The sequence below is a fragment of the Flavobacterium caeni genome (assembly GCF_900101895.1).
Lineage (GTDB): Bacteria > Bacteroidota > Bacteroidia > Flavobacteriales > Flavobacteriaceae > Flavobacterium > Flavobacterium caeni.
This window is the reverse complement of record NZ_FMVF01000002.1, coordinates 1-57,671: the sequence shown is the minus strand read 5'-3', so window position 1 is coordinate 57,671 and position 57,671 is coordinate 1. Positions and strand designations below refer to the sequence as shown.

Genomic DNA, 57,671 nt, shown 5'->3' with positions numbered 1-57,671 from the left:
CAGCTTCGTGAGAAACTTTGCGAGAAACTTTGTGTTCTTTGCGGTAAATCATGAAAGGCTAGTTTTCAACCACAAAGTCCGCAGAGGTATCGTAAAGTGAAGAAGATAAGCTTCGTGAGAAACTTTGCGCGCTTTGCGGTAAATTGCGGTAAATTGCGGCAAATGCTACACCCAATAAAATCATATTTCACTTTTCTACTGAAGTCGACCAACGAGCACGGCGTACACTCGCCGTTTGTGTTCGGTTTGGTCACCCAATGTTTTTACGACAAAACCAATTATCCCGAATACCAAACGCTCAAAAATTACCGCCGGTCGTTGTTGCAAAACCGCGAAACGATCGAAGTGACCGATTTTGGCGCGGGTTCGAAAATCTTCAAATCGAACAAAAGACAAATCTCAAAAATCGCGCGAACCGCCGGGATCACGGCCAAAAATGCCGAATTGCTGTTTCGCGTCGTGCGTTATTTCAAACCCCAATCGATTTTGGAAATCGGAACCTCGCTCGGATTGGCTACATCGGCTTTGTCGATTGGAAATCCTACAGCAAAAGTTATGACGCTCGAAGGTTGCCCGCAAACATCGGCAACGGCGCAATCGCAATTCCAAAGATTCGGTTTCAACAACATCGAAAATAGAGTTTCCGAATTCCAATCGGCGCTCGACTCGTTCGACATTCGACTTTCGACATTCGACTTAATCTACTTCGACGGCAACCACCAAAAAGACGCCACACTAAAATATTTCGAACTGCTTTTGCCCACCGCAACCAACGATTCCGTCTGGATTTTTGACGACATCCATTGGTCGCCCGACATGGAACAAGCCTGGGAAACGATCAAAAAAAATCCCCACGTCACGGTCACGGTCGACACGTTCCAATGGGGATTCGTCTTTTTTCGAAAAGAGCAGGAAAAACAAGACTTTGTAATCCGCGCCTAATTCATCGGGATGGCCGACAGCATGTTCTCGGCCCAAAATGAGCTACCGAAAGCGTTGAGCGTAGTAGTCGTAGGCACATTGCCGTACTTGGTCACGTTGACAAAAAGATAGTACGTCCTGTTGGCGCCCGATTGGTTCCAAATCACGCTTTGGCCGTTCAGGATCGAAAAATGGCTCGGCCCCGAAACCTCGCCCGACATCAATCCGCCTATCACCGTATCGCAACCCACGGCCGTCGTAGGGTTACACGAAAACATGGTGCGCACAAACATCGAACCGTCGTAAGGCAAGTAGGCCTGCATCAAAAACGTGCCGAAAATCATCCATTTACCCGGCGGCAACGTGATCGAAACCCCACTGTTAAAATTGGCCGTGATGTTGCCCACCGTCGCGCCGTTGCCAACGGTCACACCGCTGCCGAACGTCCCGATGACAGACGGCGTGATCGCCACATTGTCGGTCCAGGTGCCTGCGCCGTTGGCATCGGAAACCAGCACACGCCCTTGCCCCTGCGTACCGTCGGCGATGCGGATCTTGCCCGCCACATCGAGTCGTTGCTGTGGGCTGGCGGTACCGATACCCACCCAATCGGTCGGCGTCGCCGGAGACATGGCACCCGAGAACGGATTGCGCGTCCATTTGTCTTCGGGCTGGGTTGCAAGCCGCACCCAAACCGCGCCGTTCCAGTAGTAGAACCCGCGCACCAAGCCGCCCACCATCGGTTGGTTGGTGTTGTAGACCAAGGTGCTCACGGCTGGGTTCAAAATGGGGGCAGTACCATCGGAAAGACTTACGAGCGACACCCTCGGGATCAGCATACCTTTGTCGGTGGCGCTTACATCCAGTACCGACGAGGCATCGGGCGTGGCCGTATTGATCCCAACCTGGGCATTGACGACGCTCGAAAGAAGCAAGAGGAATGCGATGGTTTTCATCAGTGTGCGTCGTAAAAAATATTGGCGCCGCCCAAATAGGTGGTCGTCTGGTAGTTGTAGTAGCCGTCCCAGTCGCCATCGGAAGCAAAAGTCGCGTTGCCGTCGCCATTGGTGTCGCCGCCGCGCAAATCGTCTTTGTACGAGGTGAGTGCCGCGCTCGCATCGATCGAAATATTCCTGTTGGCCGCCCTAGAAATCCCCGAAAGCGTACCGTTGAACTTGACGATGACATTGGGCCCGATGATCACGCCGTCTGTGGCCGCACTTCCGCCGCCATTAAAAAACGCATCCACCACATAGGGCGCTTCGTCTTCCATAAAGGTCGCGGTGACGCCGGGCATGGTGGTATGCCAGGTCCAGATGCCGTTGCGCGTGTTGCTCTCGGCGGGTTGGTCGGGATTGAAAAACTGGTTGTTCGGGTTAAAATTGTAATAGATATTGAGGTAAATCGGGCGGTCGTTGCCATAGAACGCATTGTTGGTGAATTGCGATTCGGTGGCGTCTTTCATGGTCGCGCCGCCATAGAACGCAAACGCAGCCGAAGCCGTCGGATGCCCCAGCGTATAAGCGAACACGCAATGGTCGAAGCCAAAATCGGCACCGGTTCCGCTGATGCGCACCGCGTTGTAATAGCCGCCGTCGTTGGCGCCCGCGTAAAGGATGCCGCAATAGGTGAATTGGCTGCCGGGCGCGGTCAGGTAAATGCCGGTCCAGTCGCCTTTTTGCCCTTCCGAAGCACCGTCGGAATTGGTATCGCCGCAAAATACATCGTCCTTGAGCGAAGTAAAAACAATGGGCGCTTCCAAAGTACCCAAGGCCTGGATGGTGCCCCCCGGGTTGACCCTGATTTGTGCCCCGTCGACCTTGACAATGGCCCCGGGTTCGATGGTCAGTTGCGAGGTGATCGTTACATTTTGCGTGATCACATGCACTTCGCCCGATGCCCAGGTTTGCGGGGCGTTGATGGTTACCGGGCCGTCGGGGGTCACCAGATGTACGGTGCAGCCTTCGAGCACAAACATCTTCGAGTCGCCATAGACCACCTGCGTAGCGGTTTTTGCATACGCGCGTACATAAATGGGCATGCCCGCGAGCGAGGCGTCGAAAAGGAGTGCTTCTTCAAACTGGTTGGTTTCGAGCGCAATCGGATAGGCGCCATCGGGCAGACTCTCGATGGTTTGGTCGGGTTGGTTGGCCAATATTACACCGGTTTCAAGGATGGGTTCGGTGCCAAAAGATGCGATCGATCCGCCCACGATGGCATTCAGTCCCGAGACTTGCGGATCGGCGGTCTGGACCGTGAGTGTTTGCGCTGTTGGCGGCACGATGGGCGTGGTTTCATCCGAAGAACAAGCCACATTCAAAACCAGCAATGCGGCAATGGCGAAAGGAGTTAACTTTTTCATGTTGTAGATTTTTGGATTTAGATTGTAAAACTACTTCCGGAAAAAAAATTGGCCTTCCTATGAAAACACGATTTAAAACATCCTATTTTTATAGGAGTTCCAAACCGACACTTTTGACTTGATTTGTAAAACAATCACGCAACATGAAACACCTACTTTCTTTTGGCATGCTTTTCATCGGTATGGCGGTAACCGCACAGCCCGACGCGTTGTTGTCGCTCAAGAAACAATACGAGGTGTCGAAAACCGTCGAAGAAAAAGTCAAAACACTCAACGAGATAGGCGAATATTACTGCGAGGTGAGCTATGATTCGGCGTTGGTGTACTACAAAAAAGCGTACGACCTTAGTCTGAAGCACGACTACGACGAAGGAATTTACGGCTATCCCGGCAAAGCGACATCGGTGTACATCTACACGGCGCAGTACGACAAAATGCAGGCGCTTACCCGCGAGGGCTTGAAACGGGCCAAGGCGCGCAACGACAAGCATTGGATCGCGTATTTTACCACAAATCTCGGCAACGACTATTTGTACATCGCCGACTACGAAAAAGCGGTGGCGTGTTTTCAAGAAGGCCTGAGGCTGTTCCAACAAAACAACGAACCGGCCTATACCAAACGCATTTACAATTTTCTGGCGGTCTCGTTCCTGAACATGGGAAATCTCGACAAGGCCATCTACTATTCCGGCAAGGCCGCCGATTTGGCCCGAAAAGAAAACGCGCCCGCGGTGCTTGCCGAAGCCCTGTCGTTGATGGGCAGCGCCTACATCGAAAAACGCCAATACGACAAAGCAGCGCCCGTCATCGAAGAGTGTCTGGCCGTCACCCAAAAAGAAAGCGACGACAACCGGTATTACGCCGCACTTTTTGACAAATCGCGGATACTATCGCACCAAAAACGATACGACCAGGCCATTGCGACGGTGCTCAAATGCAACGCCCACAACCAAAAAACGGGCAATTTACACGGACTCGTCAACGGCATGTGTGCGCTGGCCGATTACTACCAACTCGACGGACAAAATCAAAAAGCGATTCCTACCGTCGACAAGGCGGTCGCGCTGGCCAAGGCGAACAAGATGTTGCCTTCACTCCTATATGCCTACGATGCCGCGGCCACGGTATACAACAAGAACGGGCGTTTTGACGAAGCCTATGATTTCCTGCAGTCTTACCGACAACTCCACGACAGCCTCAACTCGATCGAACTCAAAACCAAACTCGACGAATCGGACGCCAAATTCCAGAACTCCGAAAAACAGCGCCACATCGAAAACCTTGAATCAGAAAAAGACCGCACACGGCTGTACATGATTGCGCTGACCCTGGTTTTGCTGCTGTTGTGCGCGGCGGGATTCCTGCTCTACCGCTTCATGGCCGCCCAACGCAAAAACGCCGAACAGAAAGTGTTGCAGTTGCAGCAGGAACGGCAAATCGTGGCCACGCAAAACATGCTCGAAGGCGAAAAAATCGAACGGACCCGTTTGGCGCGCGACCTCCACGACGGGCTGGGCGGCATGCTCTCGGGTGTTAAATTCCAGCTCAACAGCATGAAGGGCAATGTGGTCCTGACCGACGAAAACGCGCAGGCATTCACCAAAAGCCTCACCCAACTCGACGACGCCATCGCCGAAATGCGGCGCGTGGCGCACAACATGATGCCCGAATCGCTTTTGAAATTTGGGCTCGACGAGGCCGTGGGCGATTTGTGCGCGTCGGTATCCGAGAGCAGCACGACACAAGTATTCTACGAGCAGTTCGGGCTCGACCAAAGACTCGGCCAAACCGTCGAGATCACGCTGTTCCGCATCGTACAGGAATTGCTCAACAACATCACCAAACACTCTGGAGCCACCGAAGCGCATGTGCAAATCAGTCGCAATGGCGCGCGGGTTTCGCTCACCGTCGAAGACAACGGAAAGGGATTTGACGTGTCGAACGCACAAAATGGAATCGGGCTGGCCAACATCCGCAGCCGCGCCGATTACCTTGACGGAAAACTCGACATCCGGTCTGACCAAAAAGGCACCTCGGTACATCTTGAATTCGAAAACCCATGAAAACAAAATTGCGCATCTTTATCGTAGACGACCATCCGCTGGTTTCAGAAGGATTCAAGACGCTGCTGCGTCAACATCCCGACGCCGAGGTCGTGGGAAGCGCCGAAAATGCATTCGATGCGATCGGCTTTTTGAAAAACAACCCCGTAGACATTGCGTTTCTCGACATCAACCTGCCCGACATCAACGGCATAGAACTTTGCGCGAAGATCACGGCCGAATTTCCGGATGTAAAATGTTTGGCGCTTACCACCTTCAACGACCGGAGCTACATTTCGCGCATGATCCAAAGCGGCGCGCGCGGTTATTTGCTGAAGAATGCCTCGCGCGAAGATTTGTTCAAGGCGATCGACGAGGTGGCAGGCGACAACCTGTTCTTTAACGTCGACTACAGCAAGCCAACCGAATCGCGTTTTACCGAAAAACCCGTGCTCACGCGGCGCGAGCAAGAAGTATTGCGCGAAATCGCCGAAGGGTATACCAACCAGGAAATTGCCGAGCGGCTCTACATCGGCGTGACCACGGTGAGCACGCACCGCCAAAACCTGATGCTCAAACTCGAGAGCAAGAATACTGCGGCGCTGATCAAGGCCGCGGCCAAACTCGACCTGATTTAAGTTTTTTATTTGAGCTTGGTGAGGCCGATGTTGAATATCTTGGCTTCGAGCGCCGTGCCCGAATTGTTGAGCACGTACTTGAGTTCGAGGTTGTCGCCCGCCGAAGCCGCAACGCTGAGCGAACCGCTGGTGCCCCATTCGTCGGTGGCGTCGAGCGTGGCCGTACCACGGGACAAATATCCTACAAGACTGCCGTTCTGGTACAATCCGATGATGAATTTCTTGGTGCCCGACGGCATGTTGGCTACAGAAAAACTCGCCGTAACCATGTATACGCCGGCCTCGGTGACCTTGATTTTTCCCGCAGATGTCACCGTAAACAAACTGCTGTCGATAGACAGTGCATCGGCGGCGACCAGTGGAAAATTGTAGTACGTGTTGTTGCCCGTAGACACCAACGTGTTGCCCGACGCAAACACTTTGTTGAGCACCACCGACGGGTTCGAGGTTTCAAAAAAGCTCTTCCATCCGCTCGATGTACGCACAAACATGGCGTTGAACGTGGTGTTGTAAACCATCGATCCGGCGAGCGGCGACGCGATGGCAAGCATTTGTGCATCGGTCATACGCGGCGGGACGAATGCCTGGGTCGTGCTCTCGAGTTGCAGGATCGCGCTTGCGCTTGGGCTCGATGTGCCGATCCCTACTTGCGAGAATCCAGTTGCGTAAACCAAGACCAGAAGGTAGCATAGTTTTTTATACATGGGTGGTGATTTTGTTTCGTTTTTGCGAACCTTTGGTGTCATGTCAGTGGAGTTTGGTGATGCAAATGGTTTGGAAAGCGGTCGTAAGTGTGGCGTTGTGGGCAATAAAATAGCGGAACGAAAATTCGTCGCCAGCCTCTGCCGTATACATCAGCGTACCCGTGGTACCCCAATAGTCGCTGGACGGATTCTGTAACCGCGAACGCGACAGATAACCGATCAGCGCGCCATTTTTGTAGGCCGCAAGGAAATAATTGCGGTTTCCGGCGGGCATATTGGTCGTGGCCAGCGAAACCGACAGCAGGTAAACACCCGCACGGGCCACTTTGACCGTTCCCCAGGTAGGGACCGAAAAATAGGCCGAACTGTTCGAGACCACTTGGCCCGCACTAAGGGCCATCGGATAACTGAGCGTTGGCGATGTTGAGAAGGTGCCGTTGCTTCGCGACAAAATGATGCTCGGATTCGAATTGATATCAAAGCCCGACCAACCATCGGGGCCTTTGAAATACGGCAAGTTCTCGTTGGTATTGAAAACCATGGCGCCGCTGATGGGATCGGCAATCGCGGTCATTTCGACGTCCTTCATACGCGGCATGACAAACGCGGCACTGGTGCTCTCGAGTTGGAGCAGCGATCCCGGCGCCAGGCTTGCGGTACCGATACCAACCTGGGCTTGAAGCGATTGCACGAAAAACAGCGCAAAAAGCAGTTTTACAATTGAATGTGGTTTCATGTTCTGGCGAATGTAGAGCAAATGTAGTACAAAAATTACAATTACCAAACATTCTATGTATTTTGTCGGTAAAATTTGCATTTAATCGATATTTTAAAGTTTGTCCAATCGACCAGAAACAAAAAATGACCGTCGCAGAGTACGGTCATTTTTCGAACTAATAAATTGAACCTTTATTTTTTGGCATCGGCATTCTCTTGTGTTTTCTCTCCGACGCGGTTCACTTTGAGCATGGGCGCAAATTTTACTTTCAAACCGGCAATCTTCATGTTGTCTTCGGAAGAAAGTCCTTCTTTCTCGACCACATTCTTGCGGGTATCGAGCGCCTCATAAAGCACCTTGATCTCGTCCCAGTCTTCGCGGGTGTATTTGTCTTTGTTGTTTTCTACCGTGTGGATGAAATTCTGGTAGGTCGCATGGATGTTGTCTTTGTTCACCCAATCGAATTTCATATCGGCCCCTACCTTGCCCTCTCCGAACAAAGCATTGCGCAAAGCGGCTTTCGGATCGGAGTCGGCGGCAACGGCGGCTTCAACCTCAGATTTCCATTCGGTATACTTGGCTTCGGCAGCCATCACTTTTTCTTCGGCGGCCGTCTTATCCTTCAACGCGGCGAGCGCGGCTTTGGCCTCGACCAGCTGTTGTTCGGAACGTTCGTTGATTGCATCCCAGTTGGCTTTGGCATCGGCTACGGCAACATTGCTCACCGAATCGACATAGGCGGCGTAAGTGTCTACGGTGCGTTTGGCGTTTTCCTCGGCTTCATTCTTACATGAAGTCATACCCATGATACACGCTGCTGCACCCAGTAATAAAAATTTGCTTTTCATAACAGTAATTTTTAATTAAAATTGATATTGTTAAAATTACCCATCTGGTTTTCGAAGACTTTTTACAATTGACCAATAATGTTACATCATCTAAAGGCGACCAAAAATCGACGGCGTTTCCCTTACAATAAATATGTATCTTTAGCTCAAATTTTCAATATGGCCGCGCCACTGATCAAAATCACGAACATCAAACGCAATTTCATCCTCGGCAACGAAACGGTTTATGTGCTCAAAGGCATCGATCTTGAAATCGAAAAAGGCGAATACGTCGCGCTCATGGGACCGTCGGGTTCGGGCAAATCGACGTTGATGAACCTACTTGGCTGTCTGGATACGCCCACCTCGGGCAGCTATATCTTGAACGGCAAGGATGTGAGCAAAATGCACGACGACGAACTGGCCGACATCCGCAACAAAGAAATCGGATTCGTGTTCCAGACCTTCAACTTGCTCCCGCGTACGACCGCGCTGGCCAATGTGGCGCTTCCGATGATTTACGCAGGCTATTCGAAACCCGAACGCAACGCGCGCGCCACCGAAGTGCTCACGCAGGTGAACCTTGCCGACCGTATGGACCACCAGCCCAACCAGCTTTCGGGCGGACAACGGCAACGCGTGGCCATTGCGCGTGCGCTGGTCAACAAACCTTCAATCATTTTGGCCGACGAGCCTACGGGAAACCTCGACAGCAAGACGTCGGTCGAGATCATGAACCTGTTTGGCGAGATCCACAAAAACGGCAACACCGTGATTTTGGTCACGCACGAAGAAGACATCGCGCAGTATGCCCACCGCGTGATCCGTTTGCGCGACGGGCTGATCGAAAGCGATAGTAAAAAAAGTTAATTTGTTTAATCGTCAAATCGTATCACCAATCCTCCCGATCACCCCTCGATTAAACGATTACACAGTTAAACGATTAAACAAACAACCAATGAAAGTATATACAAAAACCGGCGACAAAGGCACGACCGCCCTATTCGGAGGGACGCGCGTCCCCAAAGACCACATCCGCATCGAGAGCTACGGCACCGTCGACGAACTCAATTCGTGGATCGGGCTCATCCGCGACCAGGACATTCATCCCGAATACAAGAAAATCCTCATCGAAATCCAAGACCGTTTGTTTACCGCTGGCGCCATCTTGGCCACGCCGCCTGACAAGGAGACACTTAAGAACGGACAACCGCGGCTCAATATTCCGTTGATTTCTGAGTCGGACATCGAATTACTTGAAAACCAAATCGATACCATGGAGCGCGAATTGCCGCAAATGACGCATTTCGTACTTCCGGGTGGCCATTCTACCGTGTCATATTGTCATATTGCGCGTTGCGTATGCCGTCGTGCCGAGCGTTTATCGGTGCATTTGGCGCATGAAGAACCCATCGATGCGCTCGTGATCAAGTACCTGAACCGACTTTCTGACTACCTTTTTGTACTGGCACGGAAGTTGTCTGCCGACGTTCAAGCAGAGGAAGTGAAATGGATTCCGAGGAAGTAGTTTTTGAAATTCCAAATTCCAAAATCCAAATTCCATCCCGAAATCTCGGGACCAAATTCCAACCTTTCAGCTGAAAACCCCAGTAAACAAAGGGGCTTAGGGACGTTCTTGACTTTTTTTAAAATAAATTCAAATTTACTTGACTTTTTAAGTTTAAAATTTATTTTTGCATAAACTAAAATCGACTGAGAGATGTATTGGACATTAGAATTGGCGTCGTATTTGAGCGATGCGCCGTGGCCAGCAACCAAAGATGAATTGATCGACTATGCCATCCGTGCGGGAGCACCGCTTGAAGTGGTCGAAAACCTGCAATCTATAGAAGATGAAGGCGAGATCTACGAATCGATGGAAGAGATTTGGCCAGACTATCCGACCGACGAAGATTACCTTTGGAATGAGGATGAATACTAAAAAATAAAAACTATCACAAAAGTCTCCTCGGAGGCTTTTTTTTTGCCTAAATTTGCACGCCCGCGACAACGGGTTTTACCAAGATAATTCACACCATTATGAGCTTTATTAATAGCATTTTAAAAGTTTTCGTCGGCGACAAATCACAAAAAGACGTCAAGGCGTTACAAGGAAATGTCAACAAGATAAAAGGGTTCGAAAGCGCGCTGGCGGCATTGTCGCATGACGAGTTGCGCGCCAAGACCGCTTATTTCAAAGACCGCATCAAACAGGCGCGCGCCGAGAAAGACAGCAAAATAGCGGCGCTCAAGACCGAAGTCGAAGCCATCGCCGACATCGACCAGCGCGAAGACATCTATCTGCAAATCGACGCGCTCGAAAAAGAAGCGTATGAGATTTCAGAAAAAACACTCAACGAAATCCTGCCCGAAGCTTTTGCCGTGGTCAAGGAAACCGCCCGTCGTTTCAAGGAAAATACGCAAATCACCGTAACGGCTTCCCCGCGCGACCGCGAACTGTCGGCCACCAAATCCTACATCACACTCGATGGCGACAACGCCGTTTGGGCCAATTCATGGAATGCTGCGGGTAAGGACATCACCTGGGACATGATCCACTACGATGTACAGCTTATCGGCGGGATGGTGTTGCACGACGGAAAGATTTCTGAAATGCAAACCGGTGAAGGTAAAACACTCGTGGCGACGCTGCCTTTGTATTTGAACGCGCTGACCGGAAACGGCGTTCACCTGGTGACCGTCAACGACTACCTGGCCAAGCGTGACAGCTCATGGAAAGCGCCTTTGTTCGAGTTCCACGGGCTTACCGTAGATTGTATCGACAACCACCAGCCGAATTCCGAAGGCCGTCGCAAGGCTTATGAAGCCGACATCACTTACGGAACCAACAACGAATTCGGATTCGATTACCTGCGCGACAACATGGCGCACGCCCCGTCGGACCTGGTACAAAGAAAACACAACTACGCCATTGTCGACGAGGTCGATTCGGTACTCATCGACGACGCGAGAACGCCGCTCATCATTTCGGGACCGGTTCCGCAAGGCGACCGGCACGAATTCAACGAACTCAAGCCAAAGATCGACCACCTCGTGAATTTGCAACGCCAGTTGGCCAACGGATTCCTGTCTGAAGCCAAACGCTTGTTCAAGGAAGGCAACACTAAAGATGCGGGCTTTAACCTGCTTCGCGCCTACCGTTCGCTGCCAAAGAACAAGGCGCTTATCAAATTCTTGTCGGAAGAAGGCGTCAAGCAATTGTTGCAAAAGACCGAAAACCAATACATGCAGGACAACAACCGCGACATGCACTTGATTGACGAGGCGTTGTACTTTGTGATCGAAGAAAAAAACAACCAGGTCGAACTCACCGACAACGGCATCAAATATTTGTCGACCGATACCGACGAGCACTTTTTTGTGTTGCCCGACATTGGTACCGAAATCGCGCGCATCGAAAAAATGAACCTCGAGAAAGACGCCGAAGCCGAGGAAAAAGAAAAACTCTTCCAGGATTTTGGTGTCAAAAGCGAGCGCATCCACACACTCACACAACTTTTGAAAGCCTATACGTTGTTCGAAAAAGATGTCGAATATGTCATCATGGACAACAAAATCCTGATTGTAGACGAGCAAACCGGCCGTATCATGGACGGACGCCGCTACTCCGACGGATTGCACCAGGCCATCGAAGCCAAGGAAAACGTCAAGATCGAAGCCGTCACGCAAACTTTCGCGACCATCACGCTCCAGAACTATTTCAGGATGTACAGCAAACTCGCCGGTATGACAGGTACAGCCGTGACCGAAGCGGGCGAATTGTGGCAGATCTACAAACTCGACGTCGTCGAAATCCCGACCAACAAGCCATTGGCGCGTAAGGATCAGGAGGATTTGATCTACAAAACGATGCGCGAAAAATTCAACGCCGTCATCGAAGACGTGACGCAACTCTCGCAGGCCGGCCGTCCGGTATTGATTGGTACGACATCGGTCGAGATCTCGGAATTGCTGAGCCGTATGCTCAAGATGCGCAACATCAACCACAACGTTCTGAACGCCAAATTGCACAAGCAGGAAGCGCAAATCGTCGAAGAGGCCGGTAAGCCAGGCGTCGTGACGATTGCGACCAACATGGCGGGTCGTGGTACCGACATCAAGCTCACGCCAGAGGTCAAGGCTGCTGGCGGATTGGCCATCATTGGTACCGAACGCCACGATTCGCGTCGTGTAGACCGCCAGTTGCGCGGTCGTGCGGGCCGTCAGGGCGATCCGGGAAGTTCGCAATTCTATGTGTCTTTGGAGGACAACCTGATGCGTTTGTTCGGATCGGAAAGGGTCGCCAAAATCATGGACCGCATGGGCCTCAAGGAAGGCGAAGTCATCCAACATTCGATGATGACCAAGTCGATCGAACGCGCGCAGAAAAAAGTCGAGGAAAACAACTTTGGGGTACGTAAACGCTTGCTCGAATACGACGACGTAATGAACGCCCAACGCGAAGTGGTGTACAAAAGAAGACGTCACGCGTTGCACGGCGAGCGCTTGCAACTGGACATCGCCAACATGATGTACGACACCTGCGAGCTCATCGTGGGCAACAACAAGGCCACCAACGATTACAAGAATTTCGAGTTTGAGCTGATCCGTTATTTTTCGATGACCGCGCCGGTTTCACAGGCCGAATTCGAAAAGGCCAATGAAATGGAACTCACCGGAAAGGTCTACAAAACGGCCCTGGCCTATTACACCGAGAAAAACGAGCGCAGCGCACGCGAGGCGTTCCCAATCATCAAGAACGTGTTCGAGACGCAAGGCAACCAATTCGAGCGCATCGTGGTACCGTTTACCGACGGCGTCAAGACGCTCAACGTGGTCACCGATCTTAAGAAAGCCTACGATACCGAAGGCCGCACCTTGATTGGCGATTTCGAAAAGAACATCACGCTGGCCATCGTAGACGAAGCTTGGAAGAAACACCTGCGCAAAATGGACGAGCTCAAGCAATCGGTGCAGTTGGCCGTCCACGAACAAAAGGATCCGTTGTTGATCTACAAATTCGAGGCGTTCAACCTGTTCCGCAACATGCTCAACGGCGTCAACAAAGAGGTGATTTCGTTCCTGTTCAAAGGCGATTTGCCGCAGCAAAACCAGCCGATCCAGGAAGCGCGCGAGGAGCAACGTCCGAAGGAAAACTACCAGACATCGAAAGACGAAATCCCGAACACCGACCAGGCGGCAGCCGAAGCACGCGAAGCCGGGCAAACCCAGCAACGTCAGGTGACCGAGACCATCGTACGCGAAATGCCGAAAATCAACCGCAACGACAACGTCACGATCAAACACGTCATGAGCGGCAAGACCGAAACGATGAAATACAAAAAAGCCGAAAGCATGCTGGCATCTGGCCAATGGGTCATCGTGCACGAGTAATCTGTTTCGCTTAAAATAACAATCCCCAATGGTTAGAACTGTTGGGGATTTTTTATATTTGGACAAAGCTATTTCGATGAAAAAATTTATTCTTGCAGCGGTGGCCTTTTGTGTGACGCTGACGATACATGCCCAAGTTTTTGAAGGCCAAATCACCTACGCCAACGCCTACAAATCGAAGAATCCGCAGGTCAGTGACCAACAATGGGCCAAAATGATGGGCGACACCCAGCAATACCAAATCAAAGGTGGCGATTACCGTTCGGATACCAACGGCACGCTGATGCAATGGATTTTATTTGTCAACAAAGACGGCAAATTGTACAGCAAAATGGCGACTTCAGAAACGGTGTATTACAACGATGTGACCATCCAAGGCGACGAAGTCTATAAGTCTGAACTCAAAAAAGGTACGACCAAAATTCTCGGATACCTTTGCGATGAACTCGTCCTTACCTGTAAAAACGGCGTCCAGAAATACTATTTCAATGCGCAACTGGGCGTCGATCCAAAACTGTTCGTGAACCACAAGTTCGGCAATTGGTATGACTTGGTTTCCAGGGCCCGGGCGCTCCCGCTCAAGTCTATCATCGAAACCACGATGTTCACGCTCGAAAGTACGTCCACACAAGTAAAACCGGCAAAACTCGACCCAAATCTGTTTGTATTGCCCAAAGGCGTCAAAACCGAAAAAAGCCCTTACTGAGATGAAAAACATGTGGCTTTCGTTGCTTTTCTTTTGCTACACGGCGTCGATTGCACAAACCCTCGATGCTTTAAGACCTATGGCCCAAAAGATTTGCGATGCGAACTACAACATGGATTTCGAACCGCTGGCCGACTTGACCTACCCCCCCCTGGTGACCGAATTGGGCGGACGCGAAAAGTTCCTCGAAAAGGTCGATCTGGACTATCAAAACGATGAATTCCGCAAACGCATCCAGCTTGAAACGCCCGCGCTCAAATTCGCTGAAATCAAAAAAATCGACGGCGCGAGCTATTGCGTGATCACCTATTACAATCCCATCCGCTATTTTATCGAAAAAAAACTCGATGCGATGACGGGCCCGCAAAAAGCCGCCGAACTCAAAATAATCGAACAGGCGACGTTCGCGGTTTACGAGCCCGCGCGCAATACGATCAACGTCAAGCGCCATTCGACTTTGGTAGCCATCGCCGATGCCACGACGCAAAACCAGTGGCGTTTCATCAACTTCGACGACACCGCCCAACGCGAGTGGTCCGCACAACATCTTAACGAAAACATAAAAAAACAGCTCGGGCTGTGAGCAATCGGAAATAGTCCTATATTTACGTTACTAATCGAATAGCAACCTTAAAAACCCATTGTCATGTCAAAAGGATTGGACAAAAAGAAAGAGGTCAAGAAAGAATCGACCAAAACCTTGAAGGAAAAGAGGCTTGAAAAGAAAGAAAAGAAAGCCAATAAAAGAGATTGATCACGGCACCGTAAATCGGTGCTTTTTTTATACCCGATCGGGAAGCACCTTGCCGGGGTTCAAAATGCCCTTGGGATCGAACACCTGTTTGATGCCTTTCATGAGCTGCAGCGTAATGGGGTCGAACGCGATGTCCATGTAATTCTTCTGGACATAGCCGATGCCGTGCTCGCCCGACAGCGTTCCCTTGAGCGATACCGTGAGTTCAAAAATCTCGCGGATGCCTTTGGGGACTTCGGTCGTCCAAGCGTCGTCGGTCATGTCGCCCTTGACGATGTTCACGTGCAGGTTGCCGTCGCCCGCGTGGCCGTAACACACCGATTTGAATCCGTATTTTTGGCCGATTGATTTGATGCCGGTCAGCAACCTAGGCAGTTCATACCGCGGCACGACCGTATCTTCTTCCTTGTAGATCGAATTCGATTTGACGGCCTCGGCCACCGCACGACGCAGTCTCCAGAGCGCGTTCTTTTGGTCGTCGGTATCGGCAAAAAGGATGTCGTCGATGTCGAATTGCTCGACCACTTGTGTGATTTTCTCGGCTTCTGCAAACAACACATCGGGATAATTGCCGTCTACTTCGATGAGCAGATGCGCCTGCACCGCGTCCTTGATCGCGACGCTGACTTCCACAAACCGAAGCGTCCAGTCGATGGCATCGCGTTCCATGAACTCGAGCGCGCTGGGCACCACGCCTGCCTTGAAAATTTGGGCCACGGCCTCGCACGCCTGCGCCGCATCGAAAAACGGAACGAGCATCAAGATGTTGTATTGGTTGGCAGGCAACAATTTCATGACGATTTTGGTGACGATGCCCAACGTCCCTTCGCTGCCCACCATGAGTTGCGTAAGGTTGTACCCCGTTGAATTCTTGAGCGTGTTGGCACCCGTCCAAATGATTTGGCCGTTGGGCAACACGACTTCGAGGTTGAGCACATAATCCTTGGTCACGCCGTATTTGACCGCACGCGCGCCACCTGCATTCTCGGCCACGTTGCCTCCGATGAAACAACTGCCCTGGCTGCTCGGATCGGGCGGATAGAACAACCCTTTTTCGGCGACGGCCTCGCGCAGCACCTGCGTGATGACGGCCGGTTCGACCATGACCTGCAAATTCTGCTCGTCGATGTGGATGATTTTATTGAACCGTTCCATCGACAACCCGATACCTTCAAAAATACACAACGCCCCGCCGCTGAGCCCCGTGCGTCCGCCGATGGGCGTTACCGGAATTTCATGCTGGTTGGCGACACGCATGATCGAAGCAATTTCCTCGGGTGTGCCCGGCTTGAGCAACACGGCGGGCGGAAAAACGTAGTCCTCGGTTTCGTCGTGTCCGTACTCGCGGCGCGTGGCCTGGTCCAAAAAAAGAAACGATGGGCCCACGATTGCTTCGAGTTGGCCCATCACTTCTGGAGATATCTGCGTGTTCATGTGAAAATCGGTTGGATTTTCAAAGATACTATTTATTGGGTTGCGGCGTCATGCGCAAATAGGGTTTTACGCGGTCGTATCCTTTGGGGAAACGTGTGGCGATTTCGTCGTCGGGAACCGCGGGCGTAATCACGACATTTTCGCCGTCTTTCCAGTTGGCAGGCGTGGCCACGGCATAGTTGGCCGTGAGCTGGAGGCTGTCGATGACGCGAAGCAATTCGTCGAAATTTCTTCCTGTCGAAGCCGGATAAGTAAGGGTGAGTTTAACCTTTTTGTCAGGGCCGATCACAAACACCGATCGTACCGTGGCTTTTTCGCTCGCGTTGGGATGCATCATGTCGTACAACAACGCGATTTCTTTGGATTCGTCGGCGATGATCGGAAAATCGACGGTGGTGTTTTGCGTCTCGTTGATGTCCTTGATCCACTCATGGTGCGAGTCGATGCCGTCTACGCTGAGCGCGATGACTTTGGCGTTTCGCTTGGTAAATTCGGGATGGTAGTTTGCGACCGTTCCGAGTTCGGTGGTGCAAACGGGGGTGAAATCGGCGGGGTGCGAAAACAAGACGCCCCAGGACGCGCCGAGCCATTCGTGAAATTGTAGGGTGCCTTGGGTGGTTTGTGCGGTAAAATCGGGCGCGGTATCGCCCAAACGTATGGTTGCCATAATCGATAAATTTTGGTTCGTCGTCTTAAATTTAATCGATTATACACAGCGATCTGGACGTTTTAAGTTATTCTTATGAATATTTCGCAACGAAAACGATATAGTACTGATTTTTTAACAACCATCGGCAATAAGACAGACATGTACTTACGACGACGCCCTAGCCCTGGTTGTAGCGGAAAACACCCCAAGCTATCGGGACGGCTCCAATCAAAAATGAAGCGCCCAATACCAAAACGCCAACGTCACAAACGAAAGCGGAATCCCGACGCCAATCATCATGCTGCTGAGTTTGGGTTTGAGTCCGTGGCTCGTGGCCAGCACCGAAGCGGTGATCATGGGCGCCATCGCGGCCTCGGTAATCGAAACGTCGGTTACAAGACCGTCCTGTTTGAGCACGACTTTGTACAATACGTAGAAAAACAACGGCGTGAGCATTAATTTGAACAACAGCCCCAAGGCCAAAAAACCAAAATGCTTGCTGCGTTTGTCGAGCCGCAACTGCAACCCGACGGCCACCAAAGCGATGGGCGTGACGGTGTTGCCCAATTTTAAGAACACGCTGTCCCAGACGACATCGAACTGAAGACCGGCAAGATTCATTAGGATTGCCAATGCAAAAGCGATAAACGGCGGAAACAAAACTATTTTCTTCAGGATGACCGCTGCGCTCGGCGTGCCACGCGAATAGGTGGCCGCCACCAGGATTCCCATCGTGGCCATGACCATGAACGATCCGGGCTGGTCTACGATAATGGCCGTTTCGAGTCCTTGCTGGCCATAGAGCGCCTCGATGACGGGAAACCCCACGAACGAGGTGTTGCCCAAGCCGCCGAGCAGGATCAAGCATCCCGTGAGTTTGCGCGACCAACCAAAAATCTTGGAGAGCGTCGCGAAAAACAAAAAGGCCAACCCAAAGCCAAGCCAAGCGATGCCCAACGGATACAACAACGCATACCCGATGGCTATCTTGGGAATGTAATGCAGCGCCAACGCCGGCAACGAGATATAAATGACGAACTGGTTGAGCGCTACGTGGCTGTTGGCAGGAAAGGCTTGGACGCGTTGCAAAACGACGCCCGTGAGCAGGCAAACAAAAAGGAGTATGAGGCTATCCATAGGCAAAATCAAAGATAATCTAAAATATTCGCAAAATGCAGTTCATCGATTTTAACATTATTTTATTTACGTATCGATGAACGTACACTTTTATAGCTTATATTTGTAACTATAAATATTACAGTATGATTTCGGGTAAATTTGCCATTACGCTCCACATCCTTACCTTGCTTTCCAAGCACCCGGAAGAGTATCTATCGTCCGAATTCATTTCGGCCAGCCTGAATATGAATCCGGTATTGGTACGCAAGGAAATCGCAAATCTCAAAAGAAACAACATCGTAGAAAGTAAAGAAGGCAAGAACGGCGGCACACGCCTGCTGCGCAACGCCTCAGACGTCACGCTCAACGATGTGTTCAAAATGACATTCGACAATGTCACATTGGGTTATTCGAAGAACAGACCAAACCAAAACTGCCCCGTGGGCAAACAAATCAACGAAAAACTTGGCAACCTGTACGAGGACATGAACCTCAAGATCAGCAAGCAACTCAAGGACATTTCGTTGCTCAATTTCGCAGACACTTTTTAACCCATTATTTATAGATTTGCAAGGGTAGTCCCAAATCCTGATCACGACGGATTTGGGATTTTTATTTTGAAAGTGTACATTTACTTCAAAACTTTGTCGTGGCACCACCAGACCCATCTGCGCTTAGCGAAAAAGACGGCATCCCGCAGCCCGAAACCGTGAGTTCGGACCAAGCGGGACAAATCATTTCGCGTCGGCAAAAAAAACCTTCTCCGCAAACGTTGTTCGACGGCATCAGCCAAAGCAACGTTTCCGCGCTCAGCCGCGCGATTACCCTGGTAGAAAGTACGAGTCCCAAACACCTTGAGGCCGCCAATCAAATCATCGCATTGTGCTTGCCACGCGCCAACCGATCGGTACGCATAGGCATCACGGGCGTCCCGGGCGTTGGGAAAAGCACGTTCATCGAAGCGTTTGGGAAATACCTGACCGGACTCGGTAAAAAAGTGGCCGTGCTGGCCGTAGACCCGAGCAGCACCATTTCGCATGGCAGCATTTTAGGCGATAAAACGCGGATGGAAGATTTGGTGAAAGACCCAAACGCCTACATACGTCCATCGGCATCGGGCGAAACACTGGGCGGTGTGGCCCGAAAAACCCGCGAGACAATCACGCTTTGCGAAGCGGCCGGTTTCGATACGATCATCATCGAGACCGTGGGCGTCGGGCAAAGCGAAACGGCCGTACATTCGATGGTGGATTTTTTCCTGCTGCTGAAGATCGCGGGCGCAGGCGACGAACTGCAAGGCATCAAACGCGGGATCATGGAAATGGCCGATGCGGTGGTGATCAACAAAGCCGACGGCGACAACGTCAAACGCGCCAGGCTCGCCAAGACCGAGTTTAACCGCGCGTTACATTTGTTTCCGGCCAAGAAATCGGGATGGATGCCAAAAGTGGAAACGTGCAGCGCACTGACCAAAGACGGCGTCGACAAAGTGTGGGGCTTGATTTCGGATTATTTGGAACTGGTGCAAGGCAACGGCTACTTTGCCGACAAACGCCAGGCGCAAAACCAATACTGGATGATGGAAACGATACACGAACAACTGCAGCGTCATTTTTTCTCGAATCCGGATATGGTCAAGGAAATCGAACGCCAGAAAACGGCAGTACTTCAAAACGAAATCTCGCCGTTCGCGGCCGCGCAGTCATTGATGGATCGGTACTTCAACCGATAAATCACTTACGAATTGAATCCGAACGCCCGCGTGAGGCCCCGAAGCTTCGGGGGAGGCAAGCACCGCGTGCAGCCGAGTGCCCGACAGCGGCGCCAAAAAGATGCCATTTCGAATCGAATTATCTGCGCCGGTGGCACACCCTAAAAAAATTACTCTTCGTAACGCGCCACTTCACGATCGTAGAAATCATTGGCTTCGGCAATCAGGCCTTCCATGATTTGGTTGAGTTCGCCTTCGTCGAGGTCTTCGGCTTCTTCGAGAAATTCGACCTCATCGTCCTTGAGGTTGATCACGAAACGCGGGTAATCCATGTGGATGACAAAAATGTCGTCGGGAAAATCGGTGTTGTCGCCGAGTAGGAATTTTGGTAGGTCCATTTTTTTATTTTTTATTCTTTATTTATTCCGCTACGCTCCATACAATTCGGCTGCGCCTCGGGTGTTGTTTTTTGTTGTCGTTACAGATGATTCGCGGAATGAAACTCTATCAAAATAGCAGATTTTACTTCCTCCATTTCGCAATTTACCAAAGGGCCGCTATCCGCCGTGTCGGTCCAATGCTTCGAACTCGGCCTTTTCCTGCTCGTAGATCAGCTTTTTGGTCAGGTGGTTGAACCGAAGGTACAAAAATAGCGCCGCCGCCGTAAGCCCCGCCAACAACCCAATCCAAACGCCCACGGCACGCCACTCGGTGTATTTGCCGAGGTAGAACGAAACCGGGAAACCCACAATCCAGTACGCCACAAACGTAATATACATCGGAATCTTGACGTCCTGCAAACCGCGCAATGCACCCAAAACGACCACCTGGACGCCATCGGATACCTGAAAAATGGCCGCCACGATCAGCAACTGGGCCGCGATCGCGATGACCTCGGTGTTATCGGCCAATTGCGACACGTTGTCGACATCGAGGAAAAACGGCGGTAAAAAATCGTTGAGCAAAATAAACCCGAGCGCGAAAACGGCTTCCACCAACAGCACGAGCAAAAAGATCGACCGCGCGACCACGACCAGGTTTTTGTAATCGTTGAGCCCGCGCTGGTTCCCTACCCGAATCATGGCCGTGACGCTGAGTCCCATCGCAAACATAAAAGTAATCGTGGCCAAACTGAGCGCAATCTCGTTGGCCGCCTGGCTGGTCTTGCCGATGTTGCCGCACAACCAAACGGCCGAGGTGAACAGCGCAACCTCGAACAGCATCTGCATCGACGAAGGCAGCCCAAGGTTGACAATTTTGCGCACCGTGACCTTTTTGATCTCGTCGAACGTAAAACCTTTGAAGTAAACACCAAGACGTTCATTCCGCGCCAGCATCCAGTGCATGAACAGCACCATCATTACACGCGAGATCACCGTGCCGAGCCCGGCCCCGGTCACGCCCAGTTCGGGGAAAATCCATACGCCGTAAATCAGGGCATAGTTGATTGGGACGTGGACGACGTTGGCCATGACGATGGCGTACATCGAGTATTTGGTCATCGACAATCCGTCGGCAAATTGTTTATAGCCTTGGTACATGACCATCGGAATCAGCGAAAAAGCGGTCCAGCCAAGATACGGCAGGGCCAACGCGATGACTTCGGCGGGCTGCCCCATGACGTACATGAGCGGCTTGGCCAAAAATACGATCGCGAACAGTACGAGCCCGAGTACCGTACACAAAAACAGCCCGTGGTGGAACGTCGAACGCACTTTGAGCTGGTCTTTTTCGGCATCGCCCTCGGCTACGATGGGCGTGATGGCGGTCGAAAAACCGATGCCGATCGACATGGCCACGAACACAAAACTGTTGCCCAACGAAACGGCCGCCAATTCCGCCGACCCGAGGTTGCCCACCATGAGTTTATCGACGATACCTATCAAGGTATGGCCCAGCATGCCCAGGATGACCGGATAGGCCAACTGCAGGTTGTATCGAAATTCCTTGGTGTAGTGCGAAAGGTTCACGGCAACTTTTTGCGGCAAAGGTACGAGTTGCGTTCGATTGAAAAGCGCGAAATCGGCAATTTCGAGGCCCGATTTCTTAAAATTTGTTAAATTTTTACTTTTCCCCTAGCCTATTTTGCACCATTTTCAAAAATCAATTGCAAAAATAAACTCGCGAAGCAATGCCTTGCCCAGCAATGACTTAAAACACAAAAACACGTTAATAAAATGACGATTCTTTAGTAGAAAATTAAATCTTGCAACAAAACCTGCGAATTGTGTAAGCACAACAAAAAGCCACATTGATAGTTTTACACTTGATATTTCATGAAAAACATTCGATTTAATTTAACCTATGCCACAAAAATCTCACTAATCTTAAAATCAAATTGTCATGAAAACCAAAGTAAGAAGCTTGTTAATGGGATGCGCCCTTTTGTTTGCAGGAGGCCTGTTTGCCCAAGAAAAAGAAACGATCGGGACGGTCATCGGAACCACACCCAGCAACTACGACCAAGGGTTCCGATTGGGGTTCGGACTCAACGGCGGGTATATGTTCAACACGTCGAGTTCTCCATTTGGCGGCACCGATGTGTTTGCAGGGCCTACGGTAGGCGGCGACATCCGTCTGCAATACGATTTATCGCGCCGATTGTCGGTCACGTTGACCACGGGTTACAACCACTTTTTTGTAGAAGAAGATCTCAAGGATTGGCCCGCCAATCGCAGAGACATCGGACAAATTCCCGTAAAAGCAGGATTCAAGGCGTTCTTTTGGGAAGACCAATTTTACGGATTAGCCGAAGTGGGTGGCGGATTTACCGTCTCTAAAAACAGCCCTTTCGCCGAAGACACCACCGTCATCCTGGCGCCGGGCATCGGTTGGGCCAACAAATGGGTCGATTTGAGCGTGCGCTACGAACACTACACCGAATTCGAGACCGGACAGGTAGCCCTGCGACTCGCCTACGGTTTCAGATTATAATGCCACACTAATTCAAACCTGAAGAAGCCCGATCCGTCGGGCTTTTTCTATTGTTCCGACGTCAGTTGCTTTCGGTATTCGGCGATGTTGGCCTTGACCTTGTCGTCGAGTTCGGGCTCGTCGATGTCTTTGTATTTCTTGAGTTCGGCCAACAGTATCTCGGCAAAAAGCACGCGCGCGGCATCTTTGTTGTCGGCGGGAATCACATACCAGGGCGCTACCGCCGTCGAAGTACGGTTGATGGCATCTTCATAACACCTCTGGTAATCTTCCCACAGCGCGCGTTCCTTTAAGTCGCCCGGCGAAAACTTCCAATTGTGCTTTTCCTCCTCGAGCCTGCGCAACAACCGCTGGCGTTGTTCCTCTTTGCTCAAATGCAGAAAAAACTTGAGTACGATGGTCCCGTTTTGCACCACATGGTTTTCAAAATTCTCGATTTGCGCAAAACGTCGGGCCCAAAATGCGGTATTCACATCCGACACTTGTTTTACATCGGGCAGGTTCTCGCCCAGGATGTACTCAGGATGCACGCGCGTGACCAACACATTTTCATAGTGCGTGCGGTTAAAGATCGCAAATTTGCCGCGTTCGGGCAGCGCAAGATAATGCCGCCACAAATAGTCGTGCTTGAGCTCGAGTTCGGTGGGCTGTTTGAAACTGTGCACCACCACGCCGCGCACGTTGAACTCCTTAAACACCTCTCGGATCAGGCTGTCCTTGCCCGATGTATCCATGCCCTGCAACCCGATGAGCACCCCGTATTTGCCCTGCGCATACATCTTTTCCTGTATTTTTGCGATCTTCTTGCCTAGTTCCTCGAGTCGCTGCTCGAGTTGTTCCTCGGTGGCGTCGGTTTGGATCAATGTGGCGTGCGCGGCCAGCGCGATGGGCTGCGTCACTTTGTACGCATCGGTATTTATGTTGTCCATGGTGTCGGTTTTATCGTAAATATAAGTAATTTTAGGAGCTATTTCCGGCTCTTCGCTGTATCTTTTTTGTTTTTGCAAACCAAAAAAGGATGCCGCTTCGATCCGGGCTAAAAGAACGAACATGCCTCCATTCACGCTCGAACTGCTTTTTAACATCATCGGTATCGGATCGGCTTCAGGGCTGTTGTACGATGGCCACACGTTGCTCCTGATTGGCGACAACAGCGGCTTTTTGTATGAGTACCGCGTAGCCGACCAAAGTTTGAACCACCACGCCTTGCTCGAACAACCGTCGGCCAACATCCCCAAGTCGCAAAAACCCGATTTCGAGGCCATCGTCTCGGACGACCAAAACATCTACGTATTCGGCTCGGGCTCTACTGAAAAACGAAATAAAATGGTTACACTAAACAAAACCACCAAAGCCATCACCGCCACAACCGATTTGACCAATCTGTATCTGTCGATGCAAAGTTTCGCCCAAATCAAACCCGAGGATTTCAACATCGAAGGTGTTGTGCGCGACCAAGAGACCTGGTACTTTTTTCAACGCGGCAACGGCGCCAAAGGGCAAAACGGTGTGTTCTCGGTAGAGGTGCGCGATTGGGAGCTCGATTTCAACATGGTGTACAACGCCTTTAAATTGCCCAAAATAAAAGGCGTGCGCGCCAGTTTTACCGATGCGATCATGGTAGACGACACTTTGTATTTCCTGGCCTCGGCCGAAGATTCGAACTCGACCTACCACGATGGCGTGGTGTTGGGCACCCTCATCGGGACCATCGACCACGTAAAAATGAAATTGGGCAAAACCAAAACCATTTCTAATTCGCATAAATTCGAAGGGCTCGCGCTTTTCGCCAAGTCCGAAGCGCAAACCGAGTTTCTGCTTTGCGAGGACAACGACACCGACGCGCTTACATCGGGGATTTACAAACTGACATTGCAGCGATAAGTGCAATCGGTCGTTGTTCATTTTTACAGTTTTTCTGGAATGGAGTTGCGTGGGAAAATTGTATTTTTACCGTAGGGAAGGGGGCATTGGAAGTATACCCCAACGAAATATAATCGACACCGTATTATAGATTTTCTGTACATTTTGTTAATTTTTTTTTTTTCAAATTACGGTGATCGAAATGATTGTGTTTTAGCGGTGTTCTTAAACAATCACGAAAAAATAAAGGCCTGTTCCAACCTTTCTACTACAATCCTGCTCTTACCCAAAAAACAAGCACCGTGATCAGCGAAAACCTCATAGCAGCCTGCAAGAAAATGCAACGCGATGCCCAACGACAGGTCTACCAATTGATGGCACCCAAGTTATACTACACATGCAAGCGTTACCTCAAAAAAGAGGAAGAGATCGAAGAAGCCATGGCCGATGCGTTCTATACCATCTTCACCAAACTCGATCAACTCAAAGAAATGGGCGCATTCGAAGCCTGGGCCCGCAGGATTGCCATCAACCAATGCCTGCTTACGATCCGTAAGAAAACCAATTTCAACATGTACCTGGACGATGTCAAGGTGCTGCAACCTTTTACGCCAGAGGTCAATCATCTGGAAGAAGAAGATTTGCTGAACCTGCTCAATTTGATCCCCGAAGGTTGCCGTACGATCTTTAACCTGTTCGTCATCGAAGGCTACGGACACAAAGAGATCGCCGATATGTTGCACATTTCCGAAGGCACTTCCAAATCCCAACTCAATGTAGCCAAAACCAAGCTCAAAGTGCTCGTGAACCAGCGCTACTACCAAAATGCGAAATAACATGGAGAACCAAGAAAAAATATTCGAACAGTTCAAACGCGCCGCCGACAATATGGAGTCGAAAGACTTTCCCTCGGTCGAGAAAGTCTGGTCGCGCGTAGAAGACAAACTCGACAAAAAAGTACTGACCAAGCAGCACAATTTGTGGAAAAAAGTCGCAATCGCCGCCTCGGTACTGTTGGTCGTCACGCTGGGCTATCAACTTTTCAAACCCGAACAAACCATCAGCATCCCACAGAATGAAGTAGTCAACAACGACATCCCCGCGCCCGCACATCCGCCGAAAGTACAAGATGCCACCGCCGACCCGACACCGGAACACCCTCAAATCAAACCCGAAGCCGACAAAATCCTTAAGCGCACCATCGAAGAGCCAGCAGCCGTGGCCATGGAAGAAAGCCCGGCCGCAGACGCCGAATACAGCCACGAGCCCGAGTCGGACATGGTGCTCAAGAGCAAAAAGTCGAACGCACCGTTGTCTGGCAAATCGGCACGATTCCAGAAAGGAAGGGCATTTGATGCTGTCGGCGTGCAACGAAAAGATGCCGAATTCCACGAAGCCGACACCGACAAAAAGACGGAAACTGCCGTCGTAGGCAACGTACAAGCGCCGCTGGTCATCGTAGACGGCAAGGCCATCACAGGCGAAGAAGCGCTCAAAATCAACACCGTATCCGAAGGCATCGCCAAGATCGATCCCAAGGACGAAAAAGAAATCGTCGTGCTCAAGGAACCGCTGTACATCATCAACGGGCATTATTACTCGGAACAGGAATTGTTTGGGCCCAACCCTACGAGTCCTTATGCGCCGCTGAACCAGCAGGAAATCGAGACCATCACTGTATTCCAGGGCGAAAAGGCCATCGCCAATTACGGAAAACGCGGCGAGAAGGGCGTGGTTGTGATCACCACCAAGGACCGCAAACCTGCCGCCAAAACCGAAGCCAAGACTTCCAAGAAGTAACATTCCACAACCTTAAAAATCATCGTCATGAAAAACTTCAAAATGTTTTCATCGGGCATCGCCATGCTTGTACTTTTCACCTCTTTCGTGGGGTTGAAAACACTGACCCATCCCGAAAAGGAGCGCACCATCACCGGAACCGTCACCGCAAATGGGCTGCCGATTCCAGCCGTAAACGTCATCGTAAAAGGAAACACCAAAGGCACCCAGACCGACTTCAACGGCCACTACTCCATCAAAGCCAAGAAAGGCGACATTTTGCAGTTCCGCTACATCGGGTTCAAGGACCGCGACGTCAAAGTCAAAGACAACAATGTCACCAACGTTGCGATGCAGTCCGACAGCCAGGCCCTTTCTGAAGTGGTCGTGACGTCGCAAGGCATCAAACGCGAAAAGAAGTCACTGGGCTATGCCGTGTCGGGCGCCGCTCCTGGTGTAGTGATCAGGGGTTATGCGTCGAACAAAGCCACCGATCAACTGTACCAGCCTTCGCCTGTTTATGAAAAAGATGCCGAACACGAATTCGAAAAAAGCCGCTACCAACCCATCGACAAAAACGATGAAGACTACGGAACTTTTGTCGAGAATCCGTTCGAAGCGCCCAAAAATGCGCCGCTGTCTACATTTTCGATCGATGTCGACAACGCATCGTACACCAACATCAGACGTTTCATCAACAATGGGCAAACCGTGCCACGCGATGCCGTTCGCGTCGAAGAAATGGTCAACTTTTTCAAGTACCAGTACCCGCAACCCAGCGGCGCACATCCGTTTTCGATCAACACCGAATACAGCCAATCGCCGTGGAACAAAGACCATCAACTTTTGCGTATCGGCCTACAGGGAAAACACCTGTCTACCGACAACTTGCCCGCGTCGAACCTCGTGTTTTTGATCGACGTTTCGGGATCGATGGGCAGTGCGAACAAACTGCCGCTTTTGATACAATCGATGAAAATCCTGACCCAGCAATTGCGCGACGAAGACAAGGTTTCGATTGTGGTGTATGCCGGTGCAGCGGGGCTCGTCTTGCCGCCAACTTCGGGCAGCGACAAGAAAGCCATTGTAGACGCGCTCGAACGACTCAATGCTGGCGGCAGCACGGCCGGCGGTGCGGGCATCGAACTGGCCTACAAAACGGCGCAGGAACATTTCATCAAGGGTGGCAACAACCGCGTGATCCTGGCCACCGATGGCGATTTTAACGTGGGCAGTTCGTCGAACGAAGCCATGGAAAAACTGATCGAGGACAAACGCAAAACGGGCGTATTCCTGACCGTGTTGGGCTATGGCATGGGCAATTACAAAGACAGCAAAATGGAAATCCTGGCCGACAAAGGCAATGGCAACTACGCCTACATCGACAACATCCAGGAAGCCAATCGTTTCTTGGGCAAGGAGTTCAAAGGGTCGATGTTTGCGATCGCCAAGGATGTCAAGATCCAAATCGAATTCAACCCGAACCAAGTGCAGGCCTACCGTTTGATTGGCTATGAAAACCGCAAACTGCGTCCAGAAGATTTTACGAACGACAAGATCGATGCGGGCGAATTGGGCAGCGGCCACACGGTAACGGCGTTGTACGAAATCATCCCTGTGGGGGTCAAGAACGATTTTGCCGAAACCACGCCCAAACTCAAATACAGCAAGGTCGAACCCACCACAAGTGTTTACAAAGACGAACTCGCGACCGTTAAATTCCGCTACAAAAAACCAGATGGCGATACAAGTACCGAAATGGTCAATGTGATCTCCAACGACGCGACCAAACTCGAAAAAGCCTCAGGCGATTTCAAATTCAGCGCGGCCGTGGCTTGGTTTGGGCTCAAATTGCGGGATTCTAAATTGATCGCAAACAAGTCGTCGGGCGACATCAAGAAACTCGCGAAAGAAGGACTCGCCAACGATACCGACGGTTACCGCGCCGAGTTCATTAGACTCGTCGACGGCGAAGCCAAGAAAATTGCCGGATTGGATTAGTTGAATTAGTTAGTTGATATCGGTTACGGCCGACAAAAAAAGGGACAAGCGTTAACTTGTCCCTTTTGCTTTTTTTAGTTCGATCGCCTATTGCACCAACAGCTTGTGGGTTTGCGTTTGGCCGTCTTTTTCGACTTTGACGAAATACAATCCCGCGTTGAGTTGCTGGGTGAATTCGACCAGGTTGGCATCGGCATGGGCAGTGCGGATGGTCTTTCCGAGCGCATCGGTAATCGTGATTGTGCTGCCCGAAAGCTGTTTACCCTCGAGCTTGAACGAACCTTTGGATGGATTCGGGTACAACCGCACGCCGGCATCGGCGATGAACACATCGGTACCCAGCAGCGAATTGATCGAAAAACTATAGTCGAAGCCGCCACCAAAGTCAGGTTCGAACGTTTTGAGCACGACGTCGTTGGCGTCCAGGATTTGCATGTAGCCGGTACCTTGCGCTGTTGCGGCCCACCATTCAAGACCGTTGTTGCCGGTATCTTCCATACGCAAACGGTAGCAACCCGGCGTGACCAGCGGTGCGTTGTAGGTAAACGTATAAATGGTATTGGCGGCAGGGAACGTGCGGTTTTCGACCAAAACGCCCGCATCGTCGTACAGGTTGTAATAGTTTTGGCCCGGACTGTTGTTGGTTTTGACGCGGATCTTGAACGTAGCCGGCAACACGTCGGGCAACGTAAAATTCGAATGATACAAATTGTTGTGCGCATAGCCATCGGGCGCGCCGTTGACCAAGACAATTTGGGCGTGGAACTTATTGCCGGTCGCCTGCACGCCATTGCTCCAAAGCCCTTGCACCGGAAGCTGTACATCAACGGCAGCCATCGAAGCCAGATTGCCGTTCCAGGTAAACGTTTGGTGCGTATCGGCGTTGTTGAGCCAATACTCGAACTGTACGCTCGTCACGGCATTGGCGCCCGTATTGCGCAACGTCAACTTGGGTTGTTCGCACATTGGGTTGATGCGACCGTATTCTGCAATCGCGTTGTTCGGCGCCTTGACGACTTCGATTGCGGCATCGGTTGGGAAATTCGGCGCGCCGTAGCCAATGACTTGGTGCGCGGTGATGTAACGGTAGTCGCCACCTGGCTGCTGCGCGTTAGAAGTGCGGTAATCCAAAGCCACCGTCGATCCCGGTGTGGCAAACGACGTGATGTCGTATTCCTTGAGCAGCGTACGTTGGCCAGGACACCAGCCTTGGCGGTTGTACACCCATGTTCCGCCTTGCGGGAAAATTGGATTTTCGTTGCAGATTTGCGTGATCGTCCAGCTCAATTGCTGCACGTCGTTGGCGCGAATGCGGTGTTGGATCGTACCGCCATTCTGCGAAAATTCGCCCGCAGCACCATGACCGGTGATCGACGATTTGAGTTTGAACGAGGTCGCGTCGCTTGAAAATGCGTAATTGTTGGTCGGGAAGGCCGTGCCGTTGTTGATGTTGGCCAGCGTCACATCGCCCTTGCGGAACATCCCTTGCCACAATTGGTCGTATTGTACCACGTTGCGCGGCGGGGTGCCCACGATGAACAAGAATTCAAGGTCCATTTCTTCCTGCCAGACGCCACCGGCCATCGTTAGGCGTTTGTTGCCTTTGAGCAGGTTGACGTAATCGGACATGTCAAAAATCCAGGTCTTGCCGTTCACGCCCAAATCGAGCCCGATACCATACGGTGTCACGAACGACACCAATTCGTTGTAAAACGGATAACGCTTGAAATAATCCATCTGCGTGACGTTGATCGTGCCTTCGGTAGCTACCGGCAACGTTCCCGCTACGGCACCCGTTTGCCCGTTGTAGATGTTTTCGGCCACGGCGTCATACAAATATTGCGTGTCGAGTAAATTGAGCGTATCGTCGGTCATCGGCGTCACGCCTTCGTTAGAGGTCACCGAATAATGCCCTACGGTGCGCGGCGTGCGCGGATAGCTGTAACGCTCCACCACAGGGGTTACCGTTTGGTTGTAGGTGCCGCGGTAAAACGTCAGGTTCGGCAATAAGTTCGATTCGGTAAAGGTCGTCGACAATTGATCGCCGCGCTCGAACGAAGCACTGACCGACGGCGCCTGCGAAACCAGCCCTTGTTTGCTGTCGAGCACGGTGCCCGCGTTCATCTGGTCGAGTTTGTAGTAAGCTACGAGATTGGCGTCGTACGGGTGCGTCGCGTCGAGCGATTTGTTTTTCCAGGCCAGGATGGTTTCGTCATCGACTTCGGTATCCCAAACCGCGAACTCACGGATGCGTCCTTTGTAAAAACGGTCGGTACCGTTGTCACTCATCTTGCCCAGATAAAGCTTGAGCAATTCCACGGCGCGCGTTTTTCCGCTACCGCCCAGCCATTGGTTGCCGTTGAGGAAAATCTTCATTTCTTCGGTATCGGCATTCTTGACAAACACCCAGTGGTTCCATTGTCCTTCGATGTTGCTCTCGGCGCCATACACCTGTTCGATACGGTCGAATCCGCCGCCATCGTAGCCGCAGTCAAAATAAACCCGTCCGTCCCAAGGCATGTGCAGGTTGATTTCGCGCTGGTTGATGTCGGTCGAATAGCCGTACACGATGCTACAATTGCTCGGCATCAGCGCCGGATCGCCATAGGCCCAGAACGAAACGGTCAATTGTTGGCCGATGGTATTCAAAAACGTTGGATCGATATCGACCGCACCCGCCGAAGTATCGATCATCCCGATGTTGCTCGCGCTCAGGCTACGCAAACCCGCGTTGGTAAAGCCCGCCAATTGGATGTCGGCGGTTCCCGAAGTGTTCGAAAACGAAAAGTCGAGGATCAGGTTGCTCGTCCCATCCCAATTGAAAGGCGTATGGAACTGCAAACGGTTCGCGCCCACGGCAAAAGCATGGTTGCGGAAATAGACTTCGGTAAAACCGGTAAGCTGTAAATTCTGTGCGGGCAATTCGATCAGCGAAGTGCTTTTGACCGAGAGTTTCAGGAATGCGGTTGCGCCACCGGTTGTGGCGGTCAATCCCAAACCTTGGATCGGGCCCGCGGTGAGCCCTGCAGCTTGCAGTTGCGCCGCCGTGACCAAAATCTGCGAGCGGCCGCTGCGAAGCGCGGTATGCAACAACCCACCCATCGATTGGTTGCCGCTGCCTACCTGATAGGTGTTTTCAGAAACGATGCTGTTCAGGTTGACCTGTTGTTGCGTAAAATCGTAGTGGTCGAAAGTAGGTTGCGTGGTATAGGCGAACGCACTGCCCGAAAAATTAGAAACATGGTAATCGGGCCATTGTTGCAGCACCTTTTCGACCTTGCTCGAATCGGCGATGAAGGTGTTGCACGAATAATCCCATTCGCCGCAACCGGTCACACCGTCTTCGGGGCCCATGAGCACCGTGGCGTTGCGGCAACGCATGTTGTATTTGAGTAAAATTTTCTCGAAGGTCAGCGCGGGATTGTTTGGGAAAGCGAGCACCGTGTCGCGCGTGGTGCTGTTGTAGTTAAACCCTTGCACGCGGATTGTATCGCCCACGGCTTGCGCATTGGCCATCCCCGATACGGCAAGCATCAGGAACAACAATAGTAGTTTTTTCTTCATTTTAACGGATGCTTTGGTGTTGTTTTTCAATCCGTTAAAAATAACAAAAAAATTGGCTTACTTTTCGATTTCGCGCAAACTCTCCATTTTTTTGTGTGCGAGGAATCCCTTGATATCCTCGAAGTGCTCCTTGACGCGCTTGTGGCCAAACTCGAACACTTTTTCGGCCAGTCCGTCGAGGAAGTCGCGGTCGTGCGAGACCAGGATCAACGTGCCATCGAAATCCTTCAAAGCGTCTTTGATGATGTCTTTGGTTTTCATGTCGAGGTGGTTCGTCGGCTCATCGAGGATCAAGACGTTGACCGGTTCGAGCAACAGTTTGATCATCGCCAGACGCGTTTTTTCGCCGCCAGAAAGCACCTTGACTTTTTTGGTGGTGTCGTCGCCCGAGAACATGAACGCGCCGAGCAAATTCTTGATCTGCGTACGGATGTCGCCCACGGCAATGGTATCGATGGTCTCGAAAACAGTCATGTTTTCATCCAAAAGCGACGCTTGGTTTTGTGCGAAATAACCGATCATGGCGTTGTGCCCGATCTCGACTTTACCGCCGTCGGGTTGGATTTCTTTCATGATGGCTTTGATCATCGTCGATTTGCCTTCGCCGTTCTTGCCGACGAGTGCGACTTTTTGGCCGCGTTCGATGACCATGTTCGCGTCTTTGAACACGACGTGGTCGCCATAGGACTTGGCCATTTCATTGACCACTACCGGATACTGTCCGCTTCGTGGCGACGGCGGAAACCTGAGCCTGAGTGCCGATGTATCAACCTCATCGACCTCGACCAATTCTAGTTTTTCGAGCATCTTGACGCGCGATTGCACTTGCAGTGTCTTGGAATAGGTGCCTTTGAAACGTTCGATGAATTCGGTGGTTTCGGCAATCATTTTTTGTTGTTCCTCGTAGGCTTTTTGCTGGTGCGCGCGGCGGTCTTTGCGCAATTCGAGGTAGTGCGAGTATTTGGCTTTGTAGTCGTAGATGCGGCCCATGGTCACTTCGATCGTACGGTTGGTGATGTTGTCGACAAACGCGCGGTCGTGCGAGATGACCATCACCGCCTTGGCCGAATTGATCAAAAAGTCTTCAAGCCATTGGATCGATTCGATGTCCATGTGGTTGGTGGGCTCATCGAGCAAAATCAAATCGGGTTTTTGCAACAGGATCTTGGCCAATTCGATGCGCATGCGCCAGCCTCCTGAGAACTCCGAGGTGGGACGCGTAAAATCTTCGCGCTCGAATCCGAGTCCTTTCAAAACCTTTTCGACTTCGGCTTCGTAGTTGACTTCTTCGATCGAATAAAATTTCTCTGAAAGTTCAGACACGCGTTCGATCAACTTCATGTAATCGTCCGATTCATAATCGGTGCGAATGGTGAGCTGTTCGTTGAGCTCGTCGATTTCGGCCTTCATCTTAAAAATCCCCGCAAACGCCTTGGACGTTTCGTCGAACACCGTTGCATCGTCCTTGGTAAGCAAATGCTGCGGCAGGTATGCAATCACCGCTTCTTTGGGTGCCGAAATGCTGCCCGTAGACGGCTTGCTCGCTCCGGCGATGATTTTCAAAAGCGTCGATTTTCCTGCGCCGTTCTTGCCCATCAAGGCGATTTTGTCGTTTTCATTTATCGCAAAGGAAACATCGCTGAACAAGGTTGTTCCGCCGAATTGTACCGAAATGTCGTTGACTGTGATCATGGTGATTTTTTGAAGCGGCAAAGATAGTCGAATCGAATGAAAAAAATTTCACATTACAGATTTTCTATGTTGTCGGTATCCTTAAAGTGTTATATTTGAAACAACCAAAACAAACACATCATGAAATTAATACTCACTGGATTGACGCTGCTGTTCGGCGTGCTATCTTATGCGCAAGTGCAATTCGAAAAAGGCTATTTCGTGTACAATGCGGGAAAAAAGGTCGACTGTTACATCGAAAACCTGGACTGGAAAGACAATCCAACGTCATTCCGTTACAAAATCAACCCAAACGACAAACCGGAAACAGAAAATATCAACGGTGTACGTGAGTTTGCCATCGATGGTGGCCGTGTCTACAAACGTTACATGATGGAGATGGAACGTTCGTTGCCGCAAACCAATGCCGTACAAAACAGTCGCAATCCCGATTTCAAGATCGAAACGCAATTTTTGCTGCTGCTGGTGTCGGGCCAGGCCTCTTTGTATGAATATGTGCAGGGAAACGTGCAGAAGTTTTTCTTTGAAACGCCCGATAAAACCCTGGAGCAATTGGTGATGATCCGCTACATGGAAAGCAACAGCGGCATTGGCGAAAATAAATTGTTCCAACAACAGCTGTTCAACAACGTTCGTTGTGAAAAAACCGACGATACCTCGTTCAAAAACATGCCCTACAGCCGCAGCGTTTTGATGGCGCATTTTGAACGGTACAACAGTTGTTTCGACAACGATGCGCCAAACAAGGCAAACGCCGACAAGCCAAAAGAAACCTTCGCTTTGCGTATAACAGTTGGGGCGCAAATGGCGACGATGAAGTTGACCGATCCTTATTCTTATTATGATGCGTCGGCCACCATCAATTACACGTCCTATCGTTTGGGACTCGAAGCCGAAGCGTTCCTGCCTTTTAACCACAACAATTGGAGCATTTTTACCAATCCTACCTATCAGAATTTCGATGCGCAAAAAAACTATGTGGCTTATGTAAACAACCCCGAGTTTTTTAACGACGGTGATCAATTGCATTACACGGCGGTTGTGCGTTATGCGACCATCGATATTCCGTTGGGCGCACGTCGCCATTTTAGGTTTAATGCCCACACCCGCATGTTTATTGATGCCGCCTATGTGTTTCCGATCATGGTTTCCTCCGACGACATAGTGTTGCAGAACAAGGACGGGCTCGCCAACGCATCGGTCACGCTGCCTGTGGAACAAAAAGGAAATTTTGCGGTTGGAGTGGGACTCGGTTACAAAAAATGGACGGCTCAATTCCGATACGGAGCGCCTAGGGTTTTGACAGACGCGGCGTCATGGAACACGAAATTTTCTTCGTTCGCGCTGCAAATCGGCTACAATCTGCTATAGTTACAGGGCCGGTCTTCTGGCCCTACTTTTTTACCGACGGATTGTCTATTTCATACCATCCGCACAAATCGCCCTCGTCCATAAAAGTGTTGACGAACTGTAGCCCGCATTTTTCGAGCACCTTGACCGATGCGGTATTTTCAAGGTCTGCGTAGGCGCTGATGCGTTCGAGCTTCATTTCGTTGAAACCAAATTCGATAAACGCCCGCACCGATTCGGTACCGTAGCCTTTGCCCCAATGCGGCTTGAGGAACCGGTAGCCCAAATCATAGTTGTCTTTTTTGCCGTTGAGTTCCGCAATGTATTTGAGTCCGGCCCAACCGATGAATTCGCCCGTGTCTTTCAAAAACGCGCCCCATCGGCCAATGCCGTTTTCGCGGTATTGCCGTTGGATTTGCGCAATCAGTTCGCGCGTCTGGTCGATGTGCGTAAGCGGTTGGACGCCTACATATTTCACGACGTCGGGATCCGAGTCGAGTTCAAACATGGCTTCGGCATCCGATGCGATCAATTCGCGAAACAGCAACCGTTCAGATTCAAGACGCGTCCTCATCGGGTTCAAAGAATAAAGGTTCTACCATGATTTTGTCGGCCATCAATTCGAGTTTTTCGGTCACGGCCGAGGCGAAAAACAACCGCTGCGTTTTCTCGACGCTGTCGGACAATCTGGAAATCGCGGCGTGCTGACGGTTCTTGAACAAGACATCGGCATCGTCTACGGCAAAAATCTTGATCGTATTCATGTTGAAACCCGCCGTTGAGAACAGTGCATTGAGTTTGGCCGGCGGCCCCACGAGCACATCAAGGCCCAACGAGATGTGGTTTTTGTCGAAATCGGTATCGCCTTTTTCGTGTACGCCGTACACGCGCAAGTCGGTATAGTTGCCCAGCGTCTTGAACAGGTTCACCACCTCGAGCATCTGGTCTTTGTCCTGCACAAACACCAATGCGCGCGTGCTCTCGCCCGATGCCGCTTGGAGTTTTTGGATGACGTGCATCACCAACGTCGTGGTCTTACCGCTTCCCGGCGGCGAAACCACCACGCAATCGGCGCCGCTCTTGACCGACGACCAGGTGGCTTCCTGCATTTCATTCGGCACGATAAAGTCGTTCTCGAGGAGCGCTTTTTGGAGGTTTGGGTTTATTTTTTTGAGGTTCATTCTTTTCAATTATACCACAAAGATACGCCAAGGTTTCGCAAAGAAACGCAAAGCGCCCTTTCGAATCTCTGAGAACTTTGCGAAAACTTTGTGCTCCTTTGCGGTAAAATCATTTACTCGCAAACAACTTCACGTCGTTTTCCGAAATCTCGTTCCCGCCCAGGATGATCAGGCGTTCCACTACGTTGCGCAACTCGCGGATGTTGCCCGTCCAATCGTATTCCTGCAGCAACTTGGTGGCTTGCGTCGAAAACGATTTGGGCGCGTTGCCCTGCTCCTCGGCGATTTTGACGGCAAAATGTTCGATCAAAAGCGGGATGTCGTCGCGGCGGTCGTTGAGCGCCGGCACCTTGACCAGGATGACGGCCAGACGGTGGTACAAATCTTCGCGGAAACGGCCTTCGGCAATTTCGTGCTTGAGGTCTTTGTTGGTGGCGGCAATCACGCGTACATCGACTTTGATTTCCTTTTCGTCGCCCACGCGCGAAATCTTGTTTTCCTGTAACGCGCGCAACACCTTGGCTTGCGCCGACAGGCTCATGTCGCCTATTTCGTCGAGGAAAATCGTGCCCTTGTTTGCCGCTTCGAACTTACCTCCACGGTCCTTGACTGCCGATGTAAAGGCGCCTTTGACGTGCCCGAACAACTCGCTTTCGATGAGTTCCGACGGGATGGCCGCGCAGTTGACTTCGATGAGTGGGGCCGCGGCGCGCTCGCTTTTTTCGTGCAACCAGTGCGCGACCAGTTCTTTGCCTGTTCCGTTGGGGCCCGTAACCAGCACGCGCGCATCGGTCTTGGCGACTTTTTCGATGATGTCTTTGATGTGGTTGATGGCGTCGCTTTCGCCGATCATCTCGTAGTGCTTGCTGACCTTTTTCTTGAGGATCTTGTTCTCGACCACGAGTTGCTTTTTGTCGAGCGCGTTGCGCACGGTATTGAGCAAACGGTTCAAATCGGGTGGTTTGGAGATGTAGTCGAACGCCCCGAGCCGCATGGTTTGGATGGCGGTTTCCATATCGCCGTGGCCCGAGATCATGACCATCGGGATTTCGGGCTTGATTTTTTTGACCGCTTCGAGCAACTCGACACCGTCCATTTTGGGCATTTTGATGTCGCACAACACGAGGTCGTAGTCGGTGGCCTTGATTTTCTCGAAACCGGTGATGCCGTCTTCGGCTTCGTCTACGGTATAGGTGTCGCTTTCTTCGGACAATATTTTGGTGAGTACACGCCTGATGGACGCTTCGTCTTCGATGATTAAAATGCGTGGCATTCTTTATTGTTTATTTTTTATTGTTATTATTTATTGTCTAAGATAGGGAGATTCGGGGAGATTGAATGCAGATTGCCCTCGTTTTAGAAAATCCTGAATTTACCAACGGGCCCTAGCCCCGATTGAAACGGAAATCCTTTTTACTTTTCCTTTAAAAGTAAAAAGATTGCAGTGCAAAGCGGGATTTAGCTCCCAATAAATAATAAAAATAATTAATAATTAATCCATTTCATAATCTCTTTCCAACTCGGTTTTTTCCCATACATCAAAATCCCGACGCGGTAAATTTTGCCCGCAAACCAAACGATGCCCAGAAACGTCCCGAACAAAAGTACCATCGACAACACGATTTGCCATACCGGCACACCAAACGGGATGCGCATGAGCATGACGATGGGCGACGTAAACGGCACCATCGAAAACGCCGTGGCGATGTTGCCGTGCGGGTCGTTGATGACGGTCACAAACCCGATGTAAATGGCCACAATGAGCGGCATGATAATAGGGAGCAGGAATTGCTGCGAATCGGTTTCGTTGTCTACGGCCGCTCCGATGGCAGCATACAGCGAGCTGTACAGGAAATACCCGCCGATGAAAAACACAATGAACGAAACCACGAGCGTGGCAATGGGCAGGTTCCACATTTCGCGGATGTACAATTCGGCGGTGCCCATGTTTTGCTCGGCGGCGGCCATGACTTCGGGCGACATGCCGGCGGTGGGACTCGCATCGACGCCAAAAAATGCGGTGCCGGCCATCATAAGTCCGACGCCCACAATGGCCCAGATCAGGAATTGCAAGACGCCCGCAAGCGACGTCCCGATGATTTTGCCCATCATGAGCTGGAACGGCTTGACCGACGAGATGATGATCTCTATGATGCGGTTGGTTTTTTCTTCGATCACCGAGCGCATGACCATGTTGCCGTAAATGATGATGAACATCATGATCAGGTAGCCAAACATAAAGCCGATGCCGATCTTGATCTCGTTGAGCCCTTTGACCGATTTTTCGCCCGTAGATTTGGTCAGGTTGATGTCGATGTCTATCGTGGCCTTGCTGATGGCGGCCGTGTCGAGTTTCGCACCTTCGAAATTGGCGTAGGTGAGTTTTTGACCGATGGTATTTTCGAGCGAACCGATGAACCCGGCGCTTGGGCTGTCGTTCGAGATAAATTCGACTTTTTTCTCGAGCGCCTTGAGGCTGTCGGTTTTGGGGATGTAAAGCAGGCCTTCGTAAAACTCCGACGTGACGCTGTCGCGCAGCGTTTTTAAATCGACCGTCGACAAATCGACGTAGCGGTATTCGTCGGAATTCTTGAGCTCGCCCTTGATGACGCCCGATTCGTCGTGCACCGCGATTTGTTTGACATCGGCCTTGAGGCTGCCCACGTATACGATCAGCGCGATGACGGCGGCAAAGATGATCGGGCTCAGGAACGTCATCACGATAAACGATTTGTTGCGTACCTTGGCGTTGAACTCGCGTTTGATGATCAGGGAAAGTGTACTCATTTTTTGATTTTTGATGGATTATTGGGCCTTTTTGAACGACCTGATGACTTTTTGGAACAGCATGACGATGCCCACGATGACGATGCCCACGACAAGCCCGAGCGCAAATTCCTTGACGATCGAAGGGACGCCCGGCATCAGGTGGTGAAAGTAATCGATGTTGTGCACAAAGATGCCGCCTGAGACGAGCAACAACGCCAGCGTACCCACCACGGCCAGTATCTTGATGATCCACGGAAGCGCCGCCACCAGCAATTGACCGATGCGCGCCACAAAGCTGCCTTCGCCGCTTTTTTGGATGAGCTTGAATCCGGCATCGTCCATACGCACGATAAGCGCGACAATGCCGTATACGCCCACCGTCGCGATGAGCGCCACGACCGAGACGGTCAGGATTTGCGTCATGAGCGGTTTGTCGAGCACCGAACCGAGCGCGATGATGACAATCTCGACCGATAAAATAAAATCGGTCATGACCGCCGATTTGACCTTGGCTTTTTCCTCGTCGGCATTTCCGTCGGTCGCTTCTTCGATCACTTCGTGTCCTTCTTTTTGGCGGTGGAACAAATAATGTACAATTTTCTCGGCGCCCTCAAACGCGAGGAAACAACCGCCCAATACCAGGATGACCTTGATGGCCATCGGAAAAAACGCGTTGAGCAAAAGCGCTACGGGCACGATGATGACTTTGTTGAGCAGCGACCCTTTTGAAATGGCCCAAAGCACGGGCAGTTCGCGTGAAGCCAGGAAACCCGTGGCTTTTTCTGCGTTCACGGCCAAATCGTCGCCGAGGATGCCCGCTGTTTTCTTGGTCGCCAGTTTGCTGGCTACGGCCACGTCGTCCATGAGCGCGGCAATGTCGTCTAGTACTGCAAAGATTCCCGATGCCATTAGTTTTCTTTTACGGTTTTGATGAAGATGTCGCCTGCACTCGGGATCTTTTCGACAAAGTGCGTGACTTGTCCGCGCGCGGTCAGGATTTGGAGCAAATCGTTGGGCGTGGCGTTGCCGATCTGGATTTCGAGTTTGAGTTCGTCGTTGAGCGATTTGAACTGGGTTTGCCCCACGGTGAACTTTTGCGTCAAATCGTACATAAGCCCCTCGACATTGGCCGTCAGGATGCCCACCTCGAAACTGTTGGTGCGGTATTGGCGTTTGATGTCGTCGAGTTTGCCTTCTATGAGTTTGTTGGATTTGTGGATGAGCGCGATGTCGTCGCACAATTCCTCGACACTTTCCATGCGGTGCGTCGAAAAGATGATGGTGGCGCCTTTCTTTTTGAGCTCGAGGATTTCGTCTTTGATCAAATTGGCGTTCACCGGATCGAACCCAGAAAACGGCTCGTCAAAAATGAGCAACTTGGGCTGGTGCAACACCGTGACGACGAATTGTATTTTTTGCGCCATGCCTTTGGACAGCTCTTGTATTTTTTTGTCCCACCAGCCTTTGATTTCGAGTTTGTCGAACCAATATTTGAGCTGCGTGAGCGCCTCGTCCTTCGACAATCCTTTGAGCTGCGCCAGATACAGGCATTGCTCGCCCACTTTCATCGATTTGTACAAACCGCGCTCTTCGGGCAGGTAACCGATTTGTTTGATGTGGCTTGGATTGAGCGCCTCGCCGTCGAGCAGGATTTGCCCCGCATCGGGCATCGTGATTTGGTTGATGATCCGGATGAGCGAGGTTTTTCCGGCGCCGTTGGGCCCGAGCAGTCCGTAGATGCTGCCTTGGGGAACATTAAGCGACACCGAATTAAGTGCCGTATAATCGCCGTATTGTTTGACGACGTTTTTGACTTCCAGTATGTTATGCATGAAATATGGGTTTTGTTGGGATTCCCTTGCGGTAACGCCGCGTAAATTTAGCGAATTAGAGCCAACCGCCGCGCTAACGTTACAAAAAAAACCCACCCTTATTTGCACAAGGATGGGAAAAATTGCTATGAAAAAGAAATTACTAGTTACCTAGTAACAACCCAAATGTAAAATATTTTTTTAAGTTACGAAAACATATCTTTAACTTTTTCAAAAAAAGATTTGTCGCTTTTTTCAGGGCTTGGGACAAAGTTATCCTCTTGGAGCGATTTCTCGAAAAACGCCTTTTGCTCCTTGTTCAAATGCTTGGGCGTCCATACGTTTACGTGTACGAGCAAGTCGCCGCTACCGTATCCGTTCAGGCTTGGAATACCCTTTCCTTTCAAGCGCAAGATCTTGCCCGATTGGATGCCTTCTTCCAATTTGATGCGTACTTTTCCGCCCACCGCATCAATGTCTTTAGAGATACCCAATACGGCTTCGGGAAAGCTGATGTACAAATCGTAATGCAGGTTCTCGCCTTCGCGTTTGAGGAATTCATGCTCGACTTCTTCGATGGCCACAATCAGGTCGCCCGGCAGGCTGTTGGTACCCGGGGCTTCGTTTCCTTTGTTGGACACTTTGAGCTGCATGCCGTCGACGACGCCCGCAGGAATCTTGATCGATACGGTTTCCTCGGCGATGACCAGGCCTTGCGCATCGGCATCGGCTGGTTTTTTGTCGAGGATTTGTCCCGTGCCATGACAGGTAGGGCACGTCGAAGCCGACTGCATCCTGCCCAGGATCGTATTGGTCACGCGCATCACCTGACCTTGCCCATTACAGGTAGCACATGTTTTGTAGGTGACGCCTTGGGCCTGTACTTTTCGTTTGACTTTTACTTTTTTCTCGACGCCGCCCGCGATGTCTTCGAGCGTCAACTTGACCTTGATGCGCAGGTTCGATCCCTTGGCACGTCGTTGTCCGCCGCCACCGCCGAAACCCGAGAAACCGCCACCGAACGCGCTCCCGAAAATATCGCCGAACTGACTGAAAATGTCATCCATGTTCATATGGTGACCGCCGCCGAATCCGCCTGCTTCGAAAGCCTGGTGCCCGTACTGGTCGTACTTGGCCTTTTTGTCAGGGTCGCTCAAAACTTCGTAAGCCTCGGCTGCCGCCTTGAAATTTTCTTCGGCCTGCTTGTCGCCCGGATTCTTGTCTGGGTGGTATTTGAGCGCCTTTTTGCGGTAGGCTTTTTTGATCGCGCCGGCATCGGCACTTTTGTCGATCCCGAGTATTTCGTATAAATCTTTCTTCATCTTGATGGATTATTGTCCGACGACCACTTTAGGGAATCGGATGATTTTGTCGCCCAGTTGATAGCCTTTCTCGATCACGTCGACGATTTTTCCTTTGAGTTCTGGTGATGGAATTTGGGTGATTGCTTCGGCAAAATCGGCATTGAAAGCGTCGCCAGCCTTTACGGCTACTTCTTCTAACCCTTTCGAAACGAGTGTTCCTTTGAGTTTTTCGTGGATGAGTTGCACGCCTTTGGTGAGCGCCTCGTCGCCCGATTTGGAAATTTCTGACATGGCCCTGTCAAAATCGTCAAGCACCGGCAGCATCGACTGCAACACCTCTTGGTTGGCCGTCTTGAACAATTCCAGTCGTTCCTTGGCGGTACGTCTTTTATAGTTTTCGAACTCGGCAAACAAACGCAGGAACTTGTCTTTTTCGGCGTCGAGTTCCTTTTTGAGCTGTTCTTCAGCGGTTAACTCTTCGATGATCAACTGCTCGCCATTGGCATTCGCTTCTAGAGTTGCCTCGTCGAGCTCTTTTTCATTTTCCGTATTTTCGGTCGTCATTTTATGTTGTTTTTTAAAAATATTTTTCATCGCATGGCGCGTGGCAAAAGTATTGCCATTTGACCAAAAATGCCAAATTGTCACCCTATTTTATTTCGTATAGATCGTGGCGCCCTGACGTCCATCGATATTTAACACAAAAATTAATAGAATTTTAAGACTATTTCGATTTCGTATTGGTTATGTTTGTTACCCTGAAAAGAAAATCAGGCCCGATTTGAAATCTTTAAGGTTGGCCGAAAGGCTTCTCAATATTATTAATTCACCACATATTGAAGAAAAAGCGCTGTAGTACACAGCGCTTTTTTTTATCGTTTTGGCTGTCATCCACAGAAATCTTTTTGATGTCAAAAAAAAATACGCTCCTAATCATTGTTATTGAAAAGTTTATCGTAATATTGCAATATAAAAATATTTAAATGGGAGCCACCAAAACCGAACATTTCACCAATCGGCAAAACCAAATCGCCATTCTGGCCAAAGCGCTGGGTCATCCCGCAAGAGTTGCCATCATTGAGTACCTGATGGGTGTTGACACTTGTATTTGTGGCGATATCGTCAATGTGCTGCCGCTCGCCCAGCCTACTGTTTCCCAACATTTAAAGGAACTCAAAAACGCGGGGTTGATCAAAGGAAACGTAGAAGGAAATGCCATTTGCTATTGTATCGACGAAACCGCTTTGGAAATACTGCAAGGCTATTTTGCCATTGTTTCAACCAGTCTTGAAAAGAAGAAAAACAACTGTTGCTAATCCAATAAAATCGCAATCATGAAACTGTCTGAAATCAAACAAATTTTAGAAACCGCCGAAACGGTGCGCTTTAAGCTCGACAATGGCACTCTGGTTCCCGAACATTTTCACGTAACCGAAATTGGCGTAATCTCGAAACATTTCATCGATTGCGGCGGAACGGTGCGACAGGAAAAAGTGGCCAACTTTCAACTGTGGGATGCCAACGATTTCGAACATCGGCTCAAACCAGCAAAACTCCAAAAAATAATAGCGCTTTCGGAAAAGGTTTTGGAGATCGAAGATTTGGAAATCGAAGTAGAATACCAATCGGGAACCATCGGGAAATACGACCTGGGATTCGATGGCCACCACTTTGTGCTGCTCGCAAAACAAACGGCTTGCCTGGCGAAAGAGAATTGCGGAACACCAAAACAAAAGCGCCAACTGTCGGAACTCGAAACCCCTTGCTGCTTGCCCGATGGAAACTGCTGTTAACTTTTTTATCAAATACAAAAAGCCGCTGGTGATCACGACTTCGGTTGTGGTTTTGCAATTGCTTTTTGGTTGGGACGCGAAATTCTTTATCATCAATCTAATTTGGTTACTTGTATAATTATGAAGAAAATCTTAGTGCTTTGTACGGGAAACAGCTGCCGAAGTCAAATCGCAGAGGGCTATCTTCGCCATTTTGCGAAAGACAAAGCCGAAATCTACAGTGCCGGTGTCGAGACGCACGGCGTAAACCCGAAAGCAATTTCAATCATGAAGGAAGATGGAATCGATATTGCTGCACACACTTCTAACCATATTGATGAATATTACGAAATTGACTTCGACTTTGTCATAACAGTTTGTGATAACGCGAAAGAGAATTGCCCTTTCTTTCCAACAAAGGCAAAGAAATTCCACCATAATTTTCCCGATCCGGCCAAAGCAACGGGAAGTGAAGACGCCCTTTTACAGGAATTCAGAAATGTCCGCGAACTGATCAAAGCGTATTGCGGGACTTTTGTGGCGCAAAATTTATGACCGCTCCTTAGCCGATGTTGCGGACTTCTGTTCACAAAAGCTGCGGTAGCTGCGGCAACTCGACTGACTTGAATACAGGTTTTTGTTGCAAAAACCGAAAACCGATCGGGATCACTTAAGAATACAGATTTTCCTCACCCTTGGTATCGAAAAAAATTGTAGGTTGTCCCTAGTAAGGGAAGGGGGAGTAAGGTTTACCCCTAAAAAACCACGCCGACATTGAGATACAGAGAATCCGCACTTTTTGTTAAAAAACAAATGAGATTGTAGAATTTTGTCCTGCTGGCATTCATGGGTATTACGGCAACAAGTTTTCCAACGCCGATTCCAACGTCGGGTACCTGAATTCAAAGCCGTTGTCGACCGCCTTTTGCGAACTCACTTTTTGGCTCGTGAACAGCAACAGATGCATCTCCCCCAAGACCAACTTCATCACAAATCGTGGGATGTGCGGGAGCCACAACGGCTTTTTAAGCTTGCCCGCAATGGCCTTGGTCATTTGCGCATTGGTCACCGGATGCGGCGCCGTAGCATTGTAGATGCCTTGCCAGCCTTTGAGGACGGCAAAGTAATATTGGTGCACCAGATCGTCGACATGTATCCAGGACTGCCATTGTCGCCCGCTGCCGAACGGCGCACCCATGCCCATGCCGATGGGTTTGATCAACTCCTGCAACATGCCTCCTTTCTTGGAAAGTACAAGTCCTGTACGAATTTTGCAAACGTTGATGTTGAGCGATTTGAATTTGTCTACCGACGCTTCCCACTTGACGACCACTTGGCCCAAAAACGATGCGTCGACCTCTTTTTCGTCCTCGGAATAGGTCTTTGAAAGATCGTCGGGATACACGCCTATGGCCGATGCCGACAGGAATTGCCTTACCTGATGCGGGTTGTTCTTGAGCAACTTGTAAAGCAAATTGGCCGACACGATACGGCTTTCGATGATTTCCTGCTTGTAGCGTTCGGTCCAACGGCCAGAGATGGGCGCGCCCGCGAGATGGATCACCACGTCTACGCCCAACATACAGTTCTCGTCGATGACACCCTGTTGCGGGTTCCACAAAAAACCCTTGAAGTTGGGTTCGTCCTTGAGGTCTTTGGGGGAAAGCGTCAAATAATGCACACTGTGTCCGTTTTGCAACAGCAATGCACTGAGTTCGGAACCGATCATTCCTGTTGCACCGGTAATCAATAACTTCATGGATTGGAATTTTGCTGGCGTGCGCCTTGCCCCAAAATTACGCCCCTGTCGCTCAAATTAAATGTTAATTGGGTAAGGTTTAACGCGGCTATCTGGCCTTGACGGTCCATTCGAAGTGCATTTCGGAAACAATTTCCCCGTTGCCGTTCACACCTGTAGATTGCATCCAGCAGGTTTGCCCCTCGCCTGTTTCTACCGCTTTTTCGATCGCTTGTTTGATGGATTCGCCGTCCCGACAACTAAAAACGATACGCCCCGTTGCCTTCTTGTGGTAGGTAGATTTGTGCGCGGCCACCAACATCGAAATCTTATGTTCCGATTGGTTGATGTGGCGCATGACGAGCGCACCCGTCGACAATTCGGCGGCCATGGCCTGCACGGCAAAATACATCGATTTGAACGGATTCTGGTTGATCCAACGGTGCGTGACGGTTGTCGTACAGCAGCCATCGTCGATGGTTTGCGTACGCACGCCACACCAAAATGCGGCCGGTAATTTAAAAAAAAGGAAGGTGTTGATCTTTCGCGGAGAAACAGACATAACGCATTGTATTTACTGCAATATAGCACTTTAGACTCCAGATTTCGGATAAATCTTATTGTTAAATTTTTGTTAATAATTAGTACTATGCAAAACAAGATACTGGTTTTTGAATATATATTTGCATAAGAAATTACTATCCAACATTTAGAACTATGGAAACCAATAGTACCAAAAACACCGCCGCGCTGATCCACCTGAGCACGCTGACCCAATACCTGATCCCGTTCGGGAATTACATTTTCCCGATCATCATTTGGAGTGCTACCAAAGACAAATCGACATTCATCGACCAACAGGGCAAACGCGCCATCAACTTCCAGTTGAGCCTGTTCCTCTACTCGTTGGTGTTGTGTCTGATTGCCTTTCCTGTACTGTTTGTTACCGTATTCAAGAATGTCTCGATGTCGAGCATCTTTCATGGCGAAGATTGGATACTCGAAGATTTCAGCCTGGCCAACGTCACTGGTATCGTGGCCGTAGCCATCATCGCCGCGGGGTTCTTCTTCTTGCTCAAGGTGGTCGAATTTTTCCTGGTCATCTATGCATCGGTACAATCCTCGAACGGCGAAGACTTTAAATATCCACTGACGATTCCATTCCTAAAATAACGAAGTTTCAATCATCAATCACAATCAATCATCACCCGAGGCGTAGCCGAACTGTTTGGAGCGCAGCGGAAAAAATCAATCAATCATCAATCACCCGTGAAGCCGTACTTTTCTTTCCTGATCCTCATTGTTTTTTGCCAATTTCATTGGGGATCAGGAGTCACGGCCGAACAAAAAACGAACGTGTAACAGCTTAAGCGAAGAGAAAATGAAAACTGAATTAAAAAACAACCGAAATCATGAACATTGAAAACACAAAAGCACAGATGCGCAAAGGTGTTTTAGAATTCTGTATCTTATCGGTCTTGAAAGAGAAAGATGCCTATACTTCTGAAATATTAGACACTTTGAAAAACGCAAAATTACTGGTCGTAGAAGGCACGGTGTATCCGCTGCTCACGCGATTAAAAAACGACGGATTGCTCAACTACCGTTGGGAAGAATCAACCTCGGGACCGCCGCGCAAATACTACGGGCTTACCGAAAACGGCAAAATTTTCCTCAATGAACTCAACGGCACCTGGACCGAATTGTCCGATGCGGTAAACATAATCACAACAAACCAAAAATAAAAGTCATGAACAAGACAGTAAACATAAATTTAGGCGGTATGTTTTTCCACATCGACGAGGATGCATACCAGAAATTGACCCGTTACTTCGATGCCATCAAGCGGTCGCTTTCGAATTCGACCGGACAGGACGAAATCATCAAGGACATCGAAATGCGCATTGCCGAAATCATCTCTGAAAAACACACACACGACAAACAAGTCATCAATGTGCGCGAAGTCGATGAAATCATCGCGATCATGGGCCAGCCAGAAGATTACCGCATCGAGGACGACGGCGAAAACAAACAGGAATCCGCCAATTTCGACTACGTGCGCAAATCCAAAAAACTCTACCGCGACACCGACAAAGGCATGATCGGCGGCGTTTCTACCGGACTCGGCCACTACTTTGGCATCGACACGGTTTGGATACGTATCTTCTTCGTACTGTTCGTATGTATCAGCTTTGGTACGGGCGTCGTGGCCTATATCGTGCTGTGGGCCGTAACGCCTGCCGCCGTGACCACAGCCGAAAAACTGGAAATGACGGGCGAACCGGTCACGATCTCGAACATCGAAAAAAAAGTCCGTGAGGAGTTCGACAACGTTTCAGAAAAACTAAAAAGCACCGACTACAACAAAGCGGGCGCCCGTGTCAAAACGGGTTTCGAGCGCGCCATGGGAAACGTGGGTGATGTGTTCTCGGTCATCTTCAAGGCGTTTGCCCGTGTACTGGGTGCGCTGATCGCGATTTTCGCCGGGATGTCGTTGATTGGTCTGGTGATCGGCTTTTTCACGCTCGGATCGACCTCGTTCGTAGACATGCCGATGCAGAACTACATCGATGCGCTCAATTACACCGATTTGCCGATGTGGACCATTGGGCTGCTCGGGCTTTTTGCCATCGGGATTCCATTTTTCTTCTTGTTTTTGCTCGGGCTCAAGTTGCTCGTCGACAATGTCAAATCGATCGGCACCGTGGCCAAGCTCACCTTGCTGGCCGTATGGTTGATTTCGGTCGGTATCCTGGCAACGTTGGGCGTCAAGCAGGCCACCGAGGTCGCGTTCGACGGCAAAGTGATGCACAAACAAACCTTGCAACTGACGCCTGGCGATACGTTGCAGATCAAGTTCCGTTATAACGACTATTACGCCAAAGACATCTACCACCGTCACGACTTTTTGTTCACGCAGGACGAAGCGGGCAAGGATTTGATCTATTCGAATGAGGTGGCGTTCCACATCCTCAAGACCGATGAAGTCGCGCCTTACCTGCAAATCGAAAAACAAGCGCACGGCAAATCGCTCGCCGAGGCCAAGAAACGCGCCGAGAAAATAACGTACGGGTACAAGTTCGAAGGCAACCAGTTGATCCTTGACAACTACCTGCTCACCGAAATCAGCAACAAATACCGCGACCAGGAAGTTGAAATTTTCCTATATTTACCAAAAGGAACCGTGTTCAAGACCGACGACAGCGTCGAAGAGTTCGACCGCTCAGACGACGCCTTCTTTAACCTGCATTTCTCGGGCAATTACAAGTACCGTGTAGACGAAGACCAGGTCAAGTGTTTGGACTGTCCGCCCGAAGAAAATGATTGGGATGACGTAGAAGGCGACATGGACACCGCTACAGATTCTGTGCACACGCTGATCCTCAACGAGAAAGGCGTGCTCATCAGAAACGACAAAAAAGAAGTATCGCGTGAAGTCAAAAGCGTCAAGATCAACCAAGACGGCATCACCATCAAAACCGAATAAAGATGAAAAAAGTAGCATTATCCCTGGCATTGTCGCTGTCCCTGGCGCTTACCGGTTGCAAATACGATGTCGATCTGGGGCTGGGTCCTGGCATCAAAGGCGACGGCAACGTGGTCACCGAAAACCGCAACAACAGCACGCCTTTCACGGCCATCGAAATCAGCCGCGGGCTGGATCTTGAGGTCACGCAATCGGCCGATGCATCGATTACGGTGATCGCCGACAAAAACCTGCAGGACCACATTTCGACTGCCATCAACAACGGCGTGCTCACCATTACGAGCGATGTGAACATCGGCAACGCATCGTCCAAGAAAATAGTCGTCAAGTTGCCCAACATCACCAGTTTGCAGGCATCGAGCGCGGCGAGCATCACCGGGACGGGCACCATCAAAAGCCAGAACCTGGGACTGTCTACCAGCAGCGCGGGAGGCATCGACCTGAACGTGGAGTCCGACAACCTCACGCTCGAAAGCAGCAGCGGCAGCTCGATGAGACTCAAAGGCAAGGCGCTCAAGCTCGACATCGACACCTCGAGCGGCAGTGTCGTCAACGCCGAGTCGTTGCTGGCCAACGACGTGATTTGCGATGCGTCGAGCGGCAGTTCGATCGAAGTGCAGCCATTGGTAAGCCTCAACGCCAACGCTAGCAGCGGCAGCCACGTAAGTTACCGCGGCACGCCTAAGCAGGTTTCTAAAGACGCCAGCTCGGGCGGCAGCATTACGCTACAATAAAACAAAATCCCGTGTATGCGGGATTTTTTATACCCCACCCAAAAACCAAATCCTTGTAACAAACCAGCGGGCCATCCGTCCCATGCAAACCAATCCAAAAAACGACCATGGAGTTAATCATCAAGAACCTAGACAAACAATACGGCAACGGCGTACACGCGCTGCACGACGTTTCACTCACCATCAACAAAGGCATGTTCGGGCTGCTTGGGCCCAACGGCGCGGGAAAATCGTCACTGATGCGCACGCTCGCGACCTTGCAGGATGCCGACACCGGATCGGTGACATTGGGCGACATCGACGTGCTGGCCGACAAAGCATCGGTACGGAAAGTATTGGGCTATCTGCCGCAGGAATTTGGCGTATACCCGCGAACATCGGCCGTCGATTTGCTCGACCACCTCGCGCTGCTCAAGGGCTTCGAATCGGGTGCCGACCGCAAGCAAATGATCGAACAGTTGCTCGTCAAAGTCAATTTGTGGGAGCACCGCAAAAAGGCCGTGGCCAGCTACAGCGGCGGGATGCGCCAGCGTTTTGGCATCGCGCAGTGTTTGATAGGCGACCCCAAACTGGTGATCGTAGACGAGCCTACGGCGGGTCTTGACCCGGGTGAACGCAACCGTTTTTACAACATCCTGAGCGAAATTGGCGAGAACATCATCGTGATCCTATCGACGCACATCGTACAGGACGTACGCGAGCTGTGTACGCAAATGGCGATCATGAACCACGGCCGCGTGCTTTTTAGCGGAAAGACCGACGACGCACTGCTCGAGGTGCGCGACAAGGTGTGGGAGAAAAAAGTCGGCAAGGCCGAACTGGCCGATTACCAACAGCAATACAAAGTCATTTCGAACAAACTCGTGGGCGGGCAACCGTTGATCCACGTATTTTCGGAAGCGGCGCCGGGCAACGGTTTCGACCGCGCCGAGGAAAACCTTGAAGATGTCTTTTTCGCCAAACTCAACCAACTCGTCTAAACCGAACTGCCATGTGGAAATTTATACGTTTTGAATTGCGGTATTGGCTTTCGACGCCAATGGTTTGGATCTTTATGTTCATTTATGCGTTGTTCGCTTTTTTTGCGACCGCTTCAGACAATGTGGTGATTGGCGACACGGCGGGCAATGTGTTCAAGAATTCGCCGTACCAGATCGAGAATTACTATGTAACCATGTCGATCGTATGCCTGCTCATGACCACGGCGTTTATGAACGCGACGGCCAACCGCGACTTCCAGTACGGCATGCACCAGTTCGTTTTCTCGTCGCCGATCAAAAAAAGGGATTACTTTTTTGGCAAATTCATCGGGGCGGCGCTTATTTCGACGCTCCCTACGATAGGGCTCTCGATAGGTACCTTGCTCGGACCACCCCTGGCCAGTTTGTTCGACATGGCCCCGCCCGAGCGTTTTGGCGAGGTCTATTGGTCGGCGCACTTACAAGGCTTGTTGTCGTTCGGGTTGCCCAATGTGATCATTTCGGGCGTGTTGCTGTTTTCGCTGGCGATCATTTTCAGGAGTACCATCGTTTCGTTCATCGGGTCGATGTTGATGCTGGTGTTTTACATCATTTCGGGAACCTTTACACGCGACATCCAGGACGAATGGCTGGCCAACCTGCTCGATCCGTTCGGACGCAAACCGTTCGACATCATGACCAAGTACCTGACGCCTTCGGAGAAAAACTTCAGCGTTGTGCCGCTGGCCGACGAACTGCTTGTCAACCGATTGGTGTGGCTTGGCTTTGCCATCGCGATCCTGTGTTTGGTGTACTGGCGTTTTTCGTTCAATACGCGCAAGGAAAAAGCCAAAAAAGAAAAGACTGCCAAGGCAGTTCCCGTCCCTTCCTTGGTCGACAAGGCCTTCCAGCCGAACAAAGCCGGTGTTTTTTCGTGGCGCACATTTTTGAATTTGATCGTATTCGAAACCAAGTCGGTCATTAAAAATCCAACGTATATCATTGTCATGGCTATCGGTTTGATCATACTTGTGGTCAACCTTGCTACCCTAACCAGCCAATTTGGGACGACGCGCTATCCCGTGACGTACATCGTTGTCGATAACATTGAAGATGCGTTCAATATTTTCATGTACGGGTTCATGGCCTTCTACACCGGTGTATTGGTCTGGAAGGAGCGTGATGCCAAAATCAATGAAATCGAAGACGCCACGCCAATCGGCACCGGCACGCGTCTGGCTTCGAAAATTATCGCGATTATGTTGGCCATCGCTTTGGTGATGCTTTTTTCGATCGTTTTGGGGATCATCACACAAACGCTTTACGGTTACACGCGTTATGAAATAGGGGTGTATTTCAAATCGCTGCTGGTGATCAGGATGACCAAGCTGTTTTTCCTTTGCGTGTTGTCCTTATTGTTCCATTGTTTGATCAACAACCGGTACATTGCATGGTTTGCGTTTGTGGCGTTCGTAATTGTCAACTCGTTCATTTGGCGATTGCTGGAAATCAATACGAACATGTTGACGTATGGACGTTTGCCATTGATTACTTATTCTGACATGAACGGTTTTGGGCCGTTTGTCCCAGGAACAATCTGGTTCAGCGTGTATTGGGCTTTGTTCAGCCTGCTGTTGTGTTGGGTCATTGTCGGGTTCTACACGCGGGGCAAAGAGGAACAATTCCGCTACCGATGGTTGCAGGCGCGCAAACAATTTGTACGCCGTAGATTGGCCATTGGCTTGAGCTTGTTGGCATTTGTGCTTTGCGCCGGATTTGTGTTCTACAACACCAAAATCAGCAACTTGAATGACGCACCCGACGAAACCGAAAACAAACAAATCCAATACGAAAAGCGGTACAAAAAGTTCGAAAATCTGGCCCAGCCGCGCTACACGCAAATCGACTACCAAATCGACATCTTCCCCGAAACGCGGGGTTTGACTACCAAAGCCACGGCGTGGGTCAAAAACATTTCGGGCCAGCCGATCCCTGACATCCACTTCACGATGCCCGAGCTCAGCGAAGACGTCGAGATCGAACTGGCCGGAACACTCAAGGAAAACGACAAAGACTTACCTTACCGCATCTACACACTCAACAAACCGTTGTTGCCAAACGATTCGATCAAGATCGTCGTCGCTTTGCAAAAAAAACACATCGGTTTCGAGAACGAAGTCAGTTTTACGCAACTCACGCAAAACGGCACTTTCTTTAACAATACCGACATCATGCCGTCTATCGGCTACAACAAAGACGCAGAAGTGGCCGACAAGAACCGACGGGCGAAATTGAAACTGCCCAAACGCGAGCGCATGCCCAAACTCGACGACAACAACTTGACGGCGCGTGCCAACACCTATGTCGGCGCCGATTCGGATTGGGTGATGGTTAACACCGTCATAAGTACATCCAAAGACCAAACCGCGATTGCGCCAGGCTCGTTGGTAAAATCATGGACCAAGGGCGATCGCAAATATTTCAACTACAAGCTCGACCAAAAGGCGCTCAATTTTTACTCGTTCATCTCGGGACGCTACGAGGTGGCGCGCCAAAAATGGAACGGCGTAGACCTTGAGGTGTACTACGATCGTCAGCATGCCTACAATGTGCCGAATATGTTGCTGAGCATGCAAAAATCGCTCGACTATTACACCTCGAACTTCGGGCCGTATTTTCACAAACAGTGCCGTATCATCGAATTCCCGCGGTATGCTTCGTTTGCACAAGCCTTTCCGGGCACCATGCCGTACAGCGAGGCGATTGGTTTTATCACCGATTTGCGCGACGTGAAACAAAAAGACATCGACATGGTATTTTATGTGGTCGCGCACGAAATGGGACACCAATATTGGGCGCACCAGGTTTGCGGCGCGAATATGCAGGGCAGCGAACTCATGAGCGAGGGATTTGCGCAGTACTCGGCGCTGATGGTCATGGAAAAGGAATACGGCAAAGACAAGATGAAGAAATTCCTCGAGTATGAAATGGACGACTACCTCAACGGCCGCAGCGGCGAACTCGAGGGCGAAAATCCGCTGATCAAGACCGAAAACCAGCAATACATCCACTACAACAAGGCCAGCGTGGTCATGTATTACCTCAAGGAAATGATCGGCGAGCAAAAGGTCAACGGGGCCTTGCGCAACCTGATTGTCGATTACGGCTACAAGAAACCGCCTTATCCTACGGCCAATGCCGCGTTGCGCGAACTTAGAAAAGCCACGCCCGATTCGTTGCAATACCTGATCTCGGACATGTTCGAGAAAATCACGCTGTTCAACAACCGCGTGCTGACCGCGCAATACAAAAAGGTTTCGGGGGGCTATGAGGTGACCGTCAAGACATTTTCGGAAAAATTCCACGCCGATGCCATGGGCGTGCAAACGGTAGCACCATTGGTCGATTATGTAGACATTGCCGTATTCGGTGAACCCGAAGACGATGCCAACCTCGGAAAAGTGCTCGCACGAAAACGGGTCAAGGTCACGCAAAAAAACAATGCTTTTACGTTTAAAATCAAAGCGTTGCCTTATCAAGTCGGGATTGATCCTTTCAATTACCTGATCGACAGGGTGCCCGACGACAACCTAAGGAAAGTAACCCAGTAATGTACGGCATCGGGTAATTTTGCGTTTTCTTTTCGTTATTTTTTGCTCTTTGTCGACGCTAAAATGATGCGGCGGGTTGCTTCTAAAAATATTTTTATATATTTGGAAACCCCGAGAATTGCTAACCCTACAGCAAATACGCATACTTAATGGCATTCTTTTCAAAGGAAAAAATAAAGTGGATATTTAGGCGGCATCCGTTATTGTACTATACCCGATACCTGCTATTGGCCAAGAACAACCGCGCCGATAAGATAGATCATTTGGGCGGCTATGCCGACACCAATACGCCATCGGACATCCCGCAGTCGTACTTCGAGGTCAATCAAAAAATCGAAATCGAGCAGGACGCCGATGGACTCGATAAAGGTATGGCCATCGCGCGGTACTTGCGAAAAAACGTCAAAGGTGGCCGCGGACTGGGGTATGCTTCGGACAAAACTTTACAGATGATGCTTGAGGGCAATGGCGGTGTTTGCAGTGACTTTTCGCAAATCTTCAACAATTTTTGTCTGATCAATGGTGTCCGAGTAAAAGAATGGGGATGTATCGACCGTTTTTTTGACGCACGATTTGCCCACACCTTCAACGAGGTGTACTCTGAAAAATACGGCAAATGGGTCGCCATGGACGTACAACACTGTTTTTGCTTTGTGGCCGAAGGCGACAATGTGCCACTTTCGGGCATCGAGGTCTTTAAGCGATCGCGCGAAGGAAAGTCGAACACATTCTATTTTTTTGAACCCGATTACCGCCCGCATTCTACCGAACGATTGAAAAACATATACAACGCCAAGGCCATCCCGTTCCTGATCATCAACTACCGCAACCGCGAAATCGATAGCTATTTCAACAGATTTCGTGGTAAGTTCCCGGTGTTTGTTGTGTCGGCGATGCTCATTTTGCTGCGCAAGAATTTCCATTTCCTGTTCGTGATGGACAATTATAAAATCAAATTACTGCCGAAGTATTTTCAAGACCTGGCCACCAAGTGACCGGTTTTAAAAAAAACAATCATTGCGTATATTTGTCCCAAATCTAACCCCATGAAAAAACCATTACTATTCCTACTGTGTTTGGTGGCGCTGTCTGGCCACGCACAACGCGAAAAAATCAAAGGCTCTAAAATCGTTACCGTCGTCCAGAAGGAAATCGACGAATTCGACAACCTCGAAGTATCGGATAACCTTGAGGTATTTTTGGTCAAAGGCGACAAATGCGGCGTAGAGATCGAAGCCGATGACAACCTGCACGAAGCCATTTCGGTGGTGCAACACGCCAATATCCTACAACTTTCGGCGCGTCAGGAGCCCACATCCTACAAAAAATTCAGCGTGCGCATCACCTACACCGGCGATTTGAAGATGGTGACGGCCAAAAACGACGCCAACGTCACGGCGCTGGCCGAACTGTCGCTCGACAATTTTACGTTCAAGGCGCTCGACGGCGCTAAGATTTTTGCCAATGCCAAGTGCAAGAACTTTACGCTCATCGCCAACGACAAAGCAAAGATCGAACTCAACCTTACGGGCGAACAAACCCATATCGAGCTCAGCAAAAGTGCGCAACTCAAGGCCTTGATTTCGTCGGCATTCCTCAAAATCGACATGTACCAGAAATCGACTGCCGTGGTCGAAGGCGACAGCAACGACATCAAACTACGTCTGGACAACAACGCCAATTTTACGGGAAAAAACCTCACAGCCAAGAACGCCAACCTCATCGCCGAGGGCTACAGCGTGTGCAGTATCTTGTGCAACACCTGGATGGCCATCGAGGCTTCGGGCAAGGCCGAGATTTCGCTGTACGGCGACCAGAAAATAGACCTGCGCAGGTTCCAGGACAACGCGACGCTTTACAAGAAACCGACCAAGTAAAAAAAATCCCGACCTGATGATCGGGATTTTTTTATGGATTGCTTCGGATGCTTATTCTTGCGACGCCAGGAAACGTTCGGCATCGAGCGCGGCCATACAGCCTGTTCCCGCTGCGGTGATCGCCTGACGGTACACGTGGTCGGCCGCATCGCCTGCGACAAAAACACCGGCCACATTGGTATGCGACGTACCGGGTTTGTTGATGATGTAGCCCGTTTCGTCGAGCGTGATGTAATCTTTAAAAATATCTGTGTTGGGTTTATGGCCGATGGCCACAAAGAAACCGGTGGCCGGAATGACCAATTCTTCGCCGGTCGAGCGGTTGGCCACCTTGACGCTGCTCACGACCTGGCCGTCGCCGATGACTTCGACCGTTTCGGTATGCATCAAAATTTCGATGTTCTCGGTTTTGCGTACGCGCTCCTCCATGATTTTCGACGCGCGGAATTTCTCGCTACGCACGAGCATGGTCACTTTCTTGCAAAGTTTGGACAAATAGTGCGCTTCTTCGCAAGCCGAATCGCCTGCGCCTACGATCACCACTTCTTGGTTGCGGTAGAAGAAACCGTCGCAAACCGCACAGGCCGAGACGCCGCCGCCGGTTTGCAAATAGTGCATTTCGGATGGCAACCCCAAGTACTTGGCCGAGGCACCCGTAGAGATGATTACCGTTTCGGCGTGGATTTCCTTGACGTCATTGACCCACACTTTGTGTGGACGCGCCGAAAAATCGACTTTGGTGATCCAACCGTCGCGCACATCGGTTCCAAAACGCTCGGCTTGCTTTTGCAACTCGACCATCATCTCGGGACCGGTAATGCCGTCGGGATAGCCCGGAAAGTTCTCAACTTCGTTGGTGGTCGTGAGTTGCCCGCCGGGTTGCGCCCCTTGGTACAACACCGGATGCATGTTGGCACGCGCAGCGTAAATGGCGGCCGTGTAACCCGCAGGCCCCGACCCTATAATCAAACATTTTACTTTTTCGATATCTGGCATGGTTGTATGAATTTTGAGGCACAAAAGTAAAAGAATCTTGCCGATTTTTTCTTCGGAAGCCATCGGTTTTTGCTATCGAACTATTCACAATAGACGCTAATTTATGAACAGCCACACTATTTTAAAAAATACTTTTGTCAAAGCAAAAAATAGTTTTATATTTGCCACCGCTTTCGGGGTGTAGCGTAGCCCGGTTATCGCGCCTGGTTTGGGACCAGGAGGTCGCAGGTTCGAATCCTGCCACCCCGACAAAGCAAATCCCTGTCGATG

At 50.5% G+C, this 57,671-nt stretch carries 52 protein-coding genes and 1 tRNA gene; 29 read left to right on the top strand and 24 right to left on the bottom strand.

The window, feature by feature from the left end; all coding sequences use genetic code 11:
- Positions 1-162 precede the first annotated feature (162 nt).
- The gene (locus BLP55_RS00275; RefSeq protein WP_091139906.1) at positions 163-942 is read left to right on the top strand and encodes an O-methyltransferase; all 780 of its coding nucleotides are present in this window, start codon (positions 163-165) and stop codon (positions 940-942) included.
- Here BLP55_RS00275 and BLP55_RS00270 read toward each other — a convergent pair.
- Both BLP55_RS00270 and BLP55_RS00265 read right to left on the bottom strand, forming a co-directional pair.
- On the bottom strand, positions 939-1,877 hold the full coding sequence (locus tag BLP55_RS00270) for a hypothetical protein (protein ID WP_091139902.1): 939 nt from the start codon (positions 1,875-1,877) through the stop codon (positions 939-941). The two genes, BLP55_RS00275 and BLP55_RS00270, sit on opposite strands and share 4 nt — an antisense overlap.
- Positions 1,877-3,283, bottom strand: coding sequence for a hypothetical protein (locus BLP55_RS00265; protein WP_091139899.1), 1,407 nt, complete (start codon positions 3,281-3,283; stop codon positions 1,877-1,879). Before BLP55_RS00265 ends, BLP55_RS00270 begins: the two co-directional genes overlap by 1 nt.
- A 143-nt stretch (positions 3,284-3,426) precedes the next feature.
- On the opposite strand from BLP55_RS00265, the gene BLP55_RS00260 reads away from it, so the two are divergent.
- On the top strand, positions 3,427-5,346 hold the full coding sequence (locus BLP55_RS00260; protein WP_091139895.1) for a tetratricopeptide repeat-containing sensor histidine kinase: 1,920 nt from the start codon (positions 3,427-3,429) through the stop codon (positions 5,344-5,346).
- Positions 5,343-5,963: a response regulator transcription factor gene (locus BLP55_RS00255; protein WP_091139892.1), complete on the top strand. Its 621-nt coding sequence runs from the start codon at positions 5,343-5,345 to the stop codon at positions 5,961-5,963. Before BLP55_RS00260 ends, BLP55_RS00255 begins: the two co-directional genes overlap by 4 nt.
- Positions 5,964-5,968: 5 nt before the next feature.
- Here BLP55_RS00255 and BLP55_RS00250 read toward each other — a convergent pair whose 3' ends face one another.
- The 3 genes from BLP55_RS00250 to BLP55_RS00240 all read right to left on the bottom strand — a co-directional run bounded on the left by BLP55_RS00250 (position 5,969) and on the right by BLP55_RS00240 (position 8,233).
- On the bottom strand, positions 5,969-6,667 hold the full coding sequence (locus tag BLP55_RS00250) for a hypothetical protein (RefSeq protein WP_139149550.1): 699 nt from the start codon (positions 6,665-6,667) through the stop codon (positions 5,969-5,971).
- A gap of 43 nt (positions 6,668-6,710) precedes the next feature.
- A complete protein-coding gene (locus BLP55_RS00245; protein WP_091139885.1) occupies positions 6,711-7,403 on the bottom strand; it encodes a hypothetical protein in 693 nt (230 codons plus the stop codon).
- A 173-nt stretch (positions 7,404-7,576) separates the two neighbouring features.
- Positions 7,577-8,233: a DUF6565 domain-containing protein gene (locus BLP55_RS00240; RefSeq protein WP_091139882.1), complete on the bottom strand. Its 657-nt coding sequence runs from the start codon at positions 8,231-8,233 to the stop codon at positions 7,577-7,579.
- Positions 8,234-8,392: 159 nt separating this feature from the next.
- Here BLP55_RS00240 and BLP55_RS00235 point away from each other — a divergent pair, with 159 nt between their 5' ends.
- The 6 genes from BLP55_RS00235 to BLP55_RS00210 all read left to right on the top strand — a co-directional run bounded on the left by BLP55_RS00235 (position 8,393) and on the right by BLP55_RS00210 (position 14,895).
- Entirely contained in the window at positions 8,393-9,082 is a 690-nt protein-coding gene (locus BLP55_RS00235) for an ABC transporter ATP-binding protein (protein WP_091139879.1), read from the top strand.
- 88 nt (positions 9,083-9,170) lie between these two features.
- Complete coding sequence (locus tag BLP55_RS00230; RefSeq protein WP_091139876.1) at positions 9,171-9,740, top strand: cob(I)yrinic acid a,c-diamide adenosyltransferase; 570 nt, start codon at positions 9,171-9,173, stop codon at positions 9,738-9,740.
- Between the two features lie 192 nt (positions 9,741-9,932).
- Positions 9,933-10,154, top strand: coding sequence for a DUF2795 domain-containing protein (locus tag BLP55_RS00225; RefSeq protein ID WP_022828503.1), 222 nt, complete (start codon positions 9,933-9,935; stop codon positions 10,152-10,154).
- A gap of 98 nt (positions 10,155-10,252) precedes the next feature.
- Positions 10,253-13,606: a preprotein translocase subunit SecA gene (secA, locus tag BLP55_RS00220; protein WP_091139872.1), complete on the top strand. Its 3,354-nt coding sequence runs from the start codon at positions 10,253-10,255 to the stop codon at positions 13,604-13,606.
- Positions 13,607-13,682: 76 nt separating this feature from the next.
- Positions 13,683-14,312 carry a hypothetical protein gene (locus BLP55_RS00215; RefSeq protein WP_211516795.1) on the top strand — a complete coding sequence of 210 codons (630 nt, stop codon included), beginning with the start codon at positions 13,683-13,685 and terminating at the stop codon, positions 14,310-14,312.
- A gap of 1 nt (position 14,313) precedes the next feature.
- Positions 14,314-14,895 carry a hypothetical protein gene (locus BLP55_RS00210; RefSeq protein ID WP_091139868.1) on the top strand — a complete coding sequence of 194 codons (582 nt, stop codon included), beginning with the start codon at positions 14,314-14,316 and terminating at the stop codon, positions 14,893-14,895.
- 198 nt (positions 14,896-15,093) lie between these two features.
- Here the strand turns inward: BLP55_RS00210 and BLP55_RS00200 are convergent, their stop codons facing one another.
- The 3 genes from BLP55_RS00200 to BLP55_RS00190 form a co-directional block, all read right to left on the bottom strand.
- The gene (locus BLP55_RS00200; protein WP_091139861.1) at positions 15,094-16,500 is read right to left on the bottom strand and encodes an FAD-binding oxidoreductase; all 1,407 of its coding nucleotides are present in this window, start codon (positions 16,498-16,500) and stop codon (positions 15,094-15,096) included.
- A gap of 28 nt (positions 16,501-16,528) precedes the next feature.
- The gene (locus BLP55_RS00195; protein ID WP_091139858.1) at positions 16,529-17,167 is read right to left on the bottom strand and encodes a peroxiredoxin; all 639 of its coding nucleotides are present in this window, start codon (positions 17,165-17,167) and stop codon (positions 16,529-16,531) included.
- Positions 17,168-17,377: 210 nt separating this feature from the next.
- A complete protein-coding gene (locus tag BLP55_RS00190; RefSeq protein ID WP_091139855.1) occupies positions 17,378-18,286 on the bottom strand; it encodes an AEC family transporter in 909 nt (302 codons plus the stop codon).
- A 125-nt stretch (positions 18,287-18,411) separates the two neighbouring features.
- Between BLP55_RS00190 and BLP55_RS00185 the strand changes: the two genes are divergently transcribed.
- Together BLP55_RS00185 and meaB are read left to right on the top strand one after the other, a co-directional pair.
- Positions 18,412-18,819, top strand: a complete 408-nt coding sequence (locus BLP55_RS00185) for an Rrf2 family transcriptional regulator (RefSeq protein ID WP_091139852.1) — start codon at positions 18,412-18,414, stop codon at positions 18,817-18,819.
- Between the two features lie 98 nt (positions 18,820-18,917).
- Positions 18,918-20,000, top strand: a complete 1,083-nt coding sequence (gene meaB, locus BLP55_RS00180) for a methylmalonyl Co-A mutase-associated GTPase MeaB (protein ID WP_091139849.1) — start codon at positions 18,918-18,920, stop codon at positions 19,998-20,000.
- A gap of 149 nt (positions 20,001-20,149) precedes the next feature.
- Here meaB and BLP55_RS00175 read toward each other — a convergent pair whose 3' ends face one another.
- Both BLP55_RS00175 and BLP55_RS00170 read right to left on the bottom strand, forming a co-directional pair.
- On the bottom strand, positions 20,150-20,377 hold the full coding sequence (locus BLP55_RS00175; protein ID WP_091139846.1) for a hypothetical protein: 228 nt from the start codon (positions 20,375-20,377) through the stop codon (positions 20,150-20,152).
- Positions 20,378-20,536: 159 nt separating this feature from the next.
- Positions 20,537-21,949: an MATE family efflux transporter gene (locus BLP55_RS00170; protein ID WP_091140698.1), complete on the bottom strand. Its 1,413-nt coding sequence runs from the start codon at positions 21,947-21,949 to the stop codon at positions 20,537-20,539.
- 373 nt (positions 21,950-22,322) lie between these two features.
- Between BLP55_RS00170 and BLP55_RS00165 the strand changes: the two genes are divergently transcribed.
- Entirely contained in the window at positions 22,323-22,913 is a 591-nt protein-coding gene (locus BLP55_RS00165) for a hypothetical protein (protein WP_091139842.1), read from the top strand.
- Positions 22,914-22,960: 47 nt separating this feature from the next.
- Here BLP55_RS00165 and BLP55_RS00160 read toward each other — a convergent pair whose 3' ends face one another.
- Positions 22,961-23,842 (bottom strand): PPK2 family polyphosphate kinase, encoded by an 882-nt coding sequence (locus BLP55_RS00160; RefSeq protein ID WP_091140697.1) that lies wholly within the window; start codon positions 23,840-23,842, stop codon positions 22,961-22,963.
- A 121-nt stretch (positions 23,843-23,963) separates the two neighbouring features.
- Between BLP55_RS00160 and BLP55_RS00155 the strand changes: the two genes are divergently transcribed.
- From BLP55_RS00155 to BLP55_RS00140, 4 genes are all read left to right on the top strand, one after another.
- Positions 23,964-24,797 carry a DUF6929 family protein gene (locus BLP55_RS00155; protein ID WP_091139839.1) on the top strand — a complete coding sequence of 278 codons (834 nt, stop codon included), beginning with the start codon at positions 23,964-23,966 and terminating at the stop codon, positions 24,795-24,797.
- A 317-nt stretch (positions 24,798-25,114) separates the two neighbouring features.
- Positions 25,115-25,612 carry an RNA polymerase sigma factor gene (locus BLP55_RS00150; RefSeq protein WP_091140696.1) on the top strand — a complete coding sequence of 166 codons (498 nt, stop codon included), beginning with the start codon at positions 25,115-25,117 and terminating at the stop codon, positions 25,610-25,612.
- Position 25,613: 1 nt separating this feature from the next.
- Complete coding sequence (locus BLP55_RS00145) at positions 25,614-26,576, top strand: hypothetical protein (protein WP_091139836.1); 963 nt, start codon at positions 25,614-25,616, stop codon at positions 26,574-26,576.
- Between the two features lie 27 nt (positions 26,577-26,603).
- Complete coding sequence (locus BLP55_RS00140; RefSeq protein ID WP_091139832.1) at positions 26,604-28,556, top strand: vWA domain-containing protein; 1,953 nt, start codon at positions 26,604-26,606, stop codon at positions 28,554-28,556.
- A gap of 87 nt (positions 28,557-28,643) precedes the next feature.
- Here BLP55_RS00140 and BLP55_RS00135 read toward each other — a convergent pair whose 3' ends face one another.
- Complete coding sequence (locus tag BLP55_RS00135) at positions 28,644-32,120, bottom strand: T9SS type A sorting domain-containing protein (RefSeq protein ID WP_139149549.1); 3,477 nt, start codon at positions 32,118-32,120, stop codon at positions 28,644-28,646.
- Positions 32,121-32,177: 57 nt separating this feature from the next.
- Complete coding sequence (locus BLP55_RS00130) at positions 32,178-33,812, bottom strand: ABC-F family ATP-binding cassette domain-containing protein (RefSeq protein ID WP_091140695.1); 1,635 nt, start codon at positions 33,810-33,812, stop codon at positions 32,178-32,180.
- Between the two features lie 120 nt (positions 33,813-33,932).
- On the opposite strand from BLP55_RS00130, the gene BLP55_RS00125 reads away from it, so the two are divergent.
- Positions 33,933-35,183 carry a hypothetical protein gene (locus BLP55_RS00125; RefSeq protein ID WP_091139826.1) on the top strand — a complete coding sequence of 417 codons (1,251 nt, stop codon included), beginning with the start codon at positions 33,933-33,935 and terminating at the stop codon, positions 35,181-35,183.
- A gap of 22 nt (positions 35,184-35,205) precedes the next feature.
- Here BLP55_RS00125 and BLP55_RS00120 read toward each other — a convergent pair whose 3' ends face one another.
- The 8 genes from BLP55_RS00120 to BLP55_RS00085 all read right to left on the bottom strand — a co-directional run bounded on the left by BLP55_RS00120 (position 35,206) and on the right by BLP55_RS00085 (position 42,791).
- Entirely contained in the window at positions 35,206-35,736 is a 531-nt protein-coding gene (locus BLP55_RS00120) for a GNAT family N-acetyltransferase (RefSeq protein ID WP_091139823.1), read from the bottom strand.
- Positions 35,720-36,343 carry a DEAD/DEAH box helicase gene (locus BLP55_RS00115; protein ID WP_091139820.1) on the bottom strand — a complete coding sequence of 208 codons (624 nt, stop codon included), beginning with the start codon at positions 36,341-36,343 and terminating at the stop codon, positions 35,720-35,722. Before BLP55_RS00115 ends, BLP55_RS00120 begins: the two co-directional genes overlap by 17 nt.
- A 109-nt stretch (positions 36,344-36,452) precedes the next feature.
- The gene (locus BLP55_RS00110; RefSeq protein ID WP_091139817.1) at positions 36,453-37,616 is read right to left on the bottom strand and encodes a sigma-54-dependent transcriptional regulator; all 1,164 of its coding nucleotides are present in this window, start codon (positions 37,614-37,616) and stop codon (positions 36,453-36,455) included.
- Between the two features lie 212 nt (positions 37,617-37,828).
- Positions 37,829-39,130 (bottom strand): ABC transporter permease, encoded by a 1,302-nt coding sequence (locus tag BLP55_RS00105; protein WP_091139815.1) that lies wholly within the window; start codon positions 39,128-39,130, stop codon positions 37,829-37,831.
- Between the two features lie 18 nt (positions 39,131-39,148).
- Positions 39,149-40,021: a DUF808 domain-containing protein gene (locus BLP55_RS00100; RefSeq protein WP_091139812.1), complete on the bottom strand. Its 873-nt coding sequence runs from the start codon at positions 40,019-40,021 to the stop codon at positions 39,149-39,151.
- The gene (locus BLP55_RS00095) at positions 40,021-40,944 is read right to left on the bottom strand and encodes an ABC transporter ATP-binding protein (protein ID WP_091139808.1); all 924 of its coding nucleotides are present in this window, start codon (positions 40,942-40,944) and stop codon (positions 40,021-40,023) included. The genes BLP55_RS00100 and BLP55_RS00095 overlap by 1 nt, the downstream gene beginning before the upstream one ends.
- A gap of 185 nt (positions 40,945-41,129) precedes the next feature.
- A complete protein-coding gene (gene dnaJ, locus BLP55_RS00090; RefSeq protein WP_091139805.1) occupies positions 41,130-42,245 on the bottom strand; it encodes a molecular chaperone DnaJ in 1,116 nt (371 codons plus the stop codon).
- Between the two features lie 9 nt (positions 42,246-42,254).
- Complete coding sequence (locus tag BLP55_RS00085; protein ID WP_091140694.1) at positions 42,255-42,791, bottom strand: nucleotide exchange factor GrpE; 537 nt, start codon at positions 42,789-42,791, stop codon at positions 42,255-42,257.
- Between the two features lie 419 nt (positions 42,792-43,210).
- On the opposite strand from BLP55_RS00085, the gene BLP55_RS00080 reads away from it, so the two are divergent.
- The 3 genes from BLP55_RS00080 to BLP55_RS00070 all read left to right on the top strand — a co-directional run bounded on the left by BLP55_RS00080 (position 43,211) and on the right by BLP55_RS00070 (position 44,554).
- Complete coding sequence (locus BLP55_RS00080) at positions 43,211-43,543, top strand: ArsR/SmtB family transcription factor (RefSeq protein ID WP_091139803.1); 333 nt, start codon at positions 43,211-43,213, stop codon at positions 43,541-43,543.
- An 18-nt stretch (positions 43,544-43,561) separates the two neighbouring features.
- Positions 43,562-44,020, top strand: coding sequence for a DUF6428 family protein (locus BLP55_RS00075; RefSeq protein ID WP_091139800.1), 459 nt, complete (start codon positions 43,562-43,564; stop codon positions 44,018-44,020).
- Positions 44,021-44,140: 120 nt separating this feature from the next.
- On the top strand, positions 44,141-44,554 hold the full coding sequence (locus BLP55_RS00070; RefSeq protein WP_091139798.1) for an arsenate reductase ArsC: 414 nt from the start codon (positions 44,141-44,143) through the stop codon (positions 44,552-44,554).
- A gap of 298 nt (positions 44,555-44,852) precedes the next feature.
- Here the strand turns inward: BLP55_RS00070 and BLP55_RS00065 are convergent, their stop codons facing one another.
- Positions 44,853-45,758 (bottom strand): TIGR01777 family oxidoreductase, encoded by a 906-nt coding sequence (locus BLP55_RS00065; protein ID WP_091139794.1) that lies wholly within the window; start codon positions 45,756-45,758, stop codon positions 44,853-44,855.
- Positions 45,759-45,846: 88 nt separating this feature from the next.
- A complete protein-coding gene (locus BLP55_RS00060; protein WP_091139792.1) occupies positions 45,847-46,299 on the bottom strand; it encodes a DUF4442 domain-containing protein in 453 nt (150 codons plus the stop codon).
- Positions 46,300-46,454: 155 nt separating this feature from the next.
- Between BLP55_RS00060 and BLP55_RS00055 the strand changes: the two genes are divergently transcribed.
- From BLP55_RS00055 to BLP55_RS00020, 8 genes are all read left to right on the top strand, one after another.
- Entirely contained in the window at positions 46,455-46,910 is a 456-nt protein-coding gene (locus BLP55_RS00055) for a DUF4870 domain-containing protein (RefSeq protein ID WP_091139788.1), read from the top strand.
- 239 nt (positions 46,911-47,149) lie between these two features.
- The gene (locus BLP55_RS00050) at positions 47,150-47,482 is read left to right on the top strand and encodes a PadR family transcriptional regulator (RefSeq protein ID WP_091139784.1); all 333 of its coding nucleotides are present in this window, start codon (positions 47,150-47,152) and stop codon (positions 47,480-47,482) included.
- Positions 47,483-47,487: 5 nt separating this feature from the next.
- Positions 47,488-49,224: a PspC domain-containing protein gene (locus BLP55_RS00045; RefSeq protein ID WP_091139781.1), complete on the top strand. Its 1,737-nt coding sequence runs from the start codon at positions 47,488-47,490 to the stop codon at positions 49,222-49,224.
- 2 nt (positions 49,225-49,226) lie between these two features.
- Positions 49,227-49,958, top strand: coding sequence for a head GIN domain-containing protein (locus BLP55_RS00040; RefSeq protein WP_091139777.1), 732 nt, complete (start codon positions 49,227-49,229; stop codon positions 49,956-49,958).
- Between the two features lie 107 nt (positions 49,959-50,065).
- The gene (locus BLP55_RS00035) at positions 50,066-50,938 is read left to right on the top strand and encodes an ABC transporter ATP-binding protein (protein WP_091139775.1); all 873 of its coding nucleotides are present in this window, start codon (positions 50,066-50,068) and stop codon (positions 50,936-50,938) included.
- Between the two features lie 11 nt (positions 50,939-50,949).
- The gene (locus tag BLP55_RS00030; RefSeq protein ID WP_091139770.1) at positions 50,950-54,528 is read left to right on the top strand and encodes an ABC transporter permease/M1 family aminopeptidase; all 3,579 of its coding nucleotides are present in this window, start codon (positions 50,950-50,952) and stop codon (positions 54,526-54,528) included.
- 149 nt (positions 54,529-54,677) lie between these two features.
- Entirely contained in the window at positions 54,678-55,523 is an 846-nt protein-coding gene (locus BLP55_RS00025) for a transglutaminase domain-containing protein (protein ID WP_091139766.1), read from the top strand.
- Positions 55,524-55,574: 51 nt separating this feature from the next.
- Positions 55,575-56,405 carry a GIN domain-containing protein gene (locus tag BLP55_RS00020; protein ID WP_091139762.1) on the top strand — a complete coding sequence of 277 codons (831 nt, stop codon included), beginning with the start codon at positions 55,575-55,577 and terminating at the stop codon, positions 56,403-56,405.
- A 51-nt stretch (positions 56,406-56,456) separates the two neighbouring features.
- Here the strand turns inward: BLP55_RS00020 and trxB are convergent, their stop codons facing one another.
- The gene (trxB, locus tag BLP55_RS00015) at positions 56,457-57,401 is read right to left on the bottom strand and encodes a thioredoxin-disulfide reductase (RefSeq protein ID WP_091140693.1); all 945 of its coding nucleotides are present in this window, start codon (positions 57,399-57,401) and stop codon (positions 56,457-56,459) included.
- 174 nt (positions 57,402-57,575) lie between these two features.
- Here trxB and BLP55_RS00010 point away from each other — a divergent pair.
- A tRNA-Pro gene (locus BLP55_RS00010) sits at positions 57,576-57,650 on the top strand.
- Positions 57,651-57,671 lie beyond the last annotated feature (21 nt).

Coding starts and splice junctions, on each gene's coding strand:
- BLP55_RS00065 (WP_091139794.1), bottom strand. CDS start 45,758: ATGAAGTTATTGATTACCGGTGCAACAGGAATGATCGGTTCCGAACTC.
- BLP55_RS00020 (WP_091139762.1), top strand. CDS start 55,575: ATGAAAAAACCATTACTATTCCTACTGTGTTTGGTGGCGCTGTCTGGC.
- BLP55_RS00185 (WP_091139852.1), top strand. CDS start 18,412: ATGATTTCGGGTAAATTTGCCATTACGCTCCACATCCTTACCTTGCTT.
- BLP55_RS00045 (WP_091139781.1), top strand. CDS start 47,488: ATGAACAAGACAGTAAACATAAATTTAGGCGGTATGTTTTTCCACATC.
- BLP55_RS00110 (WP_091139817.1), bottom strand. CDS start 37,616: ATGCCACGCATTTTAATCATCGAAGACGAAGCGTCCATCAGGCGTGTA.
- BLP55_RS00255 (WP_091139892.1), top strand. CDS start 5,343: ATGAAAACAAAATTGCGCATCTTTATCGTAGACGACCATCCGCTGGTT.
- BLP55_RS00085 (WP_091140694.1), bottom strand. CDS start 42,791: ATGACGACCGAAAATACGGAAAATGAAAAAGAGCTCGACGAGGCAACT.
- BLP55_RS00135 (WP_139149549.1), bottom strand. CDS start 32,120: ATGAAGAAAAAACTACTATTGTTGTTCCTGATGCTTGCCGTATCGGGG.
- trxB (WP_091140693.1), bottom strand. CDS start 57,401: ATGCCAGATATCGAAAAAGTAAAATGTTTGATTATAGGGTCGGGGCCT.
- BLP55_RS00230 (WP_091139876.1), top strand. CDS start 9,171: ATGAAAGTATATACAAAAACCGGCGACAAAGGCACGACCGCCCTATTC.
- BLP55_RS00150 (WP_091140696.1), top strand. CDS start 25,115: ATGCAACGCGATGCCCAACGACAGGTCTACCAATTGATGGCACCCAAG.
- BLP55_RS00100 (WP_091139812.1), bottom strand. CDS start 40,021: ATGGCATCGGGAATCTTTGCAGTACTAGACGACATTGCCGCGCTCATG.
- BLP55_RS00025 (WP_091139766.1), top strand. CDS start 54,678: ATGGCATTCTTTTCAAAGGAAAAAATAAAGTGGATATTTAGGCGGCAT.
- BLP55_RS00080 (WP_091139803.1), top strand. CDS start 43,211: ATGGGAGCCACCAAAACCGAACATTTCACCAATCGGCAAAACCAAATC.
- BLP55_RS00245 (WP_091139885.1), bottom strand. CDS start 7,403: ATGAAACCACATTCAATTGTAAAACTGCTTTTTGCGCTGTTTTTCGTG.
- BLP55_RS00030 (WP_091139770.1), top strand. CDS start 50,950: ATGTGGAAATTTATACGTTTTGAATTGCGGTATTGGCTTTCGACGCCA.
- BLP55_RS00260 (WP_091139895.1), top strand. CDS start 3,427: ATGAAACACCTACTTTCTTTTGGCATGCTTTTCATCGGTATGGCGGTA.
- BLP55_RS00130 (WP_091140695.1), bottom strand. CDS start 33,812: ATGATCACAGTCAACGACATTTCGGTACAATTCGGCGGAACAACCTTG.
- BLP55_RS00225 (WP_022828503.1), top strand. CDS start 9,933: ATGTATTGGACATTAGAATTGGCGTCGTATTTGAGCGATGCGCCGTGG.
- BLP55_RS00035 (WP_091139775.1), top strand. CDS start 50,066: ATGGAGTTAATCATCAAGAACCTAGACAAACAATACGGCAACGGCGTA.
- BLP55_RS00270 (WP_091139902.1), bottom strand. CDS start 1,877: ATGAAAACCATCGCATTCCTCTTGCTTCTTTCGAGCGTCGTCAATGCC.
- BLP55_RS00050 (WP_091139784.1), top strand. CDS start 47,150: ATGAACATTGAAAACACAAAAGCACAGATGCGCAAAGGTGTTTTAGAA.
- BLP55_RS00235 (WP_091139879.1), top strand. CDS start 8,393: ATGGCCGCGCCACTGATCAAAATCACGAACATCAAACGCAATTTCATC.
- BLP55_RS00075 (WP_091139800.1), top strand. CDS start 43,562: ATGAAACTGTCTGAAATCAAACAAATTTTAGAAACCGCCGAAACGGTG.
- BLP55_RS00120 (WP_091139823.1), bottom strand. CDS start 35,736: ATGAGGACGCGTCTTGAATCTGAACGGTTGCTGTTTCGCGAATTGATC.
- BLP55_RS00060 (WP_091139792.1), bottom strand. CDS start 46,299: ATGTCTGTTTCTCCGCGAAAGATCAACACCTTCCTTTTTTTTAAATTA.
- BLP55_RS00210 (WP_091139868.1), top strand. CDS start 14,314: ATGAAAAACATGTGGCTTTCGTTGCTTTTCTTTTGCTACACGGCGTCG.
- BLP55_RS00115 (WP_091139820.1), bottom strand. CDS start 36,343: ATGAACCTCAAAAAAATAAACCCAAACCTCCAAAAAGCGCTCCTCGAG.
- BLP55_RS00275 (WP_091139906.1), top strand. CDS start 163: ATGCTACACCCAATAAAATCATATTTCACTTTTCTACTGAAGTCGACC.
- BLP55_RS00175 (WP_091139846.1), bottom strand. CDS start 20,377: ATGGACCTACCAAAATTCCTACTCGGCGACAACACCGATTTTCCCGAC.
- secA (WP_091139872.1), top strand. CDS start 10,253: ATGAGCTTTATTAATAGCATTTTAAAAGTTTTCGTCGGCGACAAATCA.
- BLP55_RS00215 (WP_211516795.1), top strand. CDS start 13,683: ATGAAAAAATTTATTCTTGCAGCGGTGGCCTTTTGTGTGACGCTGACG.
- BLP55_RS00155 (WP_091139839.1), top strand. CDS start 23,964: ATGCCTCCATTCACGCTCGAACTGCTTTTTAACATCATCGGTATCGGA.
- BLP55_RS00105 (WP_091139815.1), bottom strand. CDS start 39,130: ATGAGTACACTTTCCCTGATCATCAAACGCGAGTTCAACGCCAAGGTA.
- BLP55_RS00145 (WP_091139836.1), top strand. CDS start 25,614: ATGGAGAACCAAGAAAAAATATTCGAACAGTTCAAACGCGCCGCCGAC.
- BLP55_RS00055 (WP_091139788.1), top strand. CDS start 46,455: ATGGAAACCAATAGTACCAAAAACACCGCCGCGCTGATCCACCTGAGC.
- BLP55_RS00125 (WP_091139826.1), top strand. CDS start 33,933: ATGAAATTAATACTCACTGGATTGACGCTGCTGTTCGGCGTGCTATCT.
- BLP55_RS00070 (WP_091139798.1), top strand. CDS start 44,141: ATGAAGAAAATCTTAGTGCTTTGTACGGGAAACAGCTGCCGAAGTCAA.
- BLP55_RS00250 (WP_139149550.1), bottom strand. CDS start 6,667: ATGTATAAAAAACTATGCTACCTTCTGGTCTTGGTTTACGCAACTGGA.
- BLP55_RS00265 (WP_091139899.1), bottom strand. CDS start 3,283: ATGAAAAAGTTAACTCCTTTCGCCATTGCCGCATTGCTGGTTTTGAAT.
- BLP55_RS00095 (WP_091139808.1), bottom strand. CDS start 40,944: ATGCATAACATACTGGAAGTCAAAAACGTCGTCAAACAATACGGCGAT.
- BLP55_RS00190 (WP_091139855.1), bottom strand. CDS start 18,286: ATGGATAGCCTCATACTCCTTTTTGTTTGCCTGCTCACGGGCGTCGTT.
- BLP55_RS00165 (WP_091139842.1), top strand. CDS start 22,323: ATGAAAACCAAAGTAAGAAGCTTGTTAATGGGATGCGCCCTTTTGTTT.
- BLP55_RS00160 (WP_091140697.1), bottom strand. CDS start 23,842: ATGGACAACATAAATACCGATGCGTACAAAGTGACGCAGCCCATCGCG.
- BLP55_RS00140 (WP_091139832.1), top strand. CDS start 26,604: ATGAAAAACTTCAAAATGTTTTCATCGGGCATCGCCATGCTTGTACTT.
- BLP55_RS00040 (WP_091139777.1), top strand. CDS start 49,227: ATGAAAAAAGTAGCATTATCCCTGGCATTGTCGCTGTCCCTGGCGCTT.
- BLP55_RS00240 (WP_091139882.1), bottom strand. CDS start 8,233: ATGAAAAGCAAATTTTTATTACTGGGTGCAGCAGCGTGTATCATGGGT.
- BLP55_RS00195 (WP_091139858.1), bottom strand. CDS start 17,167: ATGGCAACCATACGTTTGGGCGATACCGCGCCCGATTTTACCGCACAA.
- BLP55_RS00200 (WP_091139861.1), bottom strand. CDS start 16,500: ATGAACACGCAGATATCTCCAGAAGTGATGGGCCAACTCGAAGCAATC.
- dnaJ (WP_091139805.1), bottom strand. CDS start 42,245: ATGAAGAAAGATTTATACGAAATACTCGGGATCGACAAAAGTGCCGAT.